Origin of the sequence: Phyllobacterium sp. 22229 (assembly GCF_052056495.1) — a bacterium.
Classification (GTDB): domain Bacteria; phylum Pseudomonadota; class Alphaproteobacteria; order Rhizobiales; family Rhizobiaceae; genus Phyllobacterium; species Phyllobacterium myrsinacearum.
The window spans coordinates 1-57,671 of the sequence record NZ_JBQEPA010000009.1; the positions used below are offsets into that span (position 1 = coordinate 1).

48 protein-coding genes and 1 pseudogene (1 of these 49 running past the window's edge) are annotated in these 57,671 nt (G+C 60.3%); 18 read left to right on the forward strand and 31 right to left on the reverse strand.

The window, feature by feature from the left end; genetic code table 11:
* The 6 genes and pseudogenes from ACTJJ7_RS12470 to ACTJJ7_RS12495 all read right to left on the reverse strand — a co-directional run.
* Positions 1-437, reverse strand: a pseudogene (locus ACTJJ7_RS12470) (homoserine dehydrogenase); the annotation flags it as partial.
* A gap of 69 nt (positions 438-506) precedes the next feature.
* Positions 507-1,529, reverse strand: a complete 1,023-nt coding sequence (locus tag ACTJJ7_RS12475) for an aldose epimerase family protein (RefSeq protein ID WP_440967235.1) — start codon at positions 1,527-1,529, stop codon at positions 507-509.
* A gap of 2 nt (positions 1,530-1,531) precedes the next feature.
* Complete coding sequence (locus ACTJJ7_RS12480; protein WP_440967237.1) at positions 1,532-2,509, reverse strand: ABC transporter permease; 978 nt, start codon at positions 2,507-2,509, stop codon at positions 1,532-1,534.
* On the reverse strand, positions 2,506-3,507 hold the full coding sequence (locus ACTJJ7_RS12485; protein ID WP_105733383.1) for an ABC transporter permease: 1,002 nt from the start codon (positions 3,505-3,507) through the stop codon (positions 2,506-2,508). Before ACTJJ7_RS12485 ends, ACTJJ7_RS12480 begins: the two co-directional genes overlap by 4 nt.
* Positions 3,504-5,042, reverse strand: coding sequence for a sugar ABC transporter ATP-binding protein (locus ACTJJ7_RS12490; protein ID WP_440967239.1), 1,539 nt, complete (start codon positions 5,040-5,042; stop codon positions 3,504-3,506). Before ACTJJ7_RS12490 ends, ACTJJ7_RS12485 begins: the two co-directional genes overlap by 4 nt.
* Before the next feature lie 103 nt (positions 5,043-5,145).
* Positions 5,146-6,126, reverse strand: coding sequence for an ABC transporter substrate-binding protein (locus ACTJJ7_RS12495; RefSeq protein ID WP_440967241.1), 981 nt, complete (start codon positions 6,124-6,126; stop codon positions 5,146-5,148).
* Positions 6,127-6,302: 176 nt separating this feature from the next.
* Here ACTJJ7_RS12495 and ACTJJ7_RS12500 point away from each other — a divergent pair, with 176 nt between their 5' ends.
* Positions 6,303-7,454, forward strand: coding sequence for a LacI family DNA-binding transcriptional regulator (locus ACTJJ7_RS12500; protein WP_440967243.1), 1,152 nt, complete (start codon positions 6,303-6,305; stop codon positions 7,452-7,454).
* On the opposite strand, the gene ACTJJ7_RS12505 is transcribed toward ACTJJ7_RS12500, so the two are convergent.
* Both ACTJJ7_RS12505 and ACTJJ7_RS12510 read right to left on the reverse strand, forming a co-directional pair.
* Positions 7,423-8,787, reverse strand: a complete 1,365-nt coding sequence (locus ACTJJ7_RS12505) for a sigma-54-dependent transcriptional regulator (protein WP_440967245.1) — start codon at positions 8,785-8,787, stop codon at positions 7,423-7,425. The two genes, ACTJJ7_RS12500 and ACTJJ7_RS12505, sit on opposite strands and share 32 nt — an antisense overlap.
* Positions 8,788-8,789: 2 nt before the next feature.
* Entirely contained in the window at positions 8,790-10,646 is a 1,857-nt protein-coding gene (locus ACTJJ7_RS12510; protein WP_440967246.1) for a sensor histidine kinase, read from the reverse strand.
* Positions 10,647-10,892: 246 nt separating this feature from the next.
* Between ACTJJ7_RS12510 and ACTJJ7_RS12515 the strand changes: the two genes are divergently transcribed.
* Positions 10,893-12,218, forward strand: a complete 1,326-nt coding sequence (locus ACTJJ7_RS12515) for a dicarboxylate/amino acid:cation symporter (RefSeq protein ID WP_440967248.1) — start codon at positions 10,893-10,895, stop codon at positions 12,216-12,218.
* Positions 12,219-12,267: 49 nt separating this feature from the next.
* On the opposite strand, the gene ACTJJ7_RS12520 is transcribed toward ACTJJ7_RS12515, so the two are convergent.
* From ACTJJ7_RS12520 to ACTJJ7_RS12550, 7 genes are all read right to left on the reverse strand, one after another.
* Positions 12,268-13,629 (reverse strand): FGGY-family carbohydrate kinase, encoded by a 1,362-nt coding sequence (locus tag ACTJJ7_RS12520; protein WP_440967249.1) that lies wholly within the window; start codon positions 13,627-13,629, stop codon positions 12,268-12,270.
* A 6-nt stretch (positions 13,630-13,635) separates the two neighbouring features.
* Positions 13,636-13,959 carry an L-rhamnose mutarotase gene (gene rhaM / locus ACTJJ7_RS12525; protein ID WP_440967251.1) on the reverse strand — a complete coding sequence of 108 codons (324 nt, stop codon included), beginning with the start codon at positions 13,957-13,959 and terminating at the stop codon, positions 13,636-13,638.
* Positions 13,956-14,957 carry an ABC transporter permease gene (locus ACTJJ7_RS12530; protein WP_440967252.1) on the reverse strand — a complete coding sequence of 334 codons (1,002 nt, stop codon included), beginning with the start codon at positions 14,955-14,957 and terminating at the stop codon, positions 13,956-13,958. Before ACTJJ7_RS12530 ends, rhaM begins: the two co-directional genes overlap by 4 nt.
* Positions 14,954-15,952 (reverse strand): ABC transporter permease, encoded by a 999-nt coding sequence (locus ACTJJ7_RS12535; protein WP_105733855.1) that lies wholly within the window; start codon positions 15,950-15,952, stop codon positions 14,954-14,956. Before ACTJJ7_RS12535 ends, ACTJJ7_RS12530 begins: the two co-directional genes overlap by 4 nt.
* Before the next feature lie 11 nt (positions 15,953-15,963).
* Positions 15,964-17,484: a sugar ABC transporter ATP-binding protein gene (locus ACTJJ7_RS12540; protein ID WP_440967253.1), complete on the reverse strand. Its 1,521-nt coding sequence runs from the start codon at positions 17,482-17,484 to the stop codon at positions 15,964-15,966.
* 68 nt (positions 17,485-17,552) lie between these two features.
* On the reverse strand, positions 17,553-18,548 hold the full coding sequence (gene rhaS, locus ACTJJ7_RS12545; protein WP_105733393.1) for a rhamnose ABC transporter substrate-binding protein: 996 nt from the start codon (positions 18,546-18,548) through the stop codon (positions 17,553-17,555).
* Positions 18,549-18,592: 44 nt separating this feature from the next.
* Positions 18,593-19,405: a DeoR/GlpR family DNA-binding transcription regulator gene (locus tag ACTJJ7_RS12550; protein WP_105733394.1), complete on the reverse strand. Its 813-nt coding sequence runs from the start codon at positions 19,403-19,405 to the stop codon at positions 18,593-18,595.
* 213 nt (positions 19,406-19,618) lie between these two features.
* On the opposite strand from ACTJJ7_RS12550, the gene ACTJJ7_RS12555 reads away from it, so the two are divergent.
* From ACTJJ7_RS12555 to ACTJJ7_RS12585, 7 genes are all read left to right on the forward strand, one after another.
* Positions 19,619-21,709, forward strand: coding sequence for a bifunctional rhamnulose-1-phosphate aldolase/short-chain dehydrogenase (locus tag ACTJJ7_RS12555; RefSeq protein WP_440967255.1), 2,091 nt, complete (start codon positions 19,619-19,621; stop codon positions 21,707-21,709).
* Between the two features lie 21 nt (positions 21,710-21,730).
* Positions 21,731-23,023 (forward strand): L-rhamnose catabolism isomerase, encoded by a 1,293-nt coding sequence (gene rhaI / locus ACTJJ7_RS12560; RefSeq protein WP_440967257.1) that lies wholly within the window; start codon positions 21,731-21,733, stop codon positions 23,021-23,023.
* 143 nt (positions 23,024-23,166) lie between these two features.
* Entirely contained in the window at positions 23,167-24,696 is a 1,530-nt protein-coding gene (locus tag ACTJJ7_RS12565; RefSeq protein ID WP_440967259.1) for an ABC transporter substrate-binding protein, read from the forward strand.
* A gap of 81 nt (positions 24,697-24,777) precedes the next feature.
* Positions 24,778-25,719 (forward strand): ABC transporter permease, encoded by a 942-nt coding sequence (locus ACTJJ7_RS12570; protein ID WP_162800202.1) that lies wholly within the window; start codon positions 24,778-24,780, stop codon positions 25,717-25,719.
* Positions 25,719-26,588 (forward strand): ABC transporter permease, encoded by an 870-nt coding sequence (locus tag ACTJJ7_RS12575; RefSeq protein ID WP_105733398.1) that lies wholly within the window; start codon positions 25,719-25,721, stop codon positions 26,586-26,588. The genes ACTJJ7_RS12570 and ACTJJ7_RS12575 overlap by 1 nt, the downstream gene beginning before the upstream one ends.
* Positions 26,589-26,590: 2 nt before the next feature.
* A complete protein-coding gene (locus ACTJJ7_RS12580; RefSeq protein ID WP_440967262.1) occupies positions 26,591-27,802 on the forward strand; it encodes an amidohydrolase/deacetylase family metallohydrolase in 1,212 nt (403 codons plus the stop codon).
* Between the two features lie 9 nt (positions 27,803-27,811).
* The gene (locus tag ACTJJ7_RS12585) at positions 27,812-28,309 is read left to right on the forward strand and encodes a RidA family protein (protein WP_105733400.1); all 498 of its coding nucleotides are present in this window, start codon (positions 27,812-27,814) and stop codon (positions 28,307-28,309) included.
* Here the strand turns inward: ACTJJ7_RS12585 and ACTJJ7_RS12590 are convergent.
* Positions 28,306-29,139, reverse strand: coding sequence for an IclR family transcriptional regulator (locus ACTJJ7_RS12590; protein ID WP_374042759.1), 834 nt, complete (start codon positions 29,137-29,139; stop codon positions 28,306-28,308). The two genes, ACTJJ7_RS12585 and ACTJJ7_RS12590, sit on opposite strands and share 4 nt — an antisense overlap.
* Before the next feature lie 113 nt (positions 29,140-29,252).
* On the opposite strand from ACTJJ7_RS12590, the gene ACTJJ7_RS12595 reads away from it, so the two are divergent.
* Together ACTJJ7_RS12595 and ACTJJ7_RS12600 are read left to right on the forward strand one after the other, a co-directional pair.
* Entirely contained in the window at positions 29,253-30,464 is a 1,212-nt protein-coding gene (locus ACTJJ7_RS12595) for an aminotransferase class V-fold PLP-dependent enzyme (protein ID WP_105733402.1), read from the forward strand.
* Between the two features lie 40 nt (positions 30,465-30,504).
* The gene (locus tag ACTJJ7_RS12600; RefSeq protein ID WP_440967265.1) at positions 30,505-32,355 is read left to right on the forward strand and encodes an ABC transporter ATP-binding protein; all 1,851 of its coding nucleotides are present in this window, start codon (positions 30,505-30,507) and stop codon (positions 32,353-32,355) included.
* Positions 32,356-32,360: 5 nt separating this feature from the next.
* On the opposite strand, the gene ACTJJ7_RS12605 is transcribed toward ACTJJ7_RS12600, so the two are convergent.
* From ACTJJ7_RS12605 to ACTJJ7_RS12615, 3 genes are read right to left on the reverse strand one after another with little or no spacing between them, the layout of a single operon-like run.
* The gene (locus ACTJJ7_RS12605; protein ID WP_440967267.1) at positions 32,361-33,557 is read right to left on the reverse strand and encodes an ABC transporter substrate-binding protein; all 1,197 of its coding nucleotides are present in this window, start codon (positions 33,555-33,557) and stop codon (positions 32,361-32,363) included.
* A 30-nt stretch (positions 33,558-33,587) separates the two neighbouring features.
* The gene (locus ACTJJ7_RS12610) at positions 33,588-34,607 is read right to left on the reverse strand and encodes an N-acetylglucosamine-6-phosphate deacetylase (RefSeq protein WP_440967269.1); all 1,020 of its coding nucleotides are present in this window, start codon (positions 34,605-34,607) and stop codon (positions 33,588-33,590) included.
* Complete coding sequence (locus ACTJJ7_RS12615; RefSeq protein WP_440967271.1) at positions 34,604-35,341, reverse strand: glucosamine-6-phosphate deaminase; 738 nt, start codon at positions 35,339-35,341, stop codon at positions 34,604-34,606. The genes ACTJJ7_RS12610 and ACTJJ7_RS12615 overlap by 4 nt, the downstream gene beginning before the upstream one ends.
* A 124-nt stretch (positions 35,342-35,465) precedes the next feature.
* Between ACTJJ7_RS12615 and ACTJJ7_RS12620 the strand changes: the two genes are divergently transcribed.
* The 4 genes from ACTJJ7_RS12620 (at position 35,466) to ACTJJ7_RS12635 (ending at position 40,172) form a co-directional block, all read left to right on the forward strand.
* Positions 35,466-36,644 (forward strand): ROK family protein, encoded by a 1,179-nt coding sequence (locus ACTJJ7_RS12620; protein ID WP_440967273.1) that lies wholly within the window; start codon positions 35,466-35,468, stop codon positions 36,642-36,644.
* Between the two features lie 81 nt (positions 36,645-36,725).
* Positions 36,726-37,916 carry a glycine C-acetyltransferase gene (locus ACTJJ7_RS12625; protein ID WP_105733408.1) on the forward strand — a complete coding sequence of 397 codons (1,191 nt, stop codon included), beginning with the start codon at positions 36,726-36,728 and terminating at the stop codon, positions 37,914-37,916.
* 10 nt (positions 37,917-37,926) lie between these two features.
* The gene (gene tdh / locus ACTJJ7_RS12630; protein WP_130271820.1) at positions 37,927-38,964 is read left to right on the forward strand and encodes an L-threonine 3-dehydrogenase; all 1,038 of its coding nucleotides are present in this window, start codon (positions 37,927-37,929) and stop codon (positions 38,962-38,964) included.
* Between the two features lie 101 nt (positions 38,965-39,065).
* Positions 39,066-40,172, forward strand: a complete 1,107-nt coding sequence (locus tag ACTJJ7_RS12635) for a (5-formylfuran-3-yl)methyl phosphate synthase (protein WP_440967276.1) — start codon at positions 39,066-39,068, stop codon at positions 40,170-40,172.
* Positions 40,173-40,186: 14 nt separating this feature from the next.
* Here ACTJJ7_RS12635 and fae read toward each other — a convergent pair whose 3' ends face one another.
* The 5 genes from fae to ACTJJ7_RS12660 all read right to left on the reverse strand — a co-directional run bounded on the left by fae (position 40,187) and on the right by ACTJJ7_RS12660 (position 46,615).
* Positions 40,187-40,669: a formaldehyde-activating enzyme gene (gene fae / locus ACTJJ7_RS12640; protein WP_440967278.1), complete on the reverse strand. Its 483-nt coding sequence runs from the start codon at positions 40,667-40,669 to the stop codon at positions 40,187-40,189.
* A 72-nt stretch (positions 40,670-40,741) separates the two neighbouring features.
* Positions 40,742-41,749 (reverse strand): FkbM family methyltransferase, encoded by a 1,008-nt coding sequence (locus tag ACTJJ7_RS12645; RefSeq protein WP_440967280.1) that lies wholly within the window; start codon positions 41,747-41,749, stop codon positions 40,742-40,744.
* Positions 41,750-41,802: 53 nt separating this feature from the next.
* Positions 41,803-43,068 (reverse strand): glycosyltransferase family 4 protein, encoded by a 1,266-nt coding sequence (locus ACTJJ7_RS12650; RefSeq protein WP_105733413.1) that lies wholly within the window; start codon positions 43,066-43,068, stop codon positions 41,803-41,805.
* On the reverse strand, positions 43,065-45,188 hold the full coding sequence (locus ACTJJ7_RS12655; RefSeq protein ID WP_440967282.1) for a capsular polysaccharide biosynthesis protein: 2,124 nt from the start codon (positions 45,186-45,188) through the stop codon (positions 43,065-43,067). The genes ACTJJ7_RS12650 and ACTJJ7_RS12655 overlap by 4 nt, the downstream gene beginning before the upstream one ends.
* Positions 45,185-46,615, reverse strand: a complete 1,431-nt coding sequence (locus ACTJJ7_RS12660; protein WP_440967283.1) for a capsular polysaccharide export protein, LipB/KpsS family — start codon at positions 46,613-46,615, stop codon at positions 45,185-45,187. The genes ACTJJ7_RS12655 and ACTJJ7_RS12660 overlap by 4 nt, the downstream gene beginning before the upstream one ends.
* Before the next feature lie 366 nt (positions 46,616-46,981).
* Here ACTJJ7_RS12660 and ACTJJ7_RS12665 point away from each other — a divergent pair, with 366 nt between their 5' ends.
* Positions 46,982-48,184 (forward strand): Wzz/FepE/Etk N-terminal domain-containing protein, encoded by a 1,203-nt coding sequence (locus ACTJJ7_RS12665; RefSeq protein WP_440967285.1) that lies wholly within the window; start codon positions 46,982-46,984, stop codon positions 48,182-48,184.
* On the forward strand, positions 48,181-48,927 hold the full coding sequence (locus tag ACTJJ7_RS12670; RefSeq protein WP_440967287.1) for an ABC transporter ATP-binding protein: 747 nt from the start codon (positions 48,181-48,183) through the stop codon (positions 48,925-48,927). Before ACTJJ7_RS12665 ends, ACTJJ7_RS12670 begins: the two co-directional genes overlap by 4 nt.
* Positions 48,928-48,943: 16 nt before the next feature.
* Here ACTJJ7_RS12670 and ACTJJ7_RS12675 read toward each other — a convergent pair whose 3' ends face one another.
* Together ACTJJ7_RS12675 and ACTJJ7_RS12680 are read right to left on the reverse strand one after the other, a co-directional pair.
* Positions 48,944-49,702 (reverse strand): class I SAM-dependent methyltransferase, encoded by a 759-nt coding sequence (locus ACTJJ7_RS12675; protein ID WP_105733417.1) that lies wholly within the window; start codon positions 49,700-49,702, stop codon positions 48,944-48,946.
* A 54-nt stretch (positions 49,703-49,756) separates the two neighbouring features.
* Entirely contained in the window at positions 49,757-50,566 is an 810-nt protein-coding gene (locus ACTJJ7_RS12680) for an ABC transporter permease (protein ID WP_105733418.1), read from the reverse strand.
* A 275-nt stretch (positions 50,567-50,841) separates the two neighbouring features.
* Here ACTJJ7_RS12680 and ACTJJ7_RS12685 point away from each other — a divergent pair, with 275 nt between their 5' ends.
* Positions 50,842-51,903, forward strand: coding sequence for a capsule biosynthesis protein (locus tag ACTJJ7_RS12685; RefSeq protein WP_205317734.1), 1,062 nt, complete (start codon positions 50,842-50,844; stop codon positions 51,901-51,903).
* 23 nt (positions 51,904-51,926) lie between these two features.
* Here ACTJJ7_RS12685 and ACTJJ7_RS12690 read toward each other — a convergent pair whose 3' ends face one another.
* From ACTJJ7_RS12690 to ACTJJ7_RS12710, 5 genes are all read right to left on the reverse strand, one after another.
* On the reverse strand, positions 51,927-52,772 hold the full coding sequence (locus ACTJJ7_RS12690) for a tetratricopeptide repeat protein (protein WP_130271806.1): 846 nt from the start codon (positions 52,770-52,772) through the stop codon (positions 51,927-51,929).
* Positions 52,769-53,749 carry a hypothetical protein gene (locus ACTJJ7_RS12695; RefSeq protein WP_440967290.1) on the reverse strand — a complete coding sequence of 327 codons (981 nt, stop codon included), beginning with the start codon at positions 53,747-53,749 and terminating at the stop codon, positions 52,769-52,771. Before ACTJJ7_RS12695 ends, ACTJJ7_RS12690 begins: the two co-directional genes overlap by 4 nt.
* Positions 53,727-56,048 (reverse strand): glycosyltransferase family 4 protein, encoded by a 2,322-nt coding sequence (locus ACTJJ7_RS12700; RefSeq protein ID WP_440967292.1) that lies wholly within the window; start codon positions 56,046-56,048, stop codon positions 53,727-53,729. Before ACTJJ7_RS12700 ends, ACTJJ7_RS12695 begins: the two co-directional genes overlap by 23 nt.
* A gap of 158 nt (positions 56,049-56,206) precedes the next feature.
* The gene (locus ACTJJ7_RS12705) at positions 56,207-57,391 is read right to left on the reverse strand and encodes a Hint domain-containing protein (RefSeq protein WP_440967294.1); all 1,185 of its coding nucleotides are present in this window, start codon (positions 57,389-57,391) and stop codon (positions 56,207-56,209) included.
* Between the two features lie 60 nt (positions 57,392-57,451).
* Positions 57,452-57,671: the 3' end of an outer membrane protein gene (locus ACTJJ7_RS12710; protein WP_130271798.1), read on the reverse strand. The gene runs 485 nt beyond the window's last position; the window shows 220 of its 705 coding nt (coding positions 486-705); the start codon falls outside the window, past its right edge; the stop codon is at positions 57,452-57,454.

Consider the following 57,671-nt stretch of genomic DNA (forward strand, 5'->3'; position numbering starts at 1 on the left):
ATGGTCACGTCAGCCTCGACATTCATCATCACGAGGTGCTTGCCGTGCTCCATGGCGCGAAGGCCGATCTCGGCACCGACCGCCGGAACGCCCGTCGCATCGATCACCACGTCGATGAGGCCGTTTTCGAGGATGAGGTCGGCATTGCCGGTGACGGCGATCTTGCCGCCCTCCATTGCCGCGGTCAGGGCCGAGGCGGTGCTCACTTCCTTGGCATGGCCGGGTTCCCGGTAGGCGATATCGACGGCTTTGAGCGCATTGGGCAGGTTCAGTTCGGAAATCGCGCCGATCTCGACGCCCGGCATATGCGCCACCCGCGTGACGATGTCCGTGCCCATCTCGCCCGAGCCGATCAGCCCGATGCGGATCGGACGACCCGCATCCGCCCGCGCCTGCATGTCCCGCGCCAGTCCCGTCAATGCTACATTGCTCGCCATGCTGAAATCGCTCCTCAAAAGGCAGTTTTGCATTCCGGCATAGGACGGGAGCGGGCGCTTGGCAACAGGTTAGCGGTTGAAGAAGCGGAATTCCGTGTGCTGCCGGTAGGTCTCGCCGGGCCGCAGCACGGTCCTGGGAAAATGCGGCTGGTTGGGGCTGTCGGGAAAGTGCTGGGCTTCCAGGCACAGGCCCGCATGCGGGCCGTAACGCCTGCCGCCAAGGCCGATCAGCGACGGATCGATCATGCGGCCATCGTAGAACTGCAGGCCGGGTTTGCTGGTATGGACCTGCAATTCGAGGCCATTATCCGCGGCGAGCGACGCGGCATGGCGCAGCCCGTCCCCGGCCGCGCCGCTCAACACAAAATTGTGGTCATAGGCCGTGGACGGGTGCGCGCCGATCCGGCGTGACGCGCGAAAGTCGAAGGGCGTCGCGTCGACCGGCAGGATGTCGCCGGTCGGAATGAGGCCGTCCGAGACTGGTGTGTAGCTGCCGGCGAAAATCTGCAACCGGTGGCCGCGGATATCATCCGATCCGTCGAGATTGAAATAGCTGTGCTGGGCGAAGCTGGCGACCGTCGGCGCATCGCTTGCTGCCTCGATGTCCATGCGCAGCGTCGAATCCGCGGTGAAGCTGTAGGTGCAGCGCACCTCCATTGCGCCGGGAAACCCCTGATCGCCATCGGGCAGCCGCAAGGCGAGGGTGACCGACGAGGCGCTCCAGCTTGTGATGGTCCACAGGCGTTGCGACGTGCCCATCGCGCCGCCATGCAGGGTCTGCTTCCCGCCTTCATTGCGGTCGAGCTGGTATTCCCTGCCGTCAAGGGTAAAACGGCCATGGGCGATCCTGTTGGCATAGCGTCCGACCAGCGCGCCGAAATAGGGCGACCGGGCCGGATAGGGATCGAAGCGGTCGAAGCCGAGCACCACCCGTTGCGGCGTGCCATCCGTAAGGGGGATGTGCAGGTCGCGGATGACCGCGCCCCAATTGAGCACATGCGCCAGCGCCCCGGACGGCGACTGGATCGTCGCCTGGAACACCGGTTCCCCGGCAAACAGGGCGAAGGGCTGGGGGCCGAGCAGCGCGCGCACGTTCAATGATCCCGCACGGCCGCATCGCCGCGCGCGGCGAGCTTCGCCTGCAGGACAACGACGATGAGTAGAAACAGGCCGCGAATGACCGATTGCCAGTAGGCGGAGAGTGATATCCAGCCTTTGCCGTTCTCGAAATTGAGAACGTTGAAAAGGATGCCGAGGAGCAGCACGCCCGCCAGCGTGGCCCCGACCGACCCGACGCCGCCGGTCAAAAGGGTGCCGCCGACGACGACGGCGGCAATGGCGAAAAGCTCCCAGCCGACGCCCTCAATCGGCTGGCCTGCACCGAACTGCGAGGCGAGGATGACGCCGGCCAGACCGGCGAGCCCGCCGCTGGCAAGATAGACCAGAAATTTGATCCGCCCCACCGGCAGGCCCATCATGCGCGTTGCATCCTCATTGCCGCCGACGGCCAGCACACCGCGTCCGGTGCTGGTGAAGTTGAGGATGATCCAGCCGGCGACATAGGCGGCGAGCGCAATCCATGCCGGGATGGGGAAGCCGAAAAAGTTGTCCTGGCCGATGTTGGTAAAGCCGCTGTCATAGGAGACGGAAACCGACTGGTTGTCGGCAAGGAGCAGGGCGGTGCCGCTGGCCGCCAGCATGGTTGCGAGCGTGGCGATGAACGGCATGATCTTGAGCCGGGTGACCAGCGTGGCATTGACGAGACCGACGCAGAGCCCGGCACCGACCCCGGCACCGAGGCCGATCCAGGTGCCCTGCGGGCTGAAGAGCGCGGCAACGACGCTGCCGAGCGCCGCGGTCGATCCGACCGAGAGATCGATGCCGCCGGTCATGATGACAAAGCACATGCCAAGCGCCACCAGGGCGAACATCGAATTGTAGCGCAGCACGCTGGAGATGTTGAAAAAGCCGAGGAAATAATCGTAGCGCAGCCAGCCGAACAGGATGAGCAACAGCAGCGCAACCACCACACCGTACCTGCCGAGCAGGGATATCCATCGTGTCCGGGTCATGCGTGCGCCCTGCCTTGCTGCTGGATCCAGACGGCAAGGATGATGATCCCCGCCTTGACCACCAGCGCGGCGGCATCGGGCACGCCATTGGCGAGCAGCGTGTAGCGCACCAGCTGGATCGTCATGGCGCCGATCAGCGTGCCAATGATGGTGGCCTTGCCGCCGCTGAGCAGCGTGCCGCCGACGGCAACCGCGGCGATGGCGTCAAGCTCCATGCCGAGGCCGACCAGATTGGCGTCGCTGGAGGAGTTGATGGCGATGACGACAAGCCCCGCCAGCCCGGCGCACAGGCCGCTGATGGCATAGACCAGCAGCTTGACCCTGGCGACGGCGATGCCCGACAATTCCGCCGCCCGCTCATTGCCGCCGATAGCGATGATCTGGCGGCCAAACACCGTCCGTTTCAGCATCCACGCGGCGGCAAGGACGATCAGCAGCATCAGGATCACCTGCACCGGAATGCCGAGCACCCGGCCAAGCCCGATGAACTGGAACTGCGGCACACGGAATGTCTGCAGATTGCCGTTGGTCATGACCTGCGCGATGCCGCGCCCGGCAATGAACAAAACAAGCGTGGCAACGATGGGCTGGATGCGGAAGGCGGAGATCAGCCAGCCATTGAACAGGCCGAACAGCCCGGCAACGGCGATGGAAACCAGCATCGCGGCGGCAACGGCGAGATAGATATTGCCGATGGGCATGATCTTGCCGAGGAAAATCATCGGCGCCAGGGCGCCCGAGATGGCCATGAGCGACCCGACGGAGAGGTCAATGCCGCCCGTCGCAATGACCAGCGTCATGCCGACCGCGACGATGACGATGGTGCAGACCTGGGTGAGATTGACATTCAGCGTCTGTATCGTTGCAAAATTACGGGTGAATACCAGATTGAACAGGATCAGCAGCAGCAATGCGATCAGCGTGCCGTAGCGCGCGAGGAAGTCGAAGGGATCGAAACGCCGGGCTGTCGTGCGCGTCATGGGGGAGGTGCCGGTCATATCCGGGCCTCCGCGACTACAGGCGCATTGCCGTGGGCCATGGCGCCCATGAGGGCATCTTCCGTGGCGGCGGCGCGGCCGAATTCGGCGACGCTGATGCCGTCGCGCAGGACGAACACCCGATCGGCACCCTCGATGACTTCCTCCAGTTCCGAGGAGATCATCAGCACCGCCAGTCCCTGATCCGCCAGCGATTTGATCAGCGACTGGATTTCGCCCTTGGCGCCGACGTCGATGCCGCGCGTCGGCTCGTCAAGAATGAGCAGGCGCGGATTCATCGCCAGCCAGCGGCCAAGCAGGACCTTCTGCTGGTTGCCGCCGGAAAGCTCGCGCACCTTCTGGTCCGGTCCGGAGCATTTGATGCCGAGCTGCTTGATGAAACGTTTCACGATCTCCTGCTGCGCCTTCTCGTCGATCACCCCGGATTTGGCGAGTTTCGGCATCAGCGCCAGCATCATGTTTTCGGCGACGCTCATATCCGGGACGATGCCTTCGCTCTTGCGGTCTTCGGTGCAGAAACCCATGCCTGCGGCGATGGCGTCGGAGGGCCGCCGGGGTTCAAAACGCTTGTCGCCATAGGTCATGGCGCCCGCCTTCAGGCGGTCGATGCCAAAGACCAGCCGCGCCGTTTCCGTGCGGCCTGCGCCGAGCAGTCCGGCAAAACCGGCAATCTCGCCGCTGCGGATGGTGAAGGAGACGTCCTGAACGATCTGCCCGACGGCGAGATTGTCGGCGGACAGCAGGACCTTGCCGATGTTCTTTTCATCACGTGCGGTGAAGGCGGTGGCGTGGCCCTCGGTCTTTTCCATGCTGCGCCCCAGCATGGACGAGACGAGATCGATCTTTTCAATGTCATCCATGCGGGCCGTCTTGACCGTTCTGCCGTCGCGCATGATCGTCACGCGGTCGCATACCGCATAGAGTTCATCCAGCTTGTGGCTGACGAACACCACGGAAACACCGTCCTGCTTCAACTGGCGGATGACGTTGAAGAGGACACCGACTTCGCGCTCGTCGAGCGAAGACGTCGGCTCATCCATGATGACGAGCTTGGCGGAAAAGCCGATGGCGCGGGCAATGGCCACCATCTGCTGGGTTGCCGTATTGAATTCCATGAGGGGACGGCGGACATCGGCGCGGATGTTGAAGCGCTGCAACAGGGTCTCGGCCTCCCGGTGCATGCTCGCCCAGTCGAGCAGGCCGAAGCGGCGCTTCTCGCGTCCAAGGCAGATGTTTTCCGTCAGGGAGCGGTAGGGCACCAGATTGATTTCCTGATAGATGGTGCTGATGCCGTTTGCCTGCGCCTGCTGCGGCGAGGTGACTTCAAACGGCTTGCCGTCGAACGTCACCTCGCCCGCATCCCGCCGGTGATAGCCGGTCAGCACCTTGATGAGCGTCGACTTCCCCGCGCCGTTCTGGCCGATCAGCGCATGCACCTCGCCGCGTGCCACGGTGAACGAGGCGGCGGAAAGGGCGGGGATGCCCGCAAAGCGCTTGTCGATGCCTGTCATCGACAGAAGAATATCGGTGTCCATTGCAAAGCCGTTTCTGAAATCATCCGGAGCTTTTGCCTGGATGCGGGGTTGCACCAGACATGAAAAAGCCAGCGCCCCATGGAAGCGCTGGCTTCGTCAGATATCAATAGGCGGAGCTCAACAATTTTGCGGCATTGCCGGCATCGTAGAACTGGTCCGGATTGATGATCTTCGGGGCGATTTTCTCCCCGGCGGCATAGGCGGCTGCCGTATCATAGGCCTTGGGACCGAAGCGCGGATTGCATTCGACCACCGCGGCAATCTTGCCGTCGACCACGGCCTGGACCGCTTCCTTGCCGCCATCGATCGACAGGACGAGGATATCCTTGCCGGGCACCTTGCCCGCCGCTTCAATGGCGGAAATGGCACCGATCGCCATCTCGTCATTGTGGGCATAGATGACATTGGCGTCGGGATGCGCCTGCAGCAGGGTTTCGGCGACCTGACGGCCCTTGTCACGGGCAAAATCGCCGGTCTGCGAGGCGACGATCGAGAAATCCGAATGCTTGGCGATGACGTCGTCAAAGCCCTTCTTGCGGTCATTGGCCGGCGAGGAGCCGGTCGTGCCTTCCAGCTCGATGATCTTGGTCTTGCCCTTGGCATTGGCCACGAGCCATTCGCCAACGCGCTGGCCCTCTTCGATGAAGTTGGAGCCGATGAAGGTCACGTAGTCGTCGCCTGCCTTGGCAAGGGACGGATCGACGCTGCGGTCGAGCAGGATAACCGGAATGCCGGCATTCTTGGCGGCCTTGATCGCCGGAATCAGCGGCTTTTCCTCGCGCGGGGCGAGGAAGATCAGGTCAACGCCCTGTGCGATCATCGAATTGACGTCGGCGACCTGCTTGGCCGCGGAGCTTGCCGCATCCGTATAGACAAGCTGCCAGCCGCGCTTCTTGGCCTCTTCCTGCATGCTGGCCGTCTGGGCCAGGCGCCACGGATTGTTGCTTTCCGTCTGGGCGAAGCCGACCTTGTAGGTGTCTTTCTTCTTCAGCGGCGGCGAAGCGGCGAAAACACTGCCCGCAGCCATGGCGGCGGCGAGGCCTGCGGCCGAGGTGAGCAATAGGGTACGACGGGTGATGGACATACGAATTTTCCTCCCAGAAATTCAGAGCGTGGAAATTCCACTGGCCTGATCATCTTCATTTATAAAAATTAGTCAATAATTATTTATGTTGATTAGTCGGTGTTTCGCTGCATAATCTTTCCCATGCCGTCTGATTGATTCAGAGGCGCTGCAGCGTGGCAAAGGGCGATTGTCGAATGAATGATACAGTGGATGATTCGACCACTGAAAAGAGAAAGCCCGCCCGGGTCACCGCCCGGCGCAAACGCGTCAACAAGCGCGTGACGATGACCGATATCGCGCGCATCGCCGGCTGTTCGCAGGCAACGGTTTCCTTCGTGCTCAACAAGACGCCGGGCATCAAGCTGGCGGCGGAAACGCGCGAACGGGTGATCGAAGCGGCGCGCTCGCTCGGCTATGCCGCGCCCAATTTTGCCCATCTGGACAGCCATGATGCCTATGCGCCCGCGGTCGATGGCAAGATCGGCTTCGTGGTCGACCAGCTGGCGACCAGCCCCGAAGCGGTGGTTGCCATTGAAGGCGCGCGGCAGGCCTCATGGAATGCCGGTAACATCATTCTGGTTGCCCAGACACTGAACGATCCCGAGATGGAGCCGCGCACCATCCGCGCCCTGCGTGAGCAGGGGATTTCCGCGCTGATCTATATGGCGATCTTTACCCGCGAGGTGACGTTGCCGGACTACCTCTACACCCTCGATATCCCGCTGGTGCTCCTCAACTGCTATACTGCCGATTATGCCTTTCCCGCGGTTGTTCCGAGTGAGATTGCAGGCGGGCAGCACTCGACCCGCCACCTGATCCAGCACGGCCACCGGCGCATCGGCATCATCACCGGCGAGCCGTGGATGGAGGCGGCAAAGGACCGGCTGCGCGGCTATCGCCGGGCGCTGGCGACCGCCGATATCCCCTTCGATCCGGAACTGGTGATCGAGGGCGACTGGTCGGCAAGCGCGGGCTACAAGGCAACGAAGACGCTGCTGGCGCTGAAAGACAGGCCCACGGCCATTTTCTGCCAGAACGACCGGACCGCCATCGGCTGCTATGAGGCGCTGAAGGAAGCGGGCATCCGCATCCCGGAGGATATTTCGGTCATCGGCTATGACGATGAGGAAATCTCACGGCACCTGCACCCGCAATTGACCACATCCGTTCTGCCGCACCGGGCCATGGGCCGCTGGGCCATCGAGCAGCTCGACAGCTATGCCGCGGGCAGTGGCACGCGCTATCCCATCACCAAGCTCGAATGCCCGCTGGTCGAGCGTCTCTCGGTGACGGAGCGCACCAGGCAGGCATCCGCTAGATCTGGTCCGGGGGTGACTTTCCTTTGACATAATCGGCCCGGTCGATGCCGTGGCGCTGCAGCTTGTCATAGAATGTCTTGCGCGGAATGCCGAGGGCCTCGATTGTCGTCCTCACATCGCCATTGTTGCCCGTCAGGGCCTCGCGGATGAGCCTTGCCTCATGGCGCTCCATCGCCTCGGGCAAAGTGAGCGTGCTGGTCTGCGGCGCGCTCTGTTCGCTGGCCATCTCATCCAGGCCCAGCGCCACCCGCTCGGCGAAATGCGCGAGTTCGCGCACATTGCCGGGCCAGTCATGGTCCATGAGCCGCGCGCGCATCGCCGCGTTTATGTCCTGCGGTTCCGTCTTGAAGCGGATGGCCGCCCGGTGCAGGAAATGCGTGAACAGCAGCGGAATATCCTCCTTGCGCTCGCGCAAGGGCGGTATCGAGACGGTGACGACGTTGAGACGGTAGAACAGGTCCTCGCGGAAATTCGCCCGCTGTTCGGGGCTGCCGAGATCCACCTTCGCCGCGGCGACGACGCGCAGATCCACGGGCCTGTGTTCATTGGTGCCAAGCGGCGTGATTTCCCGCATCTCCAGAACGCGCAGCAGTTTGACCTGGGTGGCCAAGGGCATGCTTTCGATCTCGTCGAGGAACAAGGTGCCGCCGCTGGCATGTTCGATCCGCCCGATGCGTTTGTTCTGCGCGCCGGTGAAGGCTCCGGCCTCGTGGCCGAACAGCTCGCTCTCGATCACCGATTCCGGCAGGGCGCCGCAATTGAGCGCAACGAAATTGCCCTGCCTGCGGCGGCTCCATTCATGCAGGAGACCGGCGGCCACGTCCTTGCCGCTGCCAGTCTCGCCGGCGATCAGCACATCCACATCGGCATTGGCCACATGACGCAGCGTCTTGCGCAGATTCTGCATGACGGGTGTCTGGCCGATCAGCGGCACCGTTTCATCGGAGGCTTCCATGAATTGCCGCAGCTGGCGGTTTTCCATGACAAGCTGGCGCTTGTCTGCGGCGCGGCGGATGCTCTGGACCAGGCGCTCGGCCGGATAGGGTTTGGCGATGAAATCATAGGCGCCTTCCTGCATGGCCTCGACGGCCATTTCTATATCGCCGTGACCGGTGATCAGGATGACGGGCAGGTCCGCGTCCATCACGCGCAGGCGCCGGAAAAATTCCAGCCCATCCACATGCGGCATGCGGACATCGCTGACGACAACGCCCGCGAATTCCGGCGTCAGGAAGCGCAGGGCACTCATGGCATCGGCAAACGGAATCACGCTGAACCCGGCAAGCTCCAGCGTCTGCCTGTTGGCGTTGCGCAGGTCGTCATCATCGTCGACAAAGGCGATTTGCGGCTGGAATCCCATGATCAGGCAACCCTTTTGAGATGAACGGTAAATCGGGTTCCGGCACTGCTGCTGTCCACTTCGATGCGTCCGCCATACTCGGCGACGATGTCGTGGCAGATGACCAGGCCAAGCCCGAGCCCGCGGTCCTTGGAGGTGTTGAAGGGGGTAAACAGCGCCTGCATGATATCCTCGGGAATGCCGGGGCCGTTATCGGCCACGCTCAGTTGCACCTCGTCATCGCCGACGGCATAGCCGACACTGATCCGGCTGGACGGCCCGCCCTCGGTTGCCTCCAGCGCGTTCTGCATCAGATTGATCAGCACCTGTTCGAGCCGGATGCGATTGCCATGCACCTTCAGGCCGGTTGGCGGCGTCTCGGTTGTGATCTTGCCGACGGTCTGGCGGAAACGGCTGCCGAGCAGCAGCAGCGCGCCTTCGATGACGTCGCCGACATCTGCCGGACCAGCATCGCCGGTGCCCTTGCGCGAGAAGGTGCGCAGTTCATCGGTGATGCTGCCGATGCGTTCGGTGAGGCCCGCGATGGCTGACAGGTTTTCCCTGGCCGGTTCGACCTGATTGCGCGACAGAAACGTTCCGGCATTGTCCGCATAGGCGCGGATGGCCGCCACGGGCTGGTTGATCTCATGCGCGACGCCCGCCGTCACCTGCCCGAGAATGGCAAGGCGGTTGGCCTGCACCAGTTCCTGCTGCACCGTTTGCAGCTTGTTTTCGGTTTTCTGCCGTTCCTCGGCCTGCATCACCAGTTCCGCATGGGCGGTGCTCAGCGCTTCGGTGCGTTCCGTTACGCGGCGCTCCAGCTCGAGGCGCGCCAGTTCCTGCTCCTGCAGGCGCTGCAGCGCCAGGCCGCGGCGATGCAGGAAAAAAGCCGTAAAGCCGAGGACAGGCGCAATGACCGCCAGCGCCGCGAGCTGCGCGGCACGGATGGCTTCGCTCACCGCCGCGCCGGCCGGGGTCAGCAGCTGCAGCGTCCAGCTGGTGGTCGGCACGGGAACGCGGACCCGGACATATTCGGCGTCCTGGCTGGAACCCGGCATCTGGGCCGTCACCCTGTCCGGCGTCGCGGTTGTCAGGGCGGGCGCGACGCTCAAGGGTGCGAGCGGCGCGCTGCCGAACTGCAGGCTTTCTCTGATCGGGCCGAGCTGTTCGGCTGGGATTGGTGCCTGCACCATGAAGCGCCACTCGGGAAAGCTGGTGACGAGCACGATACCGCGGGGGTCGATGACATAGGACGGGTCGCTGCTCCGGCGCCAGTCGGCCTCCAGCTCATCGAACTCGACCTTGACCACAATCACGCCGAGCAGGCCGGACGGACCGTCGATACGTCGCGAAATATACAGGCCCGGCCGTTTGCTGATGGTGCCAAGCGCGTAGTGCTCGGCACTGCCATTGGCAAGCGCACGCAGATAATAGGGGCGGAAACTGTAGTCGACGCCGACGAAGCTTGTCGGTTCCTGCCAGTTGCTGGCCGACAGGGCAGTGCCCTTCGCATCGAGGAGATAGATGACGGACGCATGCGTGCCGTCGATCAGGCTTTCCAGCTTGCGGTCGACAAGATGCAGCATGCTCTCGCTGCGGGATGACAGGGCGCTGATGAGGTCACGGTCCTGCGAGAGAACGAAGGGCAGGGAGCGTTGCTTCTCCAACACGGTCCGCAGCAGGACGGCATTGAGCTCCGCCGCGCTTCTTGCCCGGGTTTCCAGAGCGAGATAGGCGCGGTTGCGGCCGTAATCATTGGCGGCCAGCAGGGCGCCAAGGATAATGAAGACAGCCAGAGCCCCGTAGATGATTTTGCCAAACGCGCTGAATCTCCCGGTGCGGGGCAGCATATCGGCATCGTGTGGCGTGGGTCGGTCCATGAATAATTTGTGCATATATCCGCACGATTGGCAATCAGTTTGTGCGAAATTCCGCACATATTCGGGGGATGCCGTCGATGGGTGAAGATAATATATAATAAAATCAATAAGTTAATAAATAGGTCGAGACTGGCACGGTGCTTGCTTATGCCTTTTGAGAGAACGAACTGGTTGTTCTCGAGAACAAGAGGGCCCGGGAGGCTGACAGGGTTTCTGCCAGACGCGGCTCGCACCATGGAGGAAGACATGAGTCCTGTGACCATCAGCGCAGCACCGCAGCCGCGCGTCAAGAAACCTATCTACACCCATCTGTATTTCCAGGTCATCGTTGCCATCACCATCGGCATTGCGCTTGGCCATTATTATCCCGATGTCGGCACCAGCATGAAGCCGCTCGGCGATGCCTTCATCAAGCTGGTGAAAATGATCATTGCTCCGGTCATTTTCCTGACCGTGACGACCGGCATCGCCGGCATGAGCGATCTGCAGAAAGTCGGCCGCGTCGCCGGCAAGGCGATGATCTACTTCCTCACCTTCTCGACCCTTGCGCTGATCGTCGGCCTCATCGTTGCGAATGTCGTGCAGCCCGGTGCCGGCATGAACATCAATCCGGCAACGCTCGATCCGGCCTCGGTCGCCACCTACACGCAGCAGGCGCATGAACAGAGCGTCATCGGCTTCCTGCAGAACATCATTCCAACGACCATCGTCGGTGCCTTTGCCTCCGGCGACATTCTTCAGGTGCTGTTCTTCTCGGTTCTGTTCGGTGTCTCGCTGGCCATGGTCGGCGAGCGCGCCGCGCCGGTCACCAACTTCCTGCATGTGCTGTCCGCACCGGTGTTCAAGCTGGTCGCCATTCTGATGAAGGCTGCTCCCATCGGTGCCTTCGGCGCCATGGCGTTCACCATCGGCAAGTACGGCATTTCATCGGTTGCCAACCTGCTGTTCCTCATCGGAACCTTCTACCTGACGTCGATCCTTTTCGTGGTGATCATCCTCGGTGCAGTCGCCCGTTATAACGGCTTCTCGATTTTCGCCCTGATCCGTTACATCAAGGAAGAACTGCTGCTCGTTCTCGGCACCAGCTCGTCGGAAGCCGCGCTGCCGACGCTGATGGCAAAAATGGAAAAGGCGGGCTGCAAGAAGTCCGTCGTCGGCCTCGTCATCCCGACCGGTTATTCCTTCAATCTGGACGGCACCAATATCTACATGACTTTGGCCGCGCTGTTCATTGCCCAGGCAACCAACACGCCGCTGACCCTGATGGACCAGGTTCTGCTGCTGCTCGTGGCCATGCTCAGCTCCAAGGGCGCTGCGGGTATCACCGGTGCCGGCTTCATCACGCTGGCGGCAACGCTGTCCGTGGTTCCCGCCGTTCCGGTCGCCGGCATGGCGCTGATCCTCGGCATCGACCGCTTCATGTCGGAATGCCGCGCCCTGACCAACCTCGTCGGCAATGCGGTCGCAACCATCGTTGTCGCCCGCTGGGAAGGCGAACTCGACAAGGGTCAGCTTGACCGCGCGCTGCATGGCGGCGTCAGCGAAGACGAGGCGCTTGCCTATGCCGGCTGACCGCCGGTAACGACTGAAAGGGAAAGGCGGGCTTTTTAGCCCGCCTTTTTCATGCGAGGTGGTCCCGCCATATCGCCGCATAGGTGTCGAATGCGGCATCGAGCGGCTGCCCGTTTCCGGCTTCTGCCTGAACGGGGATTGTCGCGCCCGCCAGAAGGGCCGCGCCAAGACTGGTGCCGGTTGAACCGGGCAGGGCTGCCACCCCGCGCCGTGTCAGGTTGCGCAGGGCAGACAGATACACCGCATTGCGGGCGAAGGGACCTTCGACAATCGTAGTGCCCTCCGCCCCGATCAACCCCAGGCTGACATGGGTCATCAAAGCGGCATAGAGCGACGCTGCGGCGGTGCGTTCGGCCGGTGTCCGGGCCTCACCGTTCGGCCACATCGCCTCCCGGTGCGGAAAGGGCCCTGTTCCCCTGACAAGACTGGGCAGCAGCATGATGCGATCGCGGATGATCCGGTCGAGCGTTACGGAATCGGGCGCGACGGCATTGCCACCGGTCAAAAGGTCAAACTCCCGCCCGCCCATGAACCGGGCGGAGGGCACCGCCTTGCTATAGGCGTCGACATTGGCAAGCGTATCGCGCTGCTGATCGAGCCTGTCCAGCCGCCCGCCCACGGCAAACAGCACCACCCATGTGCCGGTCGAGACAACGGAAAACGGCGAGCTGCGCGTCATCAGATGCGGCAGCAGCGATGCATTGGAATCGTGGATGCCGCAAAAGACCGGCACAGGATTTTTAATGCCCAGCTGATGTTGAAGAGGGGCCAGCACATCGCCGATGTGATCGAATGCCCTACGGATCGGCGGCAGGAGCGGGCGCAGGTCGAGCGTGTCGACAAGGCTGGAATAATCACCTTCCCGCGGATTCCACAGATCCGTATGGCATCCGAGCGACGTCACTTCATTGACCGCAATGCCGGTCAGCCGCCACACCCAGTATTGCGCATAGGTCAGGATGGTTCTGACATCCCCGAACCGTTGGGGAAACTGCGTCTTCTGATAGTGGATTTGCGCACCAACATTCAGTCCGCCCGCCAGATAGGGCGAGGCGGTTTCGGCAAAATCCGGCCGCAGCTCCGCATAGGCGCGGCGTACCGCATCGGGATAACTGTGTTCATAGTCGATGACGGGCATGGCCAGGCCGTCATCGCCGATGAGGGCTGCCGCTGCCCCATGGGCGGTGACGGATATCGCATCGAAGCCGGGTGTTGCGGCGAGTTCCGCCAGCGAGGCCAGAAAAAAGGCCCAGAGGGCATCGACGTCGTAATGCGGGTAGGGGCCGCCGGTGAGCACGCGGTTGGGCGTGCTGCGCGCGGCAAGTTCCACGCCGCTCGCCGCATCCACGACAACGACCTTGGCATTGGTCTTGCCAACGTCGATGACAGCGATATGGCGCGGTTTGCTCATGCCGGTTCAGGCCAGATGAAACAGGCAGACCAGATCGGACTGCACCGGCGAATTGTCGGGGTTCGTCACCATGATGTCGGCCATGTGCGCCCACCATTTCTTCATGACGGGATGATCGGGAAGATCAGCCATCCCATGTTTTTTCGGGCGGGTCAGGACACCGAACAGGGTGCGGGTGTCGCGATCAAGGTGGATCGAATAATTCCTGACACCGGCATCGCGCAGGAGCGCGGCCAGTTCCGGCCAGATGGCATCGTGCCGCCGCCGGTATTCCTCTTCCATGCCCGGAAGGAGCGTCATCTTGAATGCATGGGTTTCCTGGGTGCTCATGCGTGTTTCCTGTGCCTGAAGCGGCGGATGATGATCGGCAGGGTGATGGTGATGATCAGGAGCAGGCCGATGAAGATCGACATGACGATACCGGGCACATTGAGAAGCCCGAGGCCGAACGTCACCAGCCCCATGACAAAGGCGGCGATGACCACGCCGCCGATGGTTCCCGAGCCGCCGAGGATGGAGATGCCGCCGAGAACCACCATGGTGACGATTTCGAGTTCCCAGCCTTGCGCGATCGACGGCCGTGTCGAGCCGAGACGCGAGGTGAGGCACACCGCGGCGATGCCGGACATCAGCCCGGTCAACAGGAACAGCGTGAACTTGATGCGCTCGACGCGGATGCCGGAGAACCGCGCGGCAAACTCGTTGTTGCCAATGGCATAGACACGCCGGCCGAAATTGGTCGCATGCAGGAGAATGGCAAAGAGAATGGCGAGGACGGCGAACAGGGCGAATTCAAACGAAATGACCCAGAAGGCATAGCCCTGGCCGAAATAGGCGAAGGAAGCGGGATAGCCGCCATAGGCCTTGTCGCCAAGCACGATATAGGCGATGCCGCGAAACAGGCTCATCGTGCCGATGGTCACGACGATCGATGGCAGGCGCAGCCCGGCCACGAGAATGCCGTTGATCACGCCGCAGCCGATGCCGACCCCGAGGCCTATGGCAACAAGGCCCGGCGTGCCCACGCCCATCTGCGCAGCGGCGCCCATGGCCGTCGAGGCAAGCGCAATGATCGCCGCGACGGACAGGTCGATTTCACCGGCAATGATCAGCAGCGCCATGGCAAAGGCCACCATCGCCTTCTCGGTGAAGTTGAACGTGGCGTCCGACAGGTTCCAGGCATTGAGGAAGTAGGGAGATGCGAAGGAGTTGGCGATGAAGATCAGGATCGCGACAAGCAGCAGCAGCGCTTCCCAGCTGGCAAACAACCGCGTTGCGGAGGTGCCGAGCCGGTCCGGGATATGACGTTTTTCACTGACCGCGCTCATGCGATGCCCTCGATTGTTTCCGATGCCCCGCGGTCACGCAGGATGATGCGGCCGCGCCGCCGTTCCTGCCGCGCGTTGAAGATCACGGCGGCGATGATCACGCCGCCCGAAATTGCCATTTGTGAGAACGGCGAAATATTGATGACCGGCAGGGCATTTTTGATGACGCCGAGAAAGAGCGACCCAAGCACCGCCCCGGCGACCGAGCCGATGCCGCCGAGGGTGGAGATGCCGCCGATGACGCAGGCGGCAACGCTGTCGAGCTCGAAGCCCGCGGCAATGTCCACATAGGCCACCGCATAGCGCGATACCCACAGATAGCCGCAGAGCCCGGCAAGCGTGCCGGACAGGACGAAAGCGAAGAAGCGGGTGCGCCCGACATCAATGCCCGCATAGACCGCCGCCGTCGGGTTGCCGCCGGAGGCGTAGATCGCCCGGCCGAGGAAGGTGCGCGACATGACGATATAGATGATGGCGACGATGACGATGGCGGTCCAGCCGAGCACCGGCAGGCCGAGGAAAAGCTGGCGCGGCGTTTGCAGGAATGGCTCGGTCATCTGGTGGGCGTTGACCCAGCCGCCGCCGGAGAGCACGAAGGCCATGCCGCGATAGATGGTGAGCGTACCAAGCGTGACGACAATCGAGGGAATGCCGAGCTTCCACACGAACAGGCCGTTGATGGCCCCGAGGATCGCGCCGATGCCAAGCGCGATGAGAACGATTAGTGCCAGCGGCAGGCCGGGATGCGCGGCGTTGAGCATGGCAACGGCCATGCCGGTAAAGGCAACATTGGCCGCGACGGACAGGTCGATGGATTTCGTCAGGATGACGGTCATCTGCCCGAGGGCCAGAATGATCAGGATCGACGTGTCGTTGAAAATATTCGACAGGTTCGACGGGCTGGCAAAGCCCGGCGAGCGGGAGGAGAAAACACCGAGCAGCACGGCGATGATCACCACCAGCAGCATTTCGCGAAATTTGAACAGTTGCTTGATCATCCCGATCCTCACGCGTTGCCCGTTGCGGCGCGAACCAGCGTCTCGGCACTCATGCCTGCCCGCTCGAAGAGACCGGCGGACAGGCCTTCGCGCATCACCAGCACGCGATCCGACATGCCCAGGATTTCCGGCAGTTCCGACGACACCATGATGATGCTCAGGCCTTCGCCGGCAAGCTCGCTGATGAAGGCGTGGACCGCTGCCTTCGAGCCGATGTCGATGCCTTTGGTCGGTTCATCGAGAATGAGGATTTTCGGTTGCGTGGCGAGCCACTTGCCGATGACGACCTTCTGCTGATTGCCGCCGGAAAGCGTGCCGACCGGTACCGAGAGCGCTGCAGCCCTGAGATCGAAGCGTTCGGCATATGTGCGTGCCAGCGCCAGTTCTTCGGCAGCACGCAGGAAACCCGAGCGGGATGTCCGGCCGAGCGAGGGCAATGAAATGTTCTGGTAGATCGGCAATTGCAGCACGGCGCCATGGCGGCCGCGCTCCTCCGGCACATAGACGATGCCCGCATGGATCGCATCGCCGGGCGAGCGGATCTGGATCTCCCTGCCATCCAGTTCCAGCCTGCCGCCGGACGGGCGGGTCACACCGAACAGGGACTGGCAGATTTCCGAGCGGCCCGCGCCGACCAGCCCGTAGATGCCAAGGATTTCACCCTTCCTGAGTTCAAAGGAAATGTCGCGGAATTCGGTGGGGTGGCTGTAGCTTTCGACTTTGAGCACCGTCTCGCCGAGCGGGATATCGACTTTCGGGAAGGCGTGCTCGATGGAACGGCCGACCATGAGACGGACAATGTCGTTCTGGCTGATATCGGCGAGAGCCCCGCTGCCCACGGCCTTGCCGTCGCGGAACACGGCGTAATTGTCGGCGATCTCATAGACCTCGTCGAACTTGTGGCTGATGAAGAGAATGGCCTTTCCCTGCGCTTTCAGCCGCTTGACGATCTGGAACAGGTCATCCACCTCCTTGCGCGACAGGGCGGCCGTCGGCTCGTCCATGATGACGATGCGCGCGTCGACCGACAGCGCGCGGGCAATGGCAACAAGATGGCGCTGGGCGATGGACAGGTCCTTCAGCCGTGTGCGCGGATCGATGTTGCTTTCGAGCGAATGAAGAAGGGCGAGCGCCCTGGCGTTGACGCCCTTCCAGTTGACCAGACCCAGCGATGTCTTTGGCGCATGGCCGATGAAAATGTTTTCCGCGACCGAGAGTTCGTCAAACAGCACCGTTTCCTGATGGATGGCGGTCACGCCGTGATCGATGGCAGCCTGCGCGTTGCCGAAGGTGACGGGCCTGCCGTCGATATGGATATCGCCGCCGTCGGACGGGTAGATGCCGGTCAGAATCTTGACAAGCGTGGATTTGCCCGCCCCATTCTCGCCGATGAGCGCCGTCACCTCGCCGGGAAACAGGGCGATGTTGACGTCGTCAAGGGCTTTCACGCCCGGAAAGGTCTTGGAGATGGCCCGCATTTCCAGAATGGGGGTTATGGCGGGTGGTTCAGCAAGGGCTGCGGTCATCATGGGCAATACCGGAGGGTTAAAAAATGCCCGGCAGAAGGCCTGCCGGGCTTTGCGGCGCGATTGCCGGATCAGAAAATCTTGGAGAACTGATCGATGTTCTTCGCGTCATAGACGAAGGGATCAGCCATGGCAGCCTCGCCATTGTCGCCGATCTTGATCTTGCCCATGCGGCCCGCGCTGATGTCGCTGCCGGGTTTGCCATCGGTATCGCCCTTGACGAGGTGATAGGCGATCTGCGTGGCGGAGTAGCCGAGATCGATCGGATTCCAGATGGCGAATTCCTTGGTGGCGCCTGATTTGATGGCGCCGGCCATTTCCGAGGGCAGGCCGAGGCCGGTCACGTAGACCGTGCCAATCTTCTTGGCATCCGATACCGCCTGCGATGCCGCCAATACGCCCACCGTGGTTGGCGCGACAATGACCTTCACATTCGGCTGCGAGGTCAGGAGGCCCTGCGCTTCGCGGTAGCTCTTGTCGGCGAGGTCATCGCCATAAACTGTCGTCACGAGATTGAGGCCGGGAAAATTCGGCAGCTGCTTTTTCATCTCGGCAATCCAGGTGTTCTGGTTTGTCGACGTGGTCGTGGCCGAGAGGATGGCGAAGTCGCCTTTGCCATCGGGCAGGTGGGCGGCGGCAAGCTGCAGGCACATCTTGCCGATCAGCTCGTTCGATGACGGGTTGAGGTGGACAATGCGGCCGTCCTTGGCGACGGCGGAATCCCACGAGATCACCTTGATACCGCGCGCCATGGCCTTCTTCAGAGCCGGGACGACAGCGTCGGGATCGTTGGCGGAAATGGCGATGGCATTGACGTTCTGGGCGATCAGCGCATTGATGACCTCGATCTGGCCTTCGGCCGTCGTCGATGTCGGTCCGGTATAGATGACTTCGACGCCGCCCAACTCCTTGGCGGCTTCCTGCGCACCCTTGTTGGCCGCTTCGAAGAAGCCATTGCCGAGTGATTTGGCGACGAGGCCGATCTTGATCGTTTCCGCCTGTGCATGCGATGCGAGCATGGCAAGGGCCAAGGCCGATCCCAGCGCGAGTGTCTTCAACAGTTTCATTTCATCCTCCCTAGATTGAAATACGCCGCTTCGGCGCCTGGTTTTTATGCGATCGAAGCGGAATCCCTTGATTTGTCCTGAGCCCCCACCTTTGCGACGATGAGCTCGACCCCGGCATCCTCCACCATCTTCCGGTCGGCATCCGCAATGCCGTCATCGGTGATGATTGTTGCAACCCGCTGCAACGGGCACAGGATCAGGCTCGACCGGCGCTCGAACTTGCTGGAATCCACCAGCAGCACCAGTTCATCCGCCTGATTGATCAGCTTCTGTTCGCCCTGAATGATCAGCGGGTCCGATTCCATGGCGCCGAACGGACCGACCCCGACGGCGCCCATGAACATGCGCTTGCCGTAGAAATTGCGGGTCACATCATTGTCGAACGGCGAGAGGATCATGCTCTGCTCGCGATAGATCATGCCGCCCGGTATGATGACGGTGCTCTTCGAGTTCTTCACCAGATGTTCGGCAATGGCGAAGGAATTGGTCATGATCTGCAGGCGGCGCGTGGCGAGATAATGCACCATCTGGAATGTCGTGGTGCCGCCGTTGAGAATGATGGCGTCGCCCTCGCTGCACAGGCCCACGGCTTCACGGGCGATCGCCCGCTTCTTGTCGATGTTCTCGGCTTCCGAGACGCGGAATGGCCGGCCGGCCAGCGCGGTCTGCTGTGGCGGGTGAATGGCTTCCGCGCCGCCGCGCACCCGGCGCAGCTTGCCCTGGACATGCATGGAGGCGATGTCACGACGGATCGTTGCTTCCGACGCTTCCGTCAGTTCGGCAATGTCCTGAATGGTGATGAACGGCTTTTCCTGAACGGCACTCAGGATAATTCGTTGGCGCTCACGTTCGTGCATTTTTCCCTCCACACCGCAAACATTGCGCAAATACAACGATCATGTCAATCAACTTCAGTCAAAATTATTCATATTGCACTGCACAACTGCAATTTTATGATTGAATTTGATCATTTATGATTGACAGCAAATCGCTCCCTGCTTCATAGCTAGAGAAAATTCACATGGCTGCGGCGTGTTGTCAGGCCATCAGATCGTCTTCGGGAGGCAAGCATGGCGAACAAGGTCCAACTTCTGGATAATCGTTGGGATGATCAAAAGGCCGCCACGCTGGATGAGCCCGGCAAGCTGCTCTACCGCTCCAATCTTCTGGGCGCCGACAAGCGCATCACCAATTATGGCGGCGGCAACACCTCGGCCAAAGTGACGCAAACCGATCCGCTTACCGGCGAGCCGGTGGAGGTGCTGTGGGTGAAGGGCTCGGGCGGCGATGTCGGCACGATCAAGCTCGACGGTTTCGCCACGCTCTATATGGAAAAGCTGGAATCGCTGAAGTCCATCTACACGGGTGTTGCGGACGAAGACCGCATGGTGGGTTTCCTGCCCCATTGCACCTTCAATCTCAACAGCCGTGCCGCATCGATCGATACGCCCCTGCACGGTTTCGTGCCGTTCAGGCATGTGGATCACATGCATCCCGATGCGATCATCGCCATTGCTGCGTCGAAGAACTCGCGCGCGCTGACGAAAGAGGTGTTTGGTGATGAAATCGGCTGGCTGCCCTGGCGCCGCCCCGGCTTTCAGCTTGGCCTTGATCTCGGTGCATACGCGGCGGCGCATCCGAGTTCAAAGGGCGTCGTGCTGGAAAGCCATGGTCTGTTCACCTGGGCCGATGACGCCAAAGAATGCTATGAGCTGACGCTCGATATCATCAACAGGGCGATTGTCTGGTTCGACGCCAAGACGGCGGGAAAGCCCGCATTCGGCGGGGAGATAACAGCGAGCCTCGACGCATCGGCGCGCCGCGCCATTGCCGCGCGGCTCATGCCGGAAATCCGCGGCAAGATCGGCGTAGCCGAGCGTAAGCTCGGCCATTTCGACGATCAGCCCGCGGTGCTGGAATTCGTCAACGCCCGCAACCTGCGTCCGCTCGCGGCGCTGGGAACAAGCTGCCCCGATCATTTCCTGCGCACCAAAATTCGCCCGCTGGTGCTGGATGTCGATCCGGCCAATCCCGAAGCCGCTGTCGAAGCACTTGATGCGGCGCTGGAAGCCTACCGCACCGACTATGCCCGCTATTACACCGCCTGCAAGCATGCCAATTCGCCTGCCATGCGCGATCCCAACCCGGTCATCTTCCTCATTCCTGGCGTCGGCATGCTGTCCTTTGCCAAGGACAAGGCAACAGCGCGCATTGCCGGGGAATTCTACGTCAACGCCATCAATGTGATGCGCGGCGCGTCGTCTGTCTCGGACTATCAGGGTCTGCCCGAACAGGAGGCCTTCGATATTGAATACTGGTTGCTTGAAGAAGCCAAGCTGCAGCGCATGCCGAAGCCGAAATCGCTGGCGGGCCGCGTGGCTTTTGTCACCGGCGGTGCCGGTGGCATCGGCCGCGCCACGGCGGAACGGCTGCTCGGGCAGGGCGCCTGCGTGGTGCTGGCTGATATCGATGCGGAGGCCCTGAAGGCCGCGCATGAGGATTTTGCCGCGCGCTACAGTGCGGACGCGGTGCGCGGCGTGCAGCTCAACGTGACGGACGAAGCGGCGGTGATTGCGAGTTTCGCCGAAGCGTCGATCGAGTTCGGCGGCATCGATATTCTGGTTTCCAACGCCGGCATCGCCTCGTCCGCGCCGATAGAGGTGACCGAGCTTGCCATGTGGAACCGCAACATGGACATTCTGGCGACCGGCTATTTCCTCGTATCGCGCGAAGCGTTCCGCCTGTTCCGGCGCCAGAAGATCGGCGGCAACGTGGTCTTCGTCGCATCGAAGAACGGGCTTGCCGCCTCGCCCAATGCCAGCGCCTATTGCGCTGCCAAGGCGGCGGAAATCCATCTCGCCCGCTGTCTCGCGCTGGAGGGAGCGGAAGCCGGCATCCGCGTCAACACCGTCAATCCCGATGCGGTGCTGCGCGGCTCGAAAATCTGGAACGGCGAATGGCGCGAACAGCGTGCCGCCTCGTCCAACCTGCAGGTGGATGAGCTGGAAGAGCATTACCGCAAGCGGTCGCTGCTCAAGCTCAACGTGCTGCCGGAAGATATCGCCGAGGCCATCTATTTCCTGGCCTCCGATGCGTCCGCCAAATCGACGGGCAACATCATCAATGTCGACGCTGGCAACGTGCAGAGCTTCACGCGATAAAGACAGTCCTGGGAGGACAACATGGCTGAACAGCATATTTCCGGCGATCTCATCGCATCCGAGAACGACAGGCGCGCTGCGGCGCACAGCAGCGATTTCGAGGCGCTGGGCGCGCATCTTGCCCGCCGCAACATCGATATCGAGGCGATCACCGCCAAGGTGGCCGATTTCTTCGTTGCCGTTCCCTCGTGGGGCGTCGGTACCGGCGGCACACGCTTTGCCCGGTTTCCGGGGCAGGGCGAGCCGCGCGGCATTTTCGACAAGCTCGATGACTGTGCGGTCATCCATCAGCTGAGCCGTGCGACACCCAATGTCTCGCTGCACATCCCGTGGGATAAGGCCGATCCGCAGCAGCTGAAAGCCCATGCGGATGCGCTCGGTCTCGGCTTCGACGCGATGAATTCCAACACCTTTTCCGATGCGCCGGATCAGGCGCATTCCTACAAATACGGCTCGCTCAGCCATGTGGATGCGGCGACGCGCAAGCAGGCCATCGCGCACAATATTGAGTGCATCGAAATCGGCGATGCCATCGGCTCGAAGGCCCTGACGGTGTGGATCGGCGATGGATCGAATTTTCCCGGCCAGAGCCATTTTGCCCGGTCGTTCGAGCGCTATCTCGACGCCATGGCGCAGGTCTACAAGGCGCTGCCGGACGACTGGCGCATTTTCTCCGAACACAAGATGTTCGAACCGGCGTTTTATTCGACCGTCGTGCAGGACTGGGGCAGCAACTATCTGATCGCCCAGACACTGGGGCCGAAAGCCTTCTGCCTGGTTGATCTTGGCCATCACGCGCCGAACACCAACATCGAGATGATCGTGTCGCGGCTGATCCAGTTCAAAAAACTGGGCGGCTTCCACTTCAACGATTCGAAATATGGCGATGACGATCTCGATGCCGGTTCCATCGATCCCTACCGGCTGTTTCTGGTTTTCAACGAGCTGGTCGATGCGGAGGAGCGCGGCGCGGAGAATTTCCACCCCGCGCATATGATCGATCAGTCGCACAATGTGACCGACCCGATTGAAAGCCTGATCTCGAGTGCCAATGAAATCCGCCGCGCCTATGCGCAGGCGCTGCTGGTCGACCGGGCGGCGCTCGATGGCTATCAGGACGGCAACGATGCGCTGATGGCGTCGGATGTGTTGAAGCGCGCCTACCGGACGGACGTCGAGCCGATACTCGCCGAAGCCCGCCGCCGGGCCGGGGGCGCCATCGATCCGATTGCAGCGTACCGGGCCAGCGGCTACCGGCAAAAGGTTGGAAAAATCCGGCCGGCCAGCACGGGCGGCAGCGGCGGCATTATCTGAACGGATAACCGGCCGGTTGCACGATCAAGGCAGCGCCCCTCGCGCTGCCTTTTCTTTTTTGTTTGACAGCGCCCTATACATTTGGTCTTATTCTACTATAAAACATTATATAACATAATAATAGAATAACAAAGGGGACTGTCATGAAATCACTGAAACTCGCACTCCTGTTGGGTTCGGCGCTGGTTGCCCTCAGCCCTGCGGCCTTTGCCCAGACCAAGGGCGGCGTCATCAATGTCGCGACCATCGGCGAGCCGCCGACACTCGATGCCATGGCATCGACGGCCGATCTGGTCGGCATTGTTTCGCAGCACATTTTCGAGACGCTCTACACCTTCGATGAAAACTGGAACCCGACACCATTGCTGGCGGCAAGCCTGCCGGAGATTTCGGCCGATGGTAAAATCTACACGATCAAGCTGCGCACCGGCGTCAAATTCCACGACGGCACCGACATGGATTCGGCCGATGTCGTTGCGTCGCTGAAGCGCTGGACCCAGATCGCCTCGCGCGGCAAGCAGGTTGCGCCTCTCATCACATCCATTGATGCGGTTGATGCCTCGACGGTCCGCATCACGCTCAATGCCCCGCATGCACCGCTGCTGTCGCTGCTGGCGTTCAACAATGCCGCAGCGATCATCCTCCCAAGCGAAAAGCAGCAGAACCCGATGACCGAGCCGGTCGGAACGGGCCCCTACAAGCTGAAGGAACGCAAGGCGGACCAGTATATCCAGCTCGTGCGCTTTGATGGCTACAAGTCTCCGGAAGGGCGCGAGAATGGCTATGGCGGCGCCCGTCATCAATATCTCGACGAAATCCGCTTTGTTCCCGTCCCCGATGCCAATACCCGGGTCGAAGGCGCGATTTCCGGCCAGTTCGACTATGCCGACAGTCTGCCGGTCGAGGCCTATGACCGCCTGAAGGGCCAGAAGGTCACCGAGCCGGTGCTGCTGAAGCCGTTCGGCTGGCCGGTCTTCGTGCTGAACACGGCACAGGGCCTGACCAAGAGCCAGGATATGCGTCTGGCGATCCGTGCTGCGCTCAACGTCGAAGACATGCTGGCCGCCGCGTTCGGCAGCAAGGATTTCTATGCGCTCAATGGATCGTTCTATCCGGCATCCTATAGCTGGGCCAGCGATGCCGGCGTCAAGGATGGCTATAATATCGGCGATCCTGAAAAGGCGGCGGCGTTTCTGAAGAAGGCCAATTATGACGGCAAGCCGGTGCGCATTCTCACCAGCCGCCAGTATGAATTCCACTACAAGATGGCTCAGGTCGCGGCGGAATATCTGAAGGCCGCCGGGATCAATGTCGATCTGCAGGTCGTCGACTGGGCAACGCTGACCCAGCGCCGGGCCGACCCTACGCTTTGGGATATCTATATCAGCCACAGCCCGTTCCTGCCGGAGCCTGCCTTGATCGGTGCGCTGTCGACCAGTGCGCCGGGCAATTGGGATACGCCGGCCCGCAAGGTGGCGGTGGATGCCTTCAATGCCGAAACGGACCCGAAGAAGCGCATCGCATTGTGGGCCGAGGTGCAGAAGGTGATCTACGCGGAAGCACCGATCATCAAGATCGGCGATTTCAATGCGCTGTCGGCCAAATCGCCCAAGCTGGAGCACCTTACCCCGGCGCCCTGGCCCTATTTCTGGAACGTATCGCTCAAGCAGTAATCCGAGGTGAACAAAGGCGGGCGGCGCAAGCCGTCCGCCGGCAGTCCATTCTCATCGCTGTAGCAGGATAGAACCGACCCAATGCTTCGTTACATCTTCCAACGCTTTGTCGGCATGATTGTCGTGATGTTCCTGGTGGTGACCATCGTGTTCATCATCGTGCGCGTCACGCCGGGCGATCCGGCGGCCGTCATGCTCGGACCGGAAGCAACCGCCGCCGATATCGCGCAGCTGCGGACAGCGCTCGGGCTCGACCGTTCCATCCTCGTCCAGTACGTCTATTTCATCGGCCAATTGCTGCAGGGCGATCTCGGGCGGTCGATCTTTCTCGATCAGCCCGTGCTGACGGCATTGGCGCAGCGCGCCGAGCCGACGTTTTTCCTCACGGTTTTCTCGATCCTCATCGCCAGCGTCATCGCGATCCCCATCGGGGTCTATGCCGCCTACCGGCGCGGATCGGTCTTTGATCAGGCCGCAACGGCGCTTGCCATGCTGGCCGCCAGCATTCCCAGCTTCTGGCTCGGCCTGATCCTGATGCAGGTCTTTGCCGTCCGTTTCGGCATTTTCCCGGTCTCGGGCTACGGCGGACCGGACACGACGCTGGGCGTGCGGCTGTATCACCTTGTCCTGCCGGCTTTTGCCCTGGGAATCGTTTCATCGGCGCTGATCATGCGGTTTACCCGCGCGTCGATGCTGGACGTGCTGGGCGATGACTATATCCGCACCGCCCGTGCCAAGGGCGTTGTCGAACGCAGCGTCGTTCTCAAGCACGCGTTCAAGAATGCGCTGATCCCGATCATCACCGTCGTCGGCCTGACGGCTGCCGTGCTCATTTCCGGCGCGGTGGTGACGGAGACGGTGTTCGGCCTGCCCGGCGTCGGCAATCTGGTCGTCTCGGCTGTGCTGCGCCGCGATTACCCGGTCATTCAGGGCGCGCTTCTCATCATCGCCGGGCTCTACGTCCTCATCAATTTCGCCATCGACATGCTTTACCTCGTCGTTGATCCAAGGGTGCGCTACTGATGACCGATATCGTTTCACCCGTTCCCGCCAGCGAGCGCAGCAAATTCCTGCGGGTTCTCCTGCGCCGCAAGACTGTCCTGTTCGGCCTGATCGTCCTGGCAATCTTCATCACGCTGGCCATTCTCGCGCCGCTCATTGCGCCCTATGCGCCGAACAAGCTGTCGATCGTCAACCGGCTGAAACCGCCAAGTGCCCAATGGATTTTCGGCACCGATGAATTCGGACGCGACGTGTTCTCGCGCACGATCTATTCCGCCCGGCTGTCGCTGCTCGTTGGTTTTGCCGTGGTGGTGCTCGCCTCGCTCATCGGCGTGACCCTCGGCATTCTCGCCGGTTTTTTCCACAAGCTCGATGCGCCGATCACCCGGCTGATCGATGCGATGATGGCATTCCCTGACATCCTGCTCGCCATTGCGCTGGTTGCGGCGCTGGGTCCATCGCTGACGACGGTGATCATCGCGCTGAGCATCGTCTATGCGCCGCGGCTGGCGCGTGTGGTGCGGGCCTCGACACTGGTCATCCGCGAATTGCCCTATGTGGAAGCCGCCCATGCGCTCGGCATTTCGACGCCGCATATCCTGACGCGCCATATCCTGCGCAATCTGCTCTCGCCCATCCTCGTCCAGGGAACGTTCCTGTTTGCCCATGCCATGCTGGCGGAGGCGGGCCTGTCCTTCCTCGGTCTCGGTGTCAGCCCCGAGGTGCCGACCTGGGGCACGATGATTGCCGCCGGCCGGCAATATGTCGGTCAGGCCGACTGGATGACCCTGTTTCCCGGCATTGCCATCGTCCTCTCCGTTCTCTCGCTGCAAATGGTCGGCGATGGCTTCCGCGACCTCCTAGACCCCCGCCTCAGAAAGGATCTCTGATCATGCCCGCCCCCTCCGCAACCGATGGCCGTTTGCTGCTGACCAATGTCAAACCGGTTGCCTTTGGCCCCAACACGCCTTCCGGCAGCATCGATATCCTGATCGGCGCAGACGGAAAAATCGCCGAATTCGGCCCCTCCCTGAACGTCGCCGGCGACATCAGGCGCGTCGACCTGAAGGGTGCCTGGATCTCGCCCGGCTGGACCGACCTGCATGCCCATGTCTGGCATGGCGGAACCGATATCTCGGTTCGCCCGCAAATCTGCGGTGTCGAGCGCGGCGTGACGACCATCGTCGATGCGGGCTCGGCCGGTGAAGCCAATTTCCACGGCCTGCGCGAATACATCATCGAACCGGCGAAGGAGCGCATCAAGGCTTTCCTCAATCTCGGCTCGATTGGTCTTGTCGCGTGCAACCGCGTCAGCGAACTCAGCGATATCCGCTCCATCGATCTCGACCGCACTGTCGCCTGCGTCAATGAGAACCGCGACCACATTGTCGGCCTGAAGGTGCGTGCCAGCCACGTCATCACCGGCTCCTGGGGCGTAACGCCGGTCAAGGTCGGCAAGAAGGTGGCAAAGATTCTGAAACTGCCGATGATGGTGCATGTGGGCGAACCGCCCGCGCTCTACGACGAAGTGCTGGAGATTCTGGGACCGGGCGACATCATCACCCATTGCTTCAACGGCAAGGTCGGCGCCAGCATCATTGAAGACGAGGATCTGTTCGAACTGGCGGAGCGCTGCGCCGGAGAAGGCATCCGGCTCGATATTGGTCATGGCGGCGCGTCGTTCTCGTTCCGCGTGGCGGAGGTTGCCATCAGCCGCGGCCTGCTGCCGTTCTCCATCTCGACGGACATCCACCTGCACAGCCTGAACTATTCCGTGTGGGACCTGGGAACGACGATGTCGAAGCTCCTGAGCGTCGGCATGCCGTTCGACAGGGTTGTCGAGGCCGTGACGCTTTCGCCGGCATCGGCCATCGGCCTGCCGACCGACAATCTCCTCTCCGCCGGCAAGCCGGCCGAGTTCACCATCTTTGAACTGGTCGATTCTGATCTCAGCGTCATCGATTCCCTGGGCTACGAGGCGACGCTGCACAAACTGTTCGAACCGCGCATGGTGGTTCTGGGCACCGAAACCATCGCGGCGAGCCGCTATCAACCGGTGAAGCCTGAGCTGGTCAATCACCGCCATACCCATTCATACCGCTAAGGAGCTCGCGTGAATCCTTCATCCAGTCCGGCTGTCGACGCCGGCACATCTCCTTACACCAGGCTGAAGGCGCTGGGCATCGTGCTGCCGCCGGCACCGCGTCCGATTGCCAATTTCGTCACCCACATCCAGGAAGGCAACATGCTGTACCTGTCGGGCCAGGGCCCGCGCGAGGATGACGGCTTCATGCATACGGGCAAGGTGGGCGAGACCGTCAGCATCGAGGACGCCTATGCCCATGCCCGGCTGACCGGCATCAACCTGCTGGCGGTCCTGCATTCCGCCCTGGGGGATCTTGGCCGCGTCAAGCAGGTGGTCAAGCTGCTCGGCATGGTCAATGCCGTGCCTGACTTTGCCGATCATCCGCTTGTGATCAACGGATGCTCCGATCTGCTGATCGACGTGTTCGGCGACGCGGGACAGCATGCCCGCTCGGCCGTGGGCTTCGGCTCGCTGCCGGGCAACATCACCGTGGAGATCGAGGCGATCATCGCCTTGAGGGACTAGGAATGACTGCGCCAGCCCATCACCGTTTCGATCCGTTCGGCAGATGCCTTGACCTCGGCCGTATAGCGCTCGGGGTCGTCGGCAATCTTCTGCTCGGGCAGAACGATGGAGATGGTGGCAACGCAGGTGCCCTTGTCGTCGCATACGGGCGAGGCAACGCAGGCAACGGCGTAGTCGGATTCGCCCGCCTGGATGGAAATGCGCGATTGCAGCGCCTCGGCAGCGGCTTTCGACAGCGCTGCCGGTTCGATGACGGCACGGCCGGTGGGCGAGGATTTGGCGCAGCGCTTGAACAGATCAAGCCGTTCGGCTTCCGGCAGATGGCCGACAAGCAGGCGGCCGGATGCGGTCCAGTTCAGCGGCACGCGGGTGCCGACGCGCGAGGTGACATGGAAATGACCCGGACCATCGGCCATGGCCAGAACCATCATGTGATCGCCGTCGCGGCCGCACACCTGCACCGTTTCACCCGATACGCGGCTGAGATTGTGCATTTCGTGGTTGGCGACGTCGAGAAAATCCAGCGAGCGGGCATAGGCGAGGCCGTAGTGATAAAGCCGTGCACCCAGCCAGACGGAGCCGTCATTGTTGCGGGAGAGGAGGTTCTTCTCAACCAGATCGTCAATGATGACGTAGACGGTCGACAGCGGCGCCCCGATGGCCTTGGCAATGCCGTAGACACCGGCCGGACTGCCGGTTTCGTAGAGGTAATCCAGGACCTGCAAGGCACGGTCGATGCCGCTGACACGGGAACGGCGGCCCGTCGCTTCCGGTTGTTCGGTTGTCTCAAGACCGGGGGCAGCGCCCATGTCTGATGTCTTTGCGTCCACGTTCAGGCTCCTGGCAGGCTCGATTGATGTTCAAACAGCTTATTACATTATAATGGCATATATGCCTAGAAAATGGAATGTGTTGCAAGCGGCAACATTTCGAGGAGATTAGCATGACAGACTCTCACAACCCCGACGATATTCGCGAAACGCTCGGCTTGCGACCCGTTATCAACGTGTCCGGCACGATGACCTCGCTGGGGGCGTCGATCGTGGTCCCGCAAGCGGTCGCCGCCATGACAAGCATCCTTCCGCAGTTCGTCGAGGTCAACGACCTGCAGAAGAAGGCAAGCCCGGTGATTGCCCGGTTGACAGGCGGCGAAGCCGGTTTTGTCACGGCGTCCTGCTCCGCCGGCATTAGCCTCGCGGTGGCGGCGGCCATGACGGGAAATGATCTTGCCGCCATCGAACGCCTGCCCGATACCACGGGCTTGAAGGACGAAGTCATCATCCAGATGGGCCATGTGGTCAGCTATGGCGCGCCGGTCGATCAGGGTATCCGGCTCGCCGGTGCCAAGGCCATTCTGGTCGGTCAGGCGACATCCTGCTATCCCTATCATCTTGATGGGGCGATCAACGAGCGCACCGCTGCCGCCGTGTTCGTTGTCTCGCATCACACCGTCCAATACGGCCTGGTTGCGCTGAAGAAATTTGCCGAAGTCTGCCATGCCCGCGGCGTGCCTGTCATCGTCGATGCGGCCTCCGAATACGACCTCAGGATCTTTCTGGAGCAGGGGGCGGATATCGCGCTCTACTCGTCGCACAAGTTTCTCGGCGGCCCGACGGGCGGTATTGTTGCCGGTGCCAAGGATTTCGTCCGCAACACCTTCCTGCAGAACATGGGCATTGGCCGTGGCATGAAAGTGGGCAAGGAGAGCATTCTCGGAACCATCGCCGCGCTGGAAGCCTGGGAAAAGCGTGACCATGCGGGTATCCGTGAGCGGGAAACCGGTTATCTCAACCTCTGGCAGCAGACGCTTGCGGGCAAGCCGGGCGTCACGGCAGTCATCGAACCCGATCCGACACACAATCCGCTCGACCGCCTGCGCGTCACCATCGATCCGCAGGCCGCTCATATCTCCGCCTGGGATCTCGCCGATGCGCTGGCACAGGGCTCGCGCCCGGTGATCGTCCGGGACCACGAGGTTGAGCACGGCTATTTCTATATGGACCCGTGCAATTTGCATCCCGGCGAAGAGGCCATTGTTGCCAGCCGCCTGACCGAAGAACTCGGCAAGGCACGCGCATCCAACGCGATCATCTCGACCCCGGTTGAAAACCGCTACACCCGCCGCATGGCCGGTCTCATGCGCTGGCCCGATTGATCAGCGCGTCGCCCTCAGCCAACGGAAAGGATTTATAAGCATGGAAAACCGTCAGCCTTCTCCTTCTGACAAGGGAAGCAATGCACTTGCTCCGGTCCTGTCGGTTTCCAATCTGACGACATCCTTTCAATCTGACGGCAAGTGGCGGCCCGTCGTGCGCAATGTGTCGTTCGACGTGGCGCCGGGAGAGACGGTGGCCATCGTCGGCGAATCCGGTTCGGGCAAGAGCGTGACATCCCTGTCCATCATGCGGCTGTTGCAGAAGGACAAGAGCCGCATCGAGGGCCGGATCATGCTGGGCGGCAAGGACATTCTTGCGCTGCCTGAAAACCAGATGCGGGCGGTGCGCGGCAATGACGTCGCCATGATCTTTCAGGAGCCGATGACCTCGCTCAATCCGCTGTTCACCGTGGGCCAGCAGATCAGCGAAGCCCTGCTCTGCCATTCCGCCATGTCGCGGGCGGAAGCCAAGGCCGAAACGATCCGGCTTCTGGAAAAGGTGCGCATTCCCGCCGCGCAATCGCGCTTCGACGAATATCCGCACCGCTTCTCCGGCGGCATGCGCCAGCGCGTGATGATTGCCATGGCGCTGGCCAGCAAGCCGAAACTGCTGATCGCGGATGAGCCGACGACGGCGCTTGACGTGACGATCCAGGGCCAGATTCTCGACCTGATCAAGCTGCTGCAGGAAGAGGAGGGCACATCCGTCCTCTTCATCACCCACGATATGGGCGTGGTCGCTGAAATCGCTGACCGCACCGTCGTCATGTATAATGGCGAGGCGGTGGAAACCGGAAAAACCGAGGATATTTTTGCCCGTCCCCAGCATCCCTATACCCGTTCGCTTCTCTCGGCTGTTCCCATTCTCGGCTCGATGAAGGGGCATAAACGTCCATTGCGCTTTCCGGTGGTGGACCGTGCAACCGGCACGTCGGATGTGCCTGTCGAGGCCGCCGATACTGTCAAGGCGGATGTCAGGCCATTGCTTGAGGTGAAGAATCTCACCACGCGCTTCAATATCCATTCGGGGATGTTCGGCCAGCTGGAAGGCCGCGTGCATGCGGTGGAAAACCTGTCTTTCACCCTGCAGCCGGGCGAGACGCTGTCGCTCGTCGGTGAGTCCGGATGCGGAAAGTCGACGACCGGGCGTTCGATCATGCGCCTGGTGCAGCCGCTCAGCGGCGAGGTGCTGCTCAACGGTGAAGACGTGCTGACCATGGAGCCGAAGCGGCTGCGCGATATGCGCCGCACCATGCAGATGATCTTTCAGGACCCGTTCGCCAGCCTCAATCCTCGCATTACCGTCGGCGCGGCGATTGGCGAGCCTTATCTCGAACACAGGCTGGGAACGCGCACGCAGGCCCGCGAACGTGTCGCCGATCTCCTCGAGCGGGTCGGGCTGACGGCGGATATGGCAAGCCGCTATCCGCATGAATTTTCCGGCGGCCAAAGGCAGCGCGTGTGCATTGCCCGGGCGCTGGCCCTCGATCCGAAACTGATCGTCGCCGATGAATCCGTCTCGGCGCTGGATGTGTCGATCAAGGCGCAGGTCATCAACCTTTTGCTCGATCTGCAGGCAAGCCTCAACCTCGCCTATCTCTTCATCTCGCACGATATCGCCGTGGTCGAACGGGTCAGCCATCGCATTGCGGTGATGTATCTCGGTGAAATCGTCGAGATCGGATCGCGCGCAGCCATCTTCGAGAATCCGCAACACCCCTATACGCGCAAGCTCATTTCAGCCGTGCCGGTGCCCGATCCGTCGCGGCGCGGCATCAAGCGGCCGGTCTCCAATGACGAGATCAAGAGCCCGGTGCGCACGCCGGACTTCATTGTGCCAGTGCGGCAATACAATGAAGTCTCGGCGGGGCATCTGGTTCAGGTGCAGTAGCGCCCTTACTTCGATTTCTTGGAGCCGACCAGTTCGTCCCATTTGCGGAAGGCGAGGACCATCTTGTCCGGCTTCAGCGGCAGCTCGATCGGGTTGTTGGCGATAAGCCCGGCATATTCCTCCCGGCCGAACTGCTTGATCACGTCCTGGCTGTGCTGCGGTGCCATGGACAGCGGCACGTTCTTCACCGCCGGACCCGGATAGAGATAGCCCTCATCATAGGAATAGGCCTGCGCCTTGGGGGTGAGCAGGAAAGCCATCAGATCGAGGACCACGGCCGCCTTGTCGTCGGCGATGCCCTTGGGCATGCACATGAAGAAGGCGTCGGAAACCCAGTGGAACCCCTTGAGGGTGCCGATCTTCGCCGTTTCGGGCACGATGCCGAGCGCGCGCGGATTGATGTCCCAGCCGGTGGTGCTGATGATGATGTCGCGCGATCCCTCGCCGAATTCCTTCATCGTCGCGCCGGTTCCAGCGGGGTAATAATCGATGTACTGGCCGAGATCGGCGAGATAGGCCCAGGTCTTGTCCCAGCCATTGACCGGATCCTGCGGGTCCTTGTCCCCGAGAATATAGGGCAGCCCCATCATGAATGTGCGCCCGGGACCGGAATTGGTCGGGCGGGCATACATGAAGCGGCCGGGGTTTTCCTTGGCATAGGCCAGAAGTTCTTCCGCGCTGGCCGGGACCTTCTTGACCCGTTCCGGATCATATTCGATCAGCGGGCCCGAGGGGTAATAGTTGACGACGACGCCGTAGCCGTCGCCCTGCGCCTTGTGCAGGGCGAGCGCGGCGGGTTCGTAGTTTTCCTCGATCCCCGGAAACGTGTCGGCGAAATCCGGCAGGATTTTCAGCCATGTTTCATTGGCAAGCCCGGCCGCCAATCCATCGCTGCCGGTCAGAACGATATCGATATCGACGCGGCCCGCGCTCTGCTGCGCCTTGAGCTTGCCGGCAAGTTCCGTCACCGGCGCCTTGGTGAAGATGATCCGCGATGCCCGTTCCGGATAGGTCTTGGCATAGTCCTCGAACGCAGGCTGGATCAGCGCCAGCGCACCGCCCACATCCATCACGGTGATGACAACCGGTGCCGCGGGCAGGGCGGGCGCCTTGGCCCAGGCGGGCATCGCGCCTGCCATTGCCGATGCGGTCATGCCGCCGAGCAACACCCGGCGGTTTATTCGAAACTGGTCATTTCCCATTTGCATTCCCCTTTATTGTTCTTGGATATTTCAGTGGTAATTTCTGATCTCGTCGCCGATGCGGACGCTGCGGATGGCCATGCTGTCCGACCAGTCGATTTCCGCATGCGGTAGGGCGATGTTGTGGGCACGCAGGGCCGGTGCCAGTACAACCAGCAACCGCGTCGATGCCATTTCCACCGCCTGTTCGAAGGACGCGATGCCCCAACGGACAAGGTTGCGCACCCCGTCATCGAGACAGAGGGAGGATCCGGCAAGCCCTGTCGTTCCGGGCAGGCGCACCGTGCCGTCTGCGGTGCGCTCGATGCGCATGCCGGCGAAATCATAGGTGCCTGCGGGAACGGCGGCTGCGGCGACGGCGTCGGTCACCAGGGCGCAACGTTCGAAGCCCTTGGCCCGCATCAGCGATTTCAACGCCTTGGGTGGCAGATGAATGCCGTCGGCAATGAAGGTCGCCAGAAGCCGGTCTTCGCCAAGCTGGGCAAAGAGCGGATTGTCGAGCTTGGGCATGATCTGCGGCAGGCCATTGCCGAGATGGGTCGACAGGTTTGCACCGGCCAGCGCCGCCGCTTCGACCGTGGCGAAATCCGCAGCCGAATGGCCGATTGCAACCAGAATATCCCGCGCCGCCATGGCCCGGATGAAATCGAGGCCGCCGGATATTTCGGGCGCGAGGGTCACGAGCAGGATGGGCCGTTTGATCCTGTCCTGCAGGCGCGTGACCAGCGCGGGATCCGCCGATGTCATGGCCTGCGCGGGATGGCACCCGGAAAAGCCCTGTGCCGGATTGAGGAACGGCCCCTCCAGATGATAGCCCGGACACATCAGCGGGCCGAGACGGCTCGTGCTGACGCAGCGGTCGAGCGCGGCAAAGCGTGCGTCCAGTTCATCGGGATGGGCGGTGATGATCGTCGGCAGGCATGTGGTGACGCCCGTTGCCAGCATGGCCTCCAAGGCGTGATCAAGCGCGTCCGGCGTCAGGTCTGCGGCGTTGAAATCCACGCCGGCAAACCCGTTGACCTGGATATCGACGAGGCCCGATGTGATCATGACAGTTTGGATGCCGAGTCCGGATCGAGCAGCAGGATTGTCTGCGGATGGGTCTGGACGATCGAGGCGGGATGGCGTGGGTCGACTGGACCTTCCAGTGCGTCCTTGACGGCCTGCGCCTTGCGCGCGTCGGGCACGGAAAGGATGATGAGGCGGCTTTTGAGGATTTGCCGGATGCTCATCGAAATGGCCTGCTCAGGCACGGCATCCAGCGACGGGAACCAGCCTTCACCCATCTGCTGCCTGCGGCAGGCCTCGTCCAGTGTCACCACAATGTAAGGCTCGTCCGTTTCGAAGTCGGCGGGCGGATCGTTGAACGCCAGATGGCAGTTCTCGCCGATGCCGGCAAAGCAGACATCGATATCGTGTTCGGCGATCACAGCGCCAAGGCGCGCCGCTTCGGCCCGCGCATTGGTTTCGGCATTGACCGGATGAAACGTTACATCGCCGCCGAGCGGTGCGATAAACCGCTCCTGCAGATATTTGCGGAAGCTGGCGGGGTGGGTGATGTCCATGCCGACATATTCATCGAGATGGAACGCCGTGACCCGCGACCAGTCGATGCCCTCCGCCGCGACGAGATTTTGCAAAAGTTCGAACTGGCTGGCACCGGTTGCCACAATGATCGACGCCTTGCCCTTCAGCGCAATGGCCTGGCGGATCGCCGCTGCGCCAAGCGCGGCGCCGGTCGCGCCGAGGGCCTGCTTGTCAGATAAAATACGCGTATCGACCATGGGCTTTACCAACCTTCTTGCATATGCTTTTCACCGTGGGCGCCATTGTAAGCATAGCTGTCCATGGCACTGCAAGGTATTTTAGAATAATATTGTTCAAAAATAAGAATGAGGGCGTTTCCGCATGATCCTGACGGTTGACGAGACACATTATGACGATGCCCACCAGCGTGACTGCGCCCGGGTCGTGGCGCTTGTCTCCGGCGGTGGTCAGCATTCCCGCCCCGGCATTGCCGAAGCGCTCGACATGACCTCGACCACGACATCGAAGGTGGTGGGGGACCTGATCGCGCGCGGCCTGCTGGTGGAAACGGCGGGCGAAAAAAGCGGGCGGGGCCGCCCCGCCATCCGGATCGGCCTCAACACGCAGCGTTTCGCCGCAACGGTCATTCACGTGTCGAGCCGTTCGCTGCGCGGCACGCTGGTGGATTTCGGCGGCCGGACGCTGGAACGCCTCAGCCTCGATATGCGGGCCGACGCCGACCGCGACCAGATGACGGCCGCCATGCGTGATCTGGTCACGTTTCTAGCGGGCAAATGCCCGGCTGATATGCAGCATATCGGGACGTCCGTGTCGGTGTCCGGCGTTGTCGATGTCGAAAGCCGCACCTGGCTGCTCACCTCGCGCTGGCCGAAGATTCGTGATTTTGACCTGGCGGCGGCGCTGGCGCCGGTGACCCCGGAGGTTCTCGTCTGCCGTCATCTTGATGCCGAACTCAGTGCCCGCATGCTGCAGGACCCCATTTACGGCACCGACAATACCTTGCTCCTGCACTGGGGCTGGGGCATTGGCCTGGCCTACAGCGTGAACGGCGATCCGTTCATCCGTGCGGGCGGTCCGTTCGGTGAAATCGGCCATTGGCGTTTCAACCGGCTGGGAGAGCGCCCCTGCGGCTGCGGCAATCATGGCTGTCTTGAAACGGCGGCATCGCTCTGGGCGCTGCTGCCGCGGATGCTCGAACGGTGGCCGTCCCTGTCCGAGAACGAGGAAGTGCTGGCCGGGCAAATGGCCCGGCGGCCCCTGCTCGACATGGACGATATGCGCACCGGGGTCGAGCTGATGGCGCGATCCCTCGCCAATGTCTGCCGCCTGCTTTTTCCCAAGCGGGTTATCGTGACCGGACCATTCATTGCCAATGCGGATGTCTGGCAGGCGTTCGAACAGGCCTTTCGGGCGGAAGGGCTGATCGGCACGCTGGAACTGCCGGTTCTGATCGCGGACAAATCGAGCGAGGAGTTCGCCATTCTCGGTGCCGTGCGGCCGCTGTTCAATCTGGGGCTTGAGACATTCATCCGATCGTGAGATGACACTGGCTGCGAACATCCGATTGCACCAACGCCACGGCTCGTCGCCGGAAGAACACAGCAGGACACCACACGGATCATGACCCAGCAATTCATCGATCACCTCACGAGCGAGCTGAAAGGCTTGAAGGCGTCCGGGCTTTACAAGTCCGAACGGGTCATTACCTCCAAGCAGGCCGGGCAAATCGAGGTTTCCGGCGGTGCCAGGGTCCTGAATTTCTGCGCCAACAACTATCTTGGTCTTGCCGACAATGAAGAACTGGCGCAGGCCGGGAAAGCCGCGCTCGACCGTTACGGCTATGGCATGGCTTCCGTCCGTTTCATCTGCGGCACGCAGGAAGAGCACAAGCAGCTTGAGTCGCGTATTTCCAGCTTCCTCGGACTGGAAGACACGATCCTTTATTCCAGCTGCTTTGACGCCAATGGCGGCCTGTTCGAGACCCTTCTGGGCGAAGAGGATGCGATCATTTCCGATGCGCTGAACCATGCCTCGATCATTGACGGCGTGCGCCTGTCGAAGGCGAAGCGCTTCCGCTATGCCAACAACGACATGGCGGCGCTGGAAGAAGAACTGAAGAAAGCCGAAGGCAGCCGGTTCAAGCTGATCGCCACCGACGGCGTCTTCTCCATGGACGGCATTATCGCCAATCTCGGCGGCGTCTGCGATCTCGCCGAAAAATATGGCGCCATGGTCATGGTCGATGACAGTCATGCGGTCGGCTTTGTCGGCAAGCATGGCCGCGGCTCGGCCGAACATTGCGGCGTCGAAGGCCGGGTCGATATCATCACCGGCACGCTCGGCAAGGCGCTGGGCGGTGCATCCGGCGGTTATACCTCCGGGAAGGCCGAGGTGGTCGATTGGCTGCGCCAGCGGTCGCGGCCCTATCTCTTCTCCAACACGCTGGCGCCGGTCATTGCCGCTGCCTCGCTGAAGGTCTTTGACCTGATCGACGGGGGTGCCGGGCTGCGGGCGCGCCTCAGCGCCAACGCCGCGCATTTCCGCAGGGATATGAGCAAGCTCGGCTTTACCCTTGCCGGCGCCGATCATCCGATCATCCCGGTCATGCTGGGCGATGCAGCGCTGGCGCAGGACATGGCGGCGCGCATGCTGGAAAAGGGCGTCTATGTCATCGGTTTTGCCTTCCCGGTCGTGCCGAAAGGCCAGGCGCGCATCCGTACGCAAATGTCTGCTGCCCACACCACCGAAGATGTCGCCCGCGCTATAGACGTCTTTGCCGAAGTCGGGCGTGATCTCGGCATCATCAAATAGGAAACACACCATGTCGAACATGATGAAGGCACTGGTAAAGGCAAAGGCCGAACCCGGCATCTGGATGGAACACGTTCCCGTGCCGGAGCCCGGTCCCAACGATGTGCTGATCCGCGTCAAGAAGTCTGCGATCTGCGGCACTGACGTTCATATCTACAATTGGGATCAGTGGGCGCAGGCGACGATTCCGGTGCCGATGGTTGTCGGGCATGAGTTCTGCGGCGAGATTGCCGACATCGGCTCGGCGGTCACAAAGTATAAGGTCGGGCAGCGGGTTTCCGGCGAGGGGCATATTGTCTGCGGCACCTGCCGCAACTGCCGGGCGGGCAGGGGGCATCTTTGCCGCAACACGCTGGGTGTCGGCGTCCATCGTCCCGGCTCGTTCGGCGAATATGTGTGCATTCCGGAATACAATGTCGTGCCGATTCCCGATGATATTTCCGACGAGATCGCCGCGATTTTCGATCCATTCGGCAATGCGGTTCACACCGCGCTGAGTTTCGATCTGGTGGGCGAGGACGTGCTGGTCACGGGCGCCGGGCCCATCGGCATCATGGGTGCGCTGGTTGCCAAGCGTTCGGGCGCCCGCAAGGTCGTCATCACCGACATCAATCCGTCCCGCCTTGCGCTTGCCAAGAAACTGGGCATCGATCACGTGGTCGATGCATCGAAGGAAAACCTCACCGACGTCATGCGCCAGATCGGCATGACGGAAGGTTTTGATGTCGGCCTCGAAATGTCCGGCGCCGCGCCGGCCTTCCGCGACATGATCGACAAGATGAACAATGGCGGCAAGATTGCCATTCTCGGCATCGCGCCGACGGGCTTCGAGATCGACTGGAACAAGGTCATTTTCAAGATGCTCAACCTGAAGGGCATTTACGGCCGGGAAATGTTCGAGACCTGGTACAAGATGATTGCCTTCGTGCAAGGGGGGCTTGATCTCAGCCAGATCATCACCCACCGCCTGCCGATCGATGATTTCCAGGCGGGTTTCGATGCCATGCGCTCGGGAAGCTCGGGCAAGGTTGTCCTGAGCTGGCACTGAAATAGTGCCCTGTTTCGCAATGACGCCATTTCATGGCGTCATGATCGGCGCAGCAATGCGCCGATACATGTAGTTCATGGTGCATCCGGAGGTTTTTGCCCATGACCAAGATGCTTGCCACCGTCCGTAGTCCTGAAGAAGCGGATATCGCCCTTCAGTGCGGTGCCGATATCATTGACGTACCAGCATCTGATCTGGAAGCGCTGCAGCCCTATGCAAAGGCGGCGCGCGGCAAGGCCGTGCTGTGTGCAACGCTGCCACAGGCGCCGCTTGCATCCCGTGCCGAGGAACTGGCCGGTGCAGGGCTCGGTTTCATTGGCATTCCGGTCGAAGCGTCCACGCCGCTCCATTCGCTGCCCGATTTACCCGGTTCGACACGATGGATGGCGGTCGTTCATGTGGACCGGACGCGCGATCTGCCTGATATATCCGGCCTGTCGTCTCGGGGCTTTGCGGTGATCATGCTGGATACCAGCAACGGATCGCGGCTTTTAAACCATGTGTCGCTTGCCCAAATCGATGCCTATGTGCGCGCGTGCCATGCGCTTTCGATTCTGGTCGGCATTGCCGGTGCGCTTGAAACACCGGATATTCCGCGGCTTCTTAGCTTCCAGCTCGATATTCTGGGTTTCAGGGAAGCCCTTTTCGACACGGCACATGCGGGCGCGATCAGTGTTGAGGCGGCGTCGCGAATCCGCGAACTCATTCCTCAGGAGCGGCAGGGCAGTCTTGCGCCGGGTGTCGACTATCAATTGCTGGCCGCGCGCGGCTATTTCCCCGATCCGGCCGAAGAGGGGCTTGGTACGGACAAGATTTTCGTGCGTGACTTCGTCCTGCCTGTTCATATCGGCGCTTACAGTTTCGAGCACGGCATTGCCCAGAAGATGCGTTTTGACGTGACGGCGGAAGTCCTGCGTGTCACTCGCAACCCTGAGGACATGCGCCATATCGTGTCCTACGACCTGATCATGGATGGCATTCGCGCCATCGTTGCCCGTGGTCATGTCGAGCTGTCGGAAACACTGGCCGAGCGTATTGCCGCCTTCATCCTCGAGAATCCGCGTGTCACCCGCGTGGTGGTGCGAGCCGAAAAGCTGGAGCTGGGGCCGGGGGGCGTGGGTGTCGAGATCGAGCGCAGACGCGAGACGCAGATCGCGCCGGTCCTGCCTGCCAACGTGCCCGCATCGCACCGCAGGCGCGATCATTGAGCATCAGGCTTGCGCTATGATTTCAGGCTGAGTATCTCGGCAGCCGTCGGACGGCCCGTTATGGCGCGCTGAATGGCTTCTTTTGTCGCCTGGTAGTTGTAGTCGTGTATCCTCCTGTCGTCGCGCGCCTGCCAGTGAATGAAAACGCCGACGCAGATAAACAGATTGTCGGCTTCCTCGAGCGGGATCACGCCTTCCGCAACGCAATCGCGCACCGCCTTGGCAATGCCCGATTGCGCCGGCCCGAACAGCTGCATGGCCTGACCGGATCCGCGGATCGTAACCTTGTTGTACATCACTGTATTGGGCTTGCACGGCAGGTTCGGCTCGATCACGGCAAGCACCGAGGTGAACCCATCTTTGTTGTTGGTCAGGGCGTTGCAGAACGCGGTTTCCACCGCGCTGCCGCGCGGGCCGATCAACAGGTCGATATGGGCAACCTCATTGCCTTCGCCGACCAGGGATTCTCCCACCATGACTCTGTTGATGATCTGCATGCCGATTCCTCCATCTCGCGCAGCTATAGCCCAAGATGCCGATGCGGGAAACGGCTTGTATTCGGCCGCCCGTCAGAGCGTCAGATCGAGTGCCTGCAGCCGCCGCGCGATGTCCGGCTTGCGATCGGGATGGACGGCGAGGATGTTCGCCACGTGTTCGGCCGGAAAAGCCATACTCGCAGCATGGGCGGTCGGCAGGGGCGCGAGTGCTCCGGGACGAACCTCCCACATGTCGTAACCATGATCGGCCAGTTGCTCGAAAATCCTGCCGGGTGTCGATTTTGACAGATTGGCAAGGAGTTCACGATTGATCTCGACAAGGATCACCGGCTTTGAAGCGGCTATCGTGGCGGCGGCGCCGGCGAAGAACAATCCTTCGGCGCCCTCAATATCAACCTTGATGGAATCGGGTTTGCGTTTCTTTGCCATGGCATCGAGCGTTTCAACCCGCGTGCTGCGTGCGCAATCGGTATCCCTGGAACCGGGAACAAGGCTCGTCGCCCCGGCATTGATCGTATATTCGGCATCATTCAGTTGCATGATGCCGGGCGCGTCGGCAAGTGCCAGCTTGTGCAGCGTTATGGTCTTTGCAAGCCTGTTTTCAGCAATCGATTTGCTGAACAGATTCCACAAATGCGGCAATGGTTCAAACGCCAGGATTTTGCCGCGGAAGCCGGGTTTGCTTGCCAGCGACAATGAATAATATCCGACATTGGCACCCACATCGACGAATAGGCCGTCATCCGGCGTGATCGCCTTGATGATCTCGAGGTCGAATTTCTTGTGCTGGCCGTTGAAAATGCCGAATGTCATGTAATACTGGCGAAGATCCAAATAAATTTTGAAGTTATTTTTTGTTTCATAGAGTATCTCCACGCTTTCGCGCACGAAGTTCTCGAAAACAACATCCGCATGCCTGTGGTGGAATTCCGGGGATGACAGGAAGCGCCGCCTGTGCTCGTCAAATGCTATATCCGAGATGTCGAGTAAATTATCGGTAATTAGTTTTATTTCTTCCGCATTTGCTTCACGTCCAAGGATAAATTTGTAGCAACTCATAATGTCATTGTAACTCGTCATGACGCCTTCACATTCATTCGGATTGACCTGCTACGGAAATGAAATTCAACCTGCTAGCGCGCAGTCTGAACAGCACTTGCCAACAATTCATCCAATACTTCAAAATGTCCACTCCAATCTTGCGATGCATGACGCGATTGACTGCGGTATTCACGGGTATGCGCTTCAATCGCCGCCCGCCAGCCCAGGCCGTCGCAGGGATCGAGCAGCGTTGCCTGGTCGCCGACAATTTCCTTATGGGAGGGAATATCGGATGCGATGATGGGTGTGCCCGTGGCCATGGCTTCGGCGACCGGCATGCCATATCCCTCAACGAAGGACGGGGCGAGCAGGGCGGCGGCACCGGACATCAGATCGGCCAAAGCTGCATCCCCCAGATCCGACACTTCGATCACCATATTGCGCAACTGGGGGCATCGGTCCAATGTGGCAAAGACCTGCGCGTTTTCCCAGCCGCGTTTGCCGGCTATCACCAGGCGCGGCGCGCTGTCGCCATCGCGGTCGACGAGCCAGCGCCATAATTGCAGAAGCAGGATGTGGTTCTTGCGCGGTTCAATGGTTCCGACAATGACGAAATAGGGATTTCGGGTACGGGAGACGCCCGCACGGCGCACCTGGCGAAAGCTGTTCTCGATGCCCGGCGGCAGTATCGCCGTGGGCGGTGCGACGCGCCCGCGTTCGTCGGCAAACGAACGCAGCGAGCGGGCTGTTGTCTGGGAATTGCACAGGACGAGACCGGCATGCCGCAAAACAGTCTCCATCCGCTGCAGGTGGCGCTGGGGTTCGTTCTTGCGGACGAATTCCGGATGGGTCACGGGGATGAGGTCATGGACGTAGAAAACGCCGCTGCGGCGTTTGCCGTCGAGCCATGAAAAGGCGGCAGGCCTGTCGAGATTGGTGTGGGATACATGGACGAAAGGGGTGTTGCGCACCATCGGTCCGGCCGGAAGCAACGTCCGCAAGGTCTTTCTGGCCGCCAGCGCCCATTGTTTCGCCTTCGCCGGTTGCGATCCGGCTGGAGCAGGCCTGATATCACACCAGGAAATGCGGCCATCGATGGCCGCGTAAATCTGTTCCAGCTCGGCGGACTGCTTTGGGCTCAATGCCGTACCGGACCAGCGCGCGCTCAGGTCGGTTATCAATCCCGCCGCACGCCCCTCATTGATCGCAATCGGCTTGTTCCGGCCCATCTCGACAAAAAGCGAGCTGCGTGCTCTCGCCCAATGCGCGTATTGCAGTTCAAAACGATCAATGCCAGTCGGCGTCGAATAATGCGAGCGCCCGATCAGGCGCGAGATGTCCATGGCTATTGCATTCATCGTGCCCACCCAATCCGGCGTAACGACCGGCGCAAAAGGCCAGTCTTGTTGTGTCGTGTCGCGTGAATTTCATCGATAATGTCTTCCACCTCGCAGGGCAGACCGGTGTCGCCGGAGAGATAGCTGGGATAGAGAATGAGGACCCCTGCAATGAGTGCATCGAGCGGGAGCGCGCGCCGCGGGCGCAGCGGCGTGACGGCGTCATGGGTCAGGCCCCAGCCCGCGTAAAACGGCAATCCGTAGCACCAGACCGGCCGTTGCCGGATCAAGGCTTCAAAGCCCAGCTGCGACGTGGCGACATGCACTTCGTCGCTGGCGTCCAGAAGGGCGTCGAGCCCGACATTGCCTGCGACAAGGTCGGCCAGCGTGTCAAGCGCGGCGGCATCGCAAAGGCCCTGCCGCTTTCCCGCCAGCAGATCGGGATGTTCCTTGTACACCAGGAACGCGTCCGGGCGGCGTGCCCGCACCATCTGCAGCAATTGGAGGTTCGAGAGGCCGCCGGTGAGGCCAAACCGCAGGGAGGCGTCGTCCGGCACCTGTCCGGCCACGGTAATGATGCGGCGACCGGCGGCGAGCGTGCGATAGTCCGGCGACGCGGTGGCGTTGAGATTGTATTTGCTGATCCCGTATTGAACGATCCGCTGGCGCAGTCGGGCTGCCCGTGCAAGCAGCAATGGATCGAACGATGCCGTGCGCAACAGCCTCTCCAGGCCGCTTTCGCGGGTGGCATCGTAGTAGAGTGCCTCCCGGTCGATACAAAGCGAAGAAGCTGGTGTCAGCTTGGCGCCAAGTCCGGCGGAACGGATGAAGCCATCCTCGATATGCAGAACAGGCAATGTGGCGGCGTGGGCCTCGCCCTTTCCCGGCATCTCGGCATTCTGGCCCCAGCGCACGAGATAGTCTGCCCGTGCCAGCTGCTTTTTCGTCGGCTTGTCGCTGCAGAAACTGACGGTTGACCAGGGGCCCTGCAGCAGATGCCTGATCGTGGGCCGCTTGTGACGCGAGAACCCCGCACAAAGATAGATGCCGCGCCGTTGCAGCGCACGGTGCCGCCAGGCGACCAACCTGTCGATGGCCTTTTCGGCTGTGGTTTGCTGCTTTGTCACCGGGTCGACATAGCGGGCATACTGGAGCAATGTTGCCGCGACAAAGGCATCGAGACTGACCGGGCGCCTGCGGCGGTGCAATGCCGCGTCGGCAACGGCTCCCTCGGCCCAGTCCCGCGTCAGACCCCAGCCGGCGTAAAAGGGAACACCAAATGTCGTGACGGGGATGGACCGCAATATCGCATCGAAGCCGAACTGGCTGGACACTGTCCAGACTTCATCGACGACGTCGAGCAAGGCATGCGGCGATACGGCCTCATCGATAAAGCGGATGTTCGGCCTTCCTGCGAGATGGCCGAGATATCCCCTGGAATAACCGGCAGCAATGTCCGGATGGCTTTTGACCAGGACCGTTGCCCCGGGCACGGCGCAGGCTTCATTGGCCATATGCCGGAAGGCATGTTCATCGGCACCCGCTCCCGTCACCGAATAATCGCCGGCCACCTGATCAATGAGCAGGATCCGCCGGCCATGGGTGGCGGGCAGGGCAATCTGTTGGTCAGGAAAATGATTGTACTTGGTCAGCCGGTGTTCAACGATCATGGCGCGCAGCATGCGGGCGCGGGCGAGATCCGGCTTGCCGGCACCCCGCTGCAGCAATTCTTCCAGGCGCGATGGCTGCGCGGCATTGAAATAGATGCCGAGATCGTCCGCCACCATGGAAACCGGAGGCGCTCCGGCCTTGCCGAGGCCCACCGACCGGAGAAAGCCGTCTTCCAGCGACCAATAGGGAATGCCGCGCATGGCTGCCAATCGTCTACCGAGGCGGGCGAGCGGCTTCTCGCCCCAGCCGACAACACCATCGGCGCGGCTCCAGGCAAGTTCCGCCGGTTTTATCGAGGCGGCACCGAGCGCCGGTCCAATCAGCGGGAACCGCAAGCGCGTCGGCAGGAATGCCAGCAGCGTGGCACCCTGCGGCGGCAGCCAGTTCGCCTGTTTCGCCGCCGCAATTGCTGCCTCGCCGGCGTTTGCCAGTCCTGCTGCGTGGAAGGGGAGCGACCGCACAAAATTCATGGTGATCCGTTCGGAATATCGGGCGACAGCGGGGGGAAGGGTTCGCGTTGTGGCGAGGGTCCCGCGATTTCGGTTGGCTTTTCCGCCAACGGTTCGGAGGACGGCGAGGGGATATCGACAGGGATCACCTTCAGGTCCCGCTGAATGCGCTGCACGACGCGCTTGCTTGTGGCATCGATCAGATTGCGCAGGTAGAAGCTGCCATTGACGAGGCTTTCCTCATGCATGCGCGCATTGAATGCCTTGACGGCGTCGCGGCGCGGCGGAACCGGATATGTCCAGAAATCATCCATTCCGGCCGTATCGTCCAGGTTGCCGCCGTGCCGGCCCCAGACCAGATCGCGCTTGTTGTAGATCGCTTCGCCGAGGGAAAGCACGGGTTTGCCATGGTTCAAAGCCAGCAGCCCGGAGGTGCTGTTGACCGTCACCAGGCCCAGGGAATGGCGTATCAGCAGGCCGATGGAACCATCGTCGACAATATGGACGCGCTCGGCACAGCCGGCGATCCGCGCCAGTTCCATGGCAAATGGCCGGTAGCTCTTGTGGCCGCGGTCCATCGGATGCACTTTGATCACCAGATGATGCGCCGGGGCGGCATACCGCCGGAATGAGCGGATGCTTTCGGTGATGAGCTTTTCCATGGTCCAGCCGCGGCCATGCCGCAGGAGCTGCTGGTCATCGTGCACCTGCAAGGCAACGACGAAATACTGATTCTCCAGATTCTCGATCAGATTGAGCATCAGCTCGTTGTTTGCGGGATAATGACGGATCTTCCGGTAGAAATTCCGGGTCCAGAGAATGGTCTCCGACAGAATGCCACGGCTGCGATGATGGATATTGCCGCGAAAGAAAACGGCGCCGGCCGTCTTTGCCAGGTAATAGCGGACGGCAAACAGCGTCATGGCGCGGAAAAGGTTGCCTCTGACGGGCTCCACCGGGAGTGAGGACGATGCGGACCGCGCAGGCTGGGGTCTGCGGAGAGGTGACAGCGCATTGTTCCCATCCCATTCGCAGGTGATGAAATTGGGGCGCACATAGCCTTCTTCAAAACAGGAGACAGGTACGCCGGCGCGCAGTGCAACCATGATCGCTTGGCGGTGGTAGGGCCGGCTGTCGCCGAACAGGACGATTGCCTCCGGCCGCCTGCTGCGGATGAACGCCGCCAGCCAGTCTGACCACGCATCCATGGAGCCGCAGAAGTTCAGCGTTCCCGGCCCGTGCGAAAACAGCCAGTCCCCCCCGTTGAAGTTGACCTTGAGGACATCAAAGCCCTCCGCTTCAAATGTGCCGGAAAGGGTGCGGAAAAAGGGGCCGACGGGACCCTGAAGCAGCAGGATAAGGGGCTTTTGCGAGGAGATGCAACGGCTTGTACGTCCGCGGATCGGAAATGGAACGATTGTGCCAGATTGCCCGGATTTCTCCTTCACAGGTCGTCACGCCCCTTCGCAATCGGTTCACAATTGACGTTACGCCAACAGAACCCAAAACAAACGCAATTTCAGATAGTTATTTCATTGGGATTTTTGCGGCGCTATACTAATTCCGCCAGAACAGATATATTTACGACAATAAGGTGTGTATTTGTTTTTTGATGGTTGCTGTTGTACATTTGTATTCTAATAACTTTAATTATACCAATAGTTACATGCAGTTGTAATTGCGGAATGTTTATTTTCACTATATCTTGGTCTTGTGATGGATGGCATGAGGCTGCTGGCGGAGGCGACGATGGGTTTGGCATTATCCGGCAAAGATTCTGAATCCGGACTCTCGGCAGCCGGGTGCCTCCTCGCATGACGCGGCTCAGTCCCAACGACGAATTCCTTGATTACCTGACGCTGGTTGATCTCAGTCAGTCCGAGGTCGAGCAGCCGCGCAAAGACCACTGGACGATACGCCTGGTGGCACTGTTGCGCCGGCATGCATTGCTGGTTCTGATGGTGATACTCCCGACGACGCTTGCCACGGTCTATTACGGTGTCATTGCTTCACCCCAATATGTATCGGAAACGCGCTTTGTGGTGCGCAGTCCCAATAGGAATGCAGCGGGTCTCCTGAGCGGATTTCTGCAGAGCACGGGCTTCGTTCGCGCTCAGGACGATAGCTACGTGGTGATGGAATATATTGAGTCGCGCGCAGCCGTTGCCACGCTCGAAGAGAAAACAAATCTGCGCGAGATATTGTCCCGGCCCGGCCTCGATTTTCTTAGCCGGTTCCCCCGTATCTGGGGCGATGCGACGGAAGAAGCGCTTTATCAGCACTATCTCAAAATCATGAAGATCGATACGGATTCCGGCGGCGGCATAACCACCCTTGAAGTGCGCGCCTCCCGCCCGGAGGACGCGCAACAGCTGGCGGAGGCGCTGCTCGATGGCGCGGAGGCTTTGATCAATCAGCTCAATGAGCGGGCGCGTCAGGATGCCATACGCTATGCCAAGCTTGAGGTTACCGACAGCGAGGGCCGGATGACGCAGGTGCAGAAGTCGCTGACGGAATTCCGCAACAAGGTGGCCATGATCGATCCCAGCAAGCAATCGGCGGCCATGCTCGACATGATTGCGAAGTTGTCGGATGAGGTGGCGAAGAACAAGGCCCAGTATACGGCGCTTATCCAACAGGCGCCGCAAAGTCCGCAGATACAGTCGCTTCGCAGCAGCATCGATGCAATGGAGACGCAGATCAGCATGGAGCGGGCCCGGGTCGTGGGCGGCGATGCGTCCATGGCGCCGTTGATCGCTCAGTATGAACAACTGCTCCTGCAGCGCGAACTCGGCATGCGCATGCTGGAATCATCATCGGCGTCGCTTGAGAATGCCAAGATCGAAGCGCAACGGCAGCAGCTTTACCTGGAGCGGATCGTCAACCCGAATCGACCGGACTATGCCTTGTATCCAAAGCGCCTGCGGTCGATCCTGCTTACCTTCGTGATGTGCTTTGCCGCATTCTGGATCGTCCGTTTCATGTTCAACCAAATTTACGAGCACGCCGAGACATGAACCCTTTGGACACCCTTACATTCTCCAATCCTGGCGATGTGCCGCCTCAATTCACGGCCAATATCCCATCGCCCGGCGGATTGTCGAAGGACGGCACCATCGGGGTCTATAATCTGGTCAAGGAATATCCGGTCCATGGCGGAACCCGGCGCGTCCTCGACGATATCAGCTTCGAAGTGCGCCCCGGTGAGAAGATCGCGATACTCGGCCACAATGGCGCGGGCAAATCCACACTGGTCAGGTTGATTGCAGGTATAGAGCCGCCTACGGCTGGCCGCGTGGTGCGTTCCATGTCGCTGTCCTGGCCTATCGCCCTGAGCGGCGGTTTTGGCGGGTCGATGACCGGCTTCGACTGCATGCGGTTTCTCGCGCGCATCTATAACAGGCCACTCGACGAGATTCGCGATTGTGTCGAGACCTTCAGTGATCTCGGCAAATACCTGCAAATGCCGATCAAAACCTATTCTTCCGGGATGCGCGCGCGCCTGTCCTTCGGTCTGTCCCTTGCGATCGATTTCGACTGCTATCTCATCGATGAGGTCATTGCCGTCGGCGACCAGCGCTTTCAGCGCCGGTCATTTGATGAGCTGTTCGTCAAGCGCAGGGATCGCGCGATGATTATCGTTGGCCACAGCCTGGATATCATCTCGGACCAGTGCAAATCGGCGCTTGTCCTTAAAAGCGGGCGAGGGCGGGTCTTCGACGACGTCAAGTTCGCCTTCAGTATCTACGCTTCATTGTAAGCGCCGGGACGGCACGTCAAGCGCGCCTGGCAATGAAGTAATAGGCATGGATACCGGTTGTCGAATGATCGTGAAGAAGGTGGACATTTGTCATCTGGTTCTTGTGGAACAGGGCCAAAACCGTATTCGCGTCATAATCATACATCTGTATGTCCGGGTGACTGTAATTATCCCGGTCAACAAAGACTGTTTCGTTCTTGTAGTAGTCATTGCGAAAATACATGACCCGGTCATTGTAATATTCGGCCCGGTTCGCGGTCTTGAACAGCGGGATGTGCAGTGAGGCAACCCCGCCGCTTTTCACGCATTGCAACAGGTCGTTGATGATGAAATAGCCGCGGCGCGGCTCAATGTGCTGCAACACGATGTAGCTGTTCAACCAATCGACTTTGACGCCTTCCCTGACGAGCGTTTCAGCGCTTTCAACGCAACGGACATTATCGAGGCCGTGGCGGGCAACGTTCTGCAGGGTGATCGAGCGCATGGTCTCCGAGATATCGATGCCGATGGCGCTTTTGGCTTGCTCGGCCAGCGGAATGAGCAGTCGCCCGACGCCGCAGCCGAAATCGATGACGGATTCCACCGGCGTCGAAAATGACGGAATGAGGCTTTTGATCTTCGCCCTGAGATTCGCGATATCGGCGCGGCCCGTGGCAAAAAACGTCTGCAGATGTTTCTTCGTCAGTTTTTTCGATTTGAATTCGTCTTCGGTCAGTACCGCCCAATAGGCATTGTCTTGCGCTAGTTTTTCCCAATCTTCATTTGTATCGCGCATGGGATCCTCCACAGTTGCTGTTGAAATTACCTGGCAAAACGGAAGCCTTTGCCATCATTCAAACTTGATATGTGCCTTAACGCGTTCAACGAGGTAGAGGCCCACCGCGTTTGTGAGCAGGCACGCCGTGAAAATGTATGAGACATCATAAAAGGGCTTGATTGTATTGCCAAAAGTGCCCGCCCGGAACATCTCGTAGCAATGCACAGTCGGCACATAAAGTGCGAGCTTCTGGGCATCGTGGGGGAGCCAGGAGACCATGAAGAACATGCCTGAAATAGGCAGCATCAGATACTGAAAAGGTGCGACGAGCTTTTCAATGACTTCAAACATTTCCGCCAGTGCCGCCAAGACAAGCCCGACGGAAAACGCGAACCATGCCATGAAGAGCCAGCCGGCCAGAATGAGGCCAAGATCGGCAAATGGTTCGATGAACCCCGCCAGATAGGCACCATAATAGACAACCAGCAGAGCGAAAGTCGTTCCGCCAATCTCCAGAAGGGCCCGGGCAATCAACGCATCGGCGAGACCGATCTGCCGGTGATACATCAAAGGCAGGTTTTGACGCAGGCAGCTGACCATGTAAGACGACACGTGCCGCCACAGGGTCAGGGGCATGTATCCGCTCAAAACAAAGGCGATTACCGTCAGGCCATGCGCTTCATGACGCATCAGGGTCCACACGATCATGACGCCGCATGTCAGAATCATGGGCTCAAGTATCAGCCAGAGAAAGCCGATATTTTCACGCCCATAACGGGTTATCATCTCGCGCATGACCAGTGCGCCCAAGACACGCGCCTGCGCGCGCAACCCCGTCAAAAATAGATATCTTTTGTTGGGTTGAGACAAAACAGCCTTCATCGAATGTCTTCTTCAAATTATATCTACTGAGCGTCAAAATAAACAATATACGTTCTTTCCGATGACGCAAGGTCGATCTAAATACTTCACAAGTCATATGTTTTAGACATATACTCATTTTGTTTCATTTTGAATGAAATGGGGTTCTGTAAGATTTTGCTCCATTGCTGCAAAGGATTAAAATCATAAATAGTCTGGCGCCCAGTTCTTTCGTTCCGGCATCAAGAAGTAAAAACCGGCGCATATTTGCCAAGTTATGGCAAATTCGATTGCCCTTGGCCGTCATTGTGCTTCCCGTTCTATTGGTCAGCATCTACTACGCACTCATCGCGGCGCCGATTTATGTTTCACAATCATCCTTTGTCGTGCGCGTTTCAGCACCGCCCTCATCGTCGAGTTTTGGCAATCTGCTGCAGAACAGCGGGATCACGCGATCGCAGGACGACACATTTTCCGCGCAGGAGTACATACGGTCCCGCGACGCCCTGCAGCGGATGAGCGATGACCTGCCCATCCGCACCTATTTCGATCGTCCGGAAGCGGATGTGCTCGCGCGTTTTCCAGCGCCCTGGCAAACGGGACTGTTCGAGGAACTCTACCGGTATTTCTCGCAGCGCGTGCAGGTTATTCACAACGACACAACCGGCATCACCGTTCTCAAGACATCGGCATTCCGGCCGGAAGATGCGTATGAGATGAACCAGAAGCTGATTGAGCTGGGCAGCGAACGGCTCTCGAAAATGAACGAGCGGGCTCGCGGTGATGCCATTCGCTTCGCCGCTACGGAAGTGGAAAATGCCGAGCGCCGCATGATCGATGCGCAGAAGGCGATCACGCTGTTCCGCAACAAGGAATTGATGATCGATCCGGGGCAGAATTCCGTATCCCTGGTTGAACTGATGAGCCGGCTGAGCGCCGAGCTGGCCGCCTCGCGCGCCAGTCTTGCCGAGACGCGGGAAACGGCGCCGGATTCCAGCTCCATACCGTTCATCACCAGCCGCATCAGCGCCTTGGAAGAACAGCTGAAACTCGAACAGCAAAAAGTTGCGGGAACAGACGGCTCCATCGCTCCCAGGATCGCGGATTATGAGGGGCTGATCCTGCAGCGGGAGTTTTCCAACAAGGCACTTCTCTCCGCGCTTGATTCACTCAAGACCGCAAGAGCCGATGCCAGGCGCCAGCAGCTCTATCTGGAGGTTGTCGTGCCTGCCAATCGTCCTGACAAGGCGGAACTGCCGACAGCAATACGGAACATCACGATCGTTCTGCTTGTCACGTCTATCGGCTATCTGCTCGCCTGGCTGCTGCTCACCGCAATCCGCGATCACAGCAACTAGGGTGTTTCGAGCTTAGTGCCCAATCATGCGCCTGCCGAAAAGCAGGTGTATATCTCGCTGATGCAGGCTTGAATTTCGTGCTCATGCGACGATGATGGATCAACGTAACCGGCACGTTTGAACTGATGGTTGCGGGCCTTGATGTAGTGCGCGAGGGCTGTCCGGTAATCGCCGGCAATCTTGTGCAGATGCCCGAGCTGAATCTCCACATCTTCCAGACTGTCGGGGTTGAAGGAATTGGCATAGTCGCGGTACTGGCCATAAAGCGTCAGCGCCTCGTCAAAGTCTCCGTCTTCCTTCGTGACATTGGCATAAACGGCAATCATGTCGATCTGGCCGTTGCCGACGACCAGTTCACGCAGGGCGGCGCGGGCCTGTGACCATTTGTTTTCCTCCACGAGCCGCATGGCATCACGGCGGCTCTGGTCGAGACCGGGGCGGCTGGAGCCATTGCGCGCAATATTGACGTGGCGGACGATTTCCCTGTCATCGGGGGCGAGCTGAAGGGCTTTTTCATACCAGGTGAACGCAGCCTTCATGTCGCCCTTGCGGTTGAAGAGATGGCCGAGCTGAACGTGAATATCCACATTGCGCGGATGCAGGCCCTGATATTTGCGGTAAGCCGTTTCTGCGCGGTCGTAGTTTCCAAGTTCCTTTTCGGCGTGCCCGAGTTGCACAAGCAGATCCGTGCGTGCCGGGCTGTCGGCAACGGCGCGCCGGTAGAACGTCGCTGCATTTTGCCAGTCACCCCGATTGCGGGCGGCGTCAGCCTGCGCCACGGCGGTCTGCGGCATCTCGGCTGCCGTGCCGTTGTCTGCCAGTTTGGGTTGGCGCCTGGCTGCTTGCCCGGAGAATGGCAGGCGGATCATGATTGTACCTCACGAACCATCGATATATCACGCAGCCGCACCCAGGACGTCTCGCTCCCGGTGTCGATAACTTTTACACGCAGCTCAACAAAGCGGTGTTCGGCGCGGATTTCGGTTGAAAGGTTGCCGGTGAACGATCCTGCTATGGTGACTTCCTGGAGAATATCCAGGCCGGAATTGGCAACCAGCTGTATGGCCAGCTTGGCGTTCAATTCCTGAACCAGATCGATCTGAATACGCCATGGTCCCGCTTGAAAGCCGCGTTTTGGCCCGACGAGCAGCCAGCCGGAGCTGACCTTCCATCCATTGTCGGCAACGTTGACCGGCTGGCGCAACAGATCAGGCCCGATCATCCAGCCGGATCCCGGAACTTCGCGCACGAAAATCAAGGTTTCCTGTCCATTCAGATCATAGGAAAGGCCCGCAGGCATGGTTCGCGCGGCACTGCTGTCGTCCTGCATCGCTTGTGCCTCGCCGGTTTCCGCAAGGGTATCCCAAAGTGAAACCCGGCCGTCGCGGCGGGCGATTCCCACAATCATCTTGATGACGTCTTCGCGTGTCGTCGTGCCGCGTCGAAGGTCGAACTCGAATGCAAGCCGTTCCTTGTCGCTCGGCTCGCGCCCGAGAATCTTGGAGAAGCTGTAGCGCAGAAATGCCACGTCGCTGTCGGGTGCGAAACGGGCAAAACTTTCAATCAGGGCGAACTGATCGGCGGGCCGGCGTATGACCTGTGCCGAGAAGTCGCCAATCTTCCCAGTGGTCTCGGGGGCAGCTGACCGAAGTGCGTCGATGACTTTCATCCTGTTGGTTCCATTGCGAATGGCCTGAGCCAGATCATGCCGTTCATCGGCGCTCAAATCCGTTTCTGCCAGGTTGAACGCAGCCGCCCAGGCGTCGACGAATGCGTCCGCCGGCAAAGAAAATACGTCCTTGGGCAGGGCTTGCAGCGGTATCTTATGCAGCTCGGCGATTGTCATGTTTGCGTCCCAACATCTGTTCGATAATCACAACGTGCCGCGCAGCCACGCGCGGATAGGAATTCCATTCCGTCGCCTGCCGGCGGTCGGCATCGCGCAGACCCAGAAGGTCCGGGTTCTGGGCGAGACTGACCAGGGCTTCGGCAACGCAATCCACATCCACCGAGCGCACGACGTGGCTGATGGGCCACATGTCCCGCAACACGGATGAACGGGAGCACAGGAGAGGGCGATCCGCCGTCATGGCGATCCGGGCAGCGCCCGTCGCCGTCTCGGTTGAAGCGCCGTAGAGGAAGGCCAGCAGGTTGCATTGAGCCAGCTCATCGCTCAGCTCATTCTCATCGATGAAATCAAAGCGGGCTGTTGCAACGTCATGCAAGCCAAAGTGGGTCAGGAGATTCTCGATCAGCACCCTGGATGCCCGGGATTCATCGTTCGGAACCATGCAATTGAGCAGTTTGAGGCGCAATCGCGGTTCGAAAAGACGCGCTTTTGCAAATCCCTGCACCAGGATATCGATGTTCTTGTGCGGCATCAAAAAGCCAAACGAGCCGACGGTGAATGCAGACGGATCCGGTTGCAGCTCTCCGTCGCCGGCCTCACGCACGCCGTGGGGAACAACAACGGCGTTGGGGTGTCCCGCCTTGGCCAGAAGGCCCGCATCCTCGGCGGAATGAACAAACACGACGTCGAAACTCTTCGTCCAGTCGAGATTGCCGCCGCGAAGCGTTTCCTTCACGCTGTGCATGGTTATGACGCGCAGTTTGTGACCGGTCTGCAGCAGGGTTTTCAGCAGCAGTTCCATGTCCGGCGTCGAGAAGTGGCCGGGATGATGCTGCATCCACAGGACGTCACCCTTCGCCTCTTCGATTTCCGCGATAAACCGCATGAGCGAGGCGAGATCATAACCCCATGGCCGCGACGTGATATCGGCGGTTTCAGCCGTCTTGGCGGCTGCGCTATCCGGCAGGGCATCGTCGAGAATGCGGCGTGCATAAATATGCGAGAAGCGGCCGGACAGTGCGGGGGTGGAAAAGAGGTGTCCGGAATAGGTGGCAAGGCCACATTGCTGTTGCCATGATGAGACGAGGTCGACGGTCCATGGCCGCTTGGGGGAGACGATCAGCTTCACCGGTTTGGCGATTGCCGCAAGAACCCTGGCAGCCACCGAGTTCCATCCGGTGTGCTCATCCAGAAATCTTTGCGCATTTTTGCTGCGCATGCGTGCCTCCTCCTCATTATTGAGCGCCGCGCGCATCTGGGCGCCGAGATGCACGGTTGAAGGCTCGGCCCACAAACTCAATGAACCCGATACATGGGCCAGCGACGGCGCCATGTGATAGTCGACCAGCCATGCGGTGGAAGGGGTGCAGAAATCCACCTGGCCGCTATAGCCGGTAGTGACGACGGGGATGCCCAGCCGCATCGCCTCCGCCAGCGGCAGGCCGAATCCTTCGCCTCTGCTTGGCGCTACGACAAGCGACGCGGTCCGGTACAGCGCAAGCAGCTGCTCGGGATCGCAATAGTCTTCGATCAGAATGACGGGTGGCGCCTGTTTCAACTGCTCGTCGAAGCGGGCCATGACGGATTTGAGGATATTGTCCGGGTTGGGAAAGGTTTTGATGACGAGCTCGACGGGCTCATCCTGTTTGAATGTCCCGGCGTAAGCCTCGATAAGCGCGTCGACGCCCTTGCGCGGGAAACAGGATGACACGTGCAGAATCCGTGCCTTGCCATTGGGCGGCAACGGCGATTCCGCGGCAAGTCCCGCATGGGCCTGGATGTGGTCCGTCCCGTTGCCGACAACTTCGACCGGAATGGTCAAGCCGGATTGGATGAAGGCCTGTTTGACAAAGTTGGACGTGACCATCAGCAGGTCGAGATCACGGTTGAAACGCGAGACGAGATATTGCGGAACTTCCAGTTCCTCCCAGGCGAAATTGACATAGGCGTTGAACCGCCCAATCATGTCATGGGTCGCCGGTGGCCAGGTATTGCGCAGGTGGATATCGAATGTTTCGCCGGCCGGATAATGGGCGAGCAGCCGGCGCTTGACCTCCGGCATGGCATCCAGACGGGTATCGGTTTGCCAGTCGGATTCGTGCGTATAGCAGGCGACTTCAACGCCGGTTGCAATCAGTGCTTGTGCCAGGCAGCGGTTGACGATGGCCAGGCTGTAGTCGCCTTTGAACACGCCATCAAAAAAAATGCGCTTGCCCGCAAACTTGCCAAGCAAACCTCTCATATCGTTTATATTTTCATCGAGCGAGTAAGGTGAAGCAAATAGTTCACTGCGCATTCACTGCTCTCCAGGGCATATCTGAAATTTATTTCATACTGAAAAATAGAGTTTGTAAATGGATTATATTACTTGTTGTCAGAAGATTATTATTGGTTTTGGTTAAAATGACAGATCGCAGCAAAATATGTCTCTGCGATCTGTACTTTGTATTGATATCAAGACGCTTTTGCTTTGTCTGTGATGTAACCAAGGGCAATTTCACGTTCAGCCAGCAGCGCGCGTGCTTGGTCAACCGCAGGCCCCCAATATGCCAATGGATAGCAGGCCTTTGCCTGTTTTGCCTTGGGGGAGGTGAACTGCAGAACACCCGGCTCAAGGAACGCGCTCTTGTTGCCAAGATCGAGATAGGTCTCGGTTTGAGCGCCTTCTGCCCAGATCACATCGTGCTCCTCAAGTTCGACATGATAATAGTCGACCGGAGCGAGGGTGATTTCCTGCGTGATCGTCGTGCCATTGATCAGAAGTTTCGCCGGTACGAGCGAGCCCTGGATAAACATGCAGTGGTCGGGAGATACCAGTAGATCTCGCTGCGGAACGTTGTCGGCGATAGCACCGGCCCGGATACGGACAGGCAGTTCATCGCGCGGCTTGTCAACGGTTTTGGGATCAATGGTTCGAGATCCAAGCCAGGTCACCGGTACTGCGCCATTATTGAGGCTGAGTACGAGGTCGCCCAATTTCAGGAATTCAACAGGTACTTCACCATCTGGCGTCGCAATCATTGTGCCGCGAACAAAGCAGGGTGTTATAAATGTGATGGTATTGCCTTGCGCGTTGGTGGAATATGTGGCGCCGACTGGAATTGTGTACGAAACCGTGGAGAGGCCGAGCAAGCCGACACCATGGAATGTCACCACATTTCCAGACTGTGTGACGCTGGTTGCTCCTGTAACAGTTACCGTGTCGTTCGCCTGCACATTCACGATTGTTGGTATGGAGCTGAGCGGTAGGCTTAGCAACGTAGAGGGAGAATAGGTGAAGTGGCCTGATCCGTTGGCATTGGCAAAGTCAACGATCGTCGTTTGCAGAACATCGACGTTCAGGGCGGCAGCATTGATCGTCAATGAGCTGCCTGCGCCAATTTGATAGTTGAACGTCGAGCCTGCGCCAACAGAAGAAAGCTGTGCTGTGACGGTCAAGTTGGCGCCATTGATCACATCAATGGTTGTACTGGTAACGCCGCTAACACCAGCGAACGACGTGATGTTCGCAGTCACGCCGTCGACAATGAGTGTGGCGTTGGACACCAGCCCCAAATTGATCGTGTCGCCTGAATTGAAGTTGCCGGAATTGATGGTCGTAGTGGAATTCTGAATAAGATTAATATTCACGAGAGCCATGACAAATCCCTCTCTGTTAAGAGCTGAGTGTTCGTTTCTTGTATTCCCAGAGCGGGCGGATCAGAACTTGTAGTTCAGACCGACGCGCACGCTGTGGAAGTCAGACGTTGCGTCTGTCGAAATAAAATCATTCCCGACCGTGTGCGTGCCGAGATTGATGTACTGGTATTCGAGTTTGGCTGTCAGGTGGTCTGTAAAGGCATGTTCGATACCGGCACCTGCGACCCAGCCTGCCCGTGTCTTGCTCTCGCTGGCGGCGTTGCCGGCATTGTCGGAAATC

What these genes read in the sequence shown, in the direction of transcription:
- ACTJJ7_RS12610 (WP_440967269.1), bottom strand. Translation starts at nt 34,607, where the DNA reads ATGATCACATCGGGCCTCGTCGATATCCAGGTCAACGGGTTTGCCGGC.
- ACTJJ7_RS12665 (WP_440967285.1), top strand. Translation starts at nt 46,982, where the DNA reads ATGACGCGGCTCAGTCCCAACGACGAATTCCTTGATTACCTGACGCTG.
- ACTJJ7_RS12490 (WP_440967239.1), bottom strand. Translation starts at nt 5,042, where the DNA reads ATGGACACCGATATTCTTCTGTCGATGACAGGCATCGACAAGCGCTTT.
- ACTJJ7_RS12495 (WP_440967241.1), bottom strand. Translation starts at nt 6,126, where the DNA reads ATGTCCATCACCCGTCGTACCCTATTGCTCACCTCGGCCGCAGGCCTC.
- ACTJJ7_RS12700 (WP_440967292.1), bottom strand. Translation starts at nt 56,048, where the DNA reads ATGCGCAGTGAACTATTTGCTTCACCTTACTCGCTCGATGAAAATATA.
- ACTJJ7_RS12570 (WP_162800202.1), top strand. Translation starts at nt 24,778, where the DNA reads ATGCTTCGTTACATCTTCCAACGCTTTGTCGGCATGATTGTCGTGATG.
- ACTJJ7_RS12625 (WP_105733408.1), top strand. Translation starts at nt 36,726, where the DNA reads ATGACCCAGCAATTCATCGATCACCTCACGAGCGAGCTGAAAGGCTTG.
- ACTJJ7_RS12515 (WP_440967248.1), top strand. Translation starts at nt 10,893, where the DNA reads ATGAGTCCTGTGACCATCAGCGCAGCACCGCAGCCGCGCGTCAAGAAA.
- ACTJJ7_RS12695 (WP_440967290.1), bottom strand. Translation starts at nt 53,749, where the DNA reads ATGACAATCGCCGAGCTGCATAAGATACCGCTGCAAGCCCTGCCCAAG.
- ACTJJ7_RS12500 (WP_440967243.1), top strand. Translation starts at nt 6,303, where the DNA reads ATGAATGATACAGTGGATGATTCGACCACTGAAAAGAGAAAGCCCGCC.
- ACTJJ7_RS12680 (WP_105733418.1), bottom strand. Translation starts at nt 50,566, where the DNA reads ATGAAGGCTGTTTTGTCTCAACCCAACAAAAGATATCTATTTTTGACG.
- ACTJJ7_RS12530 (WP_440967252.1), bottom strand. Translation starts at nt 14,957, where the DNA reads ATGAGCGCGGTCAGTGAAAAACGTCATATCCCGGACCGGCTCGGCACC.
- ACTJJ7_RS12615 (WP_440967271.1), bottom strand. Translation starts at nt 35,341, where the DNA reads ATGGTCGATACGCGTATTTTATCTGACAAGCAGGCCCTCGGCGCGACC.
- ACTJJ7_RS12555 (WP_440967255.1), top strand. Translation starts at nt 19,619, where the DNA reads ATGGCGAACAAGGTCCAACTTCTGGATAATCGTTGGGATGATCAAAAG.
- ACTJJ7_RS12645 (WP_440967280.1), bottom strand. Translation starts at nt 41,749, where the DNA reads ATGACGAGTTACAATGACATTATGAGTTGCTACAAATTTATCCTTGGA.
- ACTJJ7_RS12670 (WP_440967287.1), top strand. Translation starts at nt 48,181, where the DNA reads ATGAACCCTTTGGACACCCTTACATTCTCCAATCCTGGCGATGTGCCG.
- ACTJJ7_RS12485 (WP_105733383.1), bottom strand. Translation starts at nt 3,507, where the DNA reads ATGACCGGCACCTCCCCCATGACGCGCACGACAGCCCGGCGTTTCGAT.
- ACTJJ7_RS12655 (WP_440967282.1), bottom strand. Translation starts at nt 45,188, where the DNA reads ATGAATTTTGTGCGGTCGCTCCCCTTCCACGCAGCAGGACTGGCAAAC.
- ACTJJ7_RS12605 (WP_440967267.1), bottom strand. Translation starts at nt 33,557, where the DNA reads ATGGGAAATGACCAGTTTCGAATAAACCGCCGGGTGTTGCTCGGCGGC.
- ACTJJ7_RS12565 (WP_440967259.1), top strand. Translation starts at nt 23,167, where the DNA reads ATGAAATCACTGAAACTCGCACTCCTGTTGGGTTCGGCGCTGGTTGCC.
- ACTJJ7_RS12690 (WP_130271806.1), bottom strand. Translation starts at nt 52,772, where the DNA reads ATGATCCGCCTGCCATTCTCCGGGCAAGCAGCCAGGCGCCAACCCAAA.
- ACTJJ7_RS12675 (WP_105733417.1), bottom strand. Translation starts at nt 49,702, where the DNA reads ATGCGCGATACAAATGAAGATTGGGAAAAACTAGCGCAAGACAATGCC.
- fae (WP_440967278.1), bottom strand. Translation starts at nt 40,669, where the DNA reads ATGCAGATCATCAACAGAGTCATGGTGGGAGAATCCCTGGTCGGCGAA.
- ACTJJ7_RS12520 (WP_440967249.1), bottom strand. Translation starts at nt 13,629, where the DNA reads ATGAGCAAACCGCGCCATATCGCTGTCATCGACGTTGGCAAGACCAAT.
- ACTJJ7_RS12705 (WP_440967294.1), bottom strand. Translation starts at nt 57,391, where the DNA reads ATGGCTCTCGTGAATATTAATCTTATTCAGAATTCCACTACGACCATC.
- ACTJJ7_RS12620 (WP_440967273.1), top strand. Translation starts at nt 35,466, where the DNA reads ATGATCCTGACGGTTGACGAGACACATTATGACGATGCCCACCAGCGT.
- ACTJJ7_RS12480 (WP_440967237.1), bottom strand. Translation starts at nt 2,509, where the DNA reads ATGACCCGGACACGATGGATATCCCTGCTCGGCAGGTACGGTGTGGTG.
- rhaI (WP_440967257.1), top strand. Translation starts at nt 21,731, where the DNA reads ATGGCTGAACAGCATATTTCCGGCGATCTCATCGCATCCGAGAACGAC.
- ACTJJ7_RS12575 (WP_105733398.1), top strand. Translation starts at nt 25,719, where the DNA reads ATGACCGATATCGTTTCACCCGTTCCCGCCAGCGAGCGCAGCAAATTC.
- rhaM (WP_440967251.1), bottom strand. Translation starts at nt 13,959, where the DNA reads ATGAGCACCCAGGAAACCCATGCATTCAAGATGACGCTCCTTCCGGGC.
- ACTJJ7_RS12635 (WP_440967276.1), top strand. Translation starts at nt 39,066, where the DNA reads ATGACCAAGATGCTTGCCACCGTCCGTAGTCCTGAAGAAGCGGATATC.
- ACTJJ7_RS12540 (WP_440967253.1), bottom strand. Translation starts at nt 17,484, where the DNA reads ATGATGACCGCAGCCCTTGCTGAACCACCCGCCATAACCCCCATTCTG.
- ACTJJ7_RS12650 (WP_105733413.1), bottom strand. Translation starts at nt 43,068, where the DNA reads ATGAATGCAATAGCCATGGACATCTCGCGCCTGATCGGGCGCTCGCAT.
- ACTJJ7_RS12595 (WP_105733402.1), top strand. Translation starts at nt 29,253, where the DNA reads ATGACAGACTCTCACAACCCCGACGATATTCGCGAAACGCTCGGCTTG.
- ACTJJ7_RS12510 (WP_440967246.1), bottom strand. Translation starts at nt 10,646, where the DNA reads ATGGACCGACCCACGCCACACGATGCCGATATGCTGCCCCGCACCGGG.
- ACTJJ7_RS12550 (WP_105733394.1), bottom strand. Translation starts at nt 19,405, where the DNA reads ATGCACGAACGTGAGCGCCAACGAATTATCCTGAGTGCCGTTCAGGAA.
- ACTJJ7_RS12600 (WP_440967265.1), top strand. Translation starts at nt 30,505, where the DNA reads ATGGAAAACCGTCAGCCTTCTCCTTCTGACAAGGGAAGCAATGCACTT.
- rhaS (WP_105733393.1), bottom strand. Translation starts at nt 18,548, where the DNA reads ATGAAACTGTTGAAGACACTCGCGCTGGGATCGGCCTTGGCCCTTGCC.
- ACTJJ7_RS12505 (WP_440967245.1), bottom strand. Translation starts at nt 8,787, where the DNA reads ATGGGATTCCAGCCGCAAATCGCCTTTGTCGACGATGATGACGACCTG.
- tdh (WP_130271820.1), top strand. Translation starts at nt 37,927, where the DNA reads ATGTCGAACATGATGAAGGCACTGGTAAAGGCAAAGGCCGAACCCGGC.
- ACTJJ7_RS12580 (WP_440967262.1), top strand. Translation starts at nt 26,591, where the DNA reads ATGCCCGCCCCCTCCGCAACCGATGGCCGTTTGCTGCTGACCAATGTC.